This is a genomic window from Demequina lignilytica (assembly GCF_030418305.1).
GTDB lineage: Bacteria > Actinomycetota > Actinomycetes > Actinomycetales > Demequinaceae > Demequina > Demequina lignilytica.
Window position 1 is genome coordinate 1 of the sequence record NZ_JAUHPX010000005.1, and the last position, 57,671, is coordinate 57,671.

49 protein-coding genes and 1 tRNA gene are annotated in these 57,671 nt (G+C 73.8%); 20 read left to right on the forward strand and 30 right to left on the reverse strand.

Features of this window, described 5'->3' with window-relative positions:
- Positions 1-49: 49 nt before the first annotated feature.
- The 7 genes from secA to mtrA all read right to left on the reverse strand — a co-directional run bounded on the left by secA (position 50) and on the right by mtrA (position 9,570).
- Positions 50-2,956 (reverse strand): preprotein translocase subunit SecA, encoded by a 2,907-nt coding sequence (gene secA, locus QQX10_RS08810; RefSeq protein ID WP_301119924.1) that lies wholly within the window; start codon positions 2,954-2,956, stop codon positions 50-52.
- Positions 2,957-3,003: 47 nt separating this feature from the next.
- The gene (locus tag QQX10_RS08815) at positions 3,004-3,888 is read right to left on the reverse strand and encodes a DMT family transporter (RefSeq protein ID WP_301119917.1); all 885 of its coding nucleotides are present in this window, start codon (positions 3,886-3,888) and stop codon (positions 3,004-3,006) included.
- A 44-nt stretch (positions 3,889-3,932) separates the two neighbouring features.
- Positions 3,933-4,592, reverse strand: coding sequence for a ribosome hibernation-promoting factor, HPF/YfiA family (hpf, locus tag QQX10_RS08820; protein ID WP_301119915.1), 660 nt, complete (start codon positions 4,590-4,592; stop codon positions 3,933-3,935).
- A gap of 128 nt (positions 4,593-4,720) precedes the next feature.
- The gene (locus tag QQX10_RS08825) at positions 4,721-5,443 is read right to left on the reverse strand and encodes a ComF family protein (protein ID WP_301119913.1); all 723 of its coding nucleotides are present in this window, start codon (positions 5,441-5,443) and stop codon (positions 4,721-4,723) included.
- Positions 5,444-5,531: 88 nt separating this feature from the next.
- Positions 5,532-7,256: an LpqB family beta-propeller domain-containing protein gene (locus QQX10_RS08830; RefSeq protein WP_301119911.1), complete on the reverse strand. Its 1,725-nt coding sequence runs from the start codon at positions 7,254-7,256 to the stop codon at positions 5,532-5,534.
- Positions 7,253-8,890, reverse strand: a complete 1,638-nt coding sequence (mtrB, locus tag QQX10_RS08835) for an MtrAB system histidine kinase MtrB (RefSeq protein ID WP_301119909.1) — start codon at positions 8,888-8,890, stop codon at positions 7,253-7,255. The genes QQX10_RS08830 and mtrB overlap by 4 nt, the downstream gene beginning before the upstream one ends.
- Complete coding sequence (gene mtrA / locus QQX10_RS08840; RefSeq protein ID WP_301119906.1) at positions 8,887-9,570, reverse strand: MtrAB system response regulator MtrA; 684 nt, start codon at positions 9,568-9,570, stop codon at positions 8,887-8,889. Before mtrA ends, mtrB begins: the two co-directional genes overlap by 4 nt.
- An 80-nt stretch (positions 9,571-9,650) precedes the next feature.
- On the opposite strand from mtrA, the gene QQX10_RS08845 reads away from it, so the two are divergent.
- The 5 genes from QQX10_RS08845 to QQX10_RS08865 are packed head-to-tail and all read left to right on the forward strand — an operon-like array spanning position 9,651 to position 14,967.
- Positions 9,651-10,787 (forward strand): DUF8558 domain-containing protein, encoded by a 1,137-nt coding sequence (locus QQX10_RS08845; RefSeq protein ID WP_301119904.1) that lies wholly within the window; start codon positions 9,651-9,653, stop codon positions 10,785-10,787.
- 10 nt (positions 10,788-10,797) lie between these two features.
- Positions 10,798-11,421, forward strand: a complete 624-nt coding sequence (locus QQX10_RS08850; protein ID WP_301119902.1) for a DUF4129 domain-containing protein — start codon at positions 10,798-10,800, stop codon at positions 11,419-11,421.
- The gene (locus QQX10_RS08855) at positions 11,418-12,653 is read left to right on the forward strand and encodes a DUF4350 domain-containing protein (RefSeq protein ID WP_301119900.1); all 1,236 of its coding nucleotides are present in this window, start codon (positions 11,418-11,420) and stop codon (positions 12,651-12,653) included. Before QQX10_RS08850 ends, QQX10_RS08855 begins: the two co-directional genes overlap by 4 nt.
- A 5-nt stretch (positions 12,654-12,658) precedes the next feature.
- The gene (locus tag QQX10_RS08860) at positions 12,659-13,675 is read left to right on the forward strand and encodes an AAA family ATPase (RefSeq protein ID WP_301119898.1); all 1,017 of its coding nucleotides are present in this window, start codon (positions 12,659-12,661) and stop codon (positions 13,673-13,675) included.
- On the forward strand, positions 13,675-14,967 hold the full coding sequence (locus QQX10_RS08865; RefSeq protein WP_301119896.1) for a DUF58 domain-containing protein: 1,293 nt from the start codon (positions 13,675-13,677) through the stop codon (positions 14,965-14,967). The genes QQX10_RS08860 and QQX10_RS08865 overlap by 1 nt, the downstream gene beginning before the upstream one ends.
- Positions 14,968-15,003: 36 nt before the next feature.
- On the opposite strand, the gene QQX10_RS08870 is transcribed toward QQX10_RS08865, so the two are convergent.
- A complete protein-coding gene (locus QQX10_RS08870) occupies positions 15,004-15,999 on the reverse strand; it encodes a stage II sporulation protein M (RefSeq protein WP_301119894.1) in 996 nt (331 codons plus the stop codon).
- Positions 16,000-16,038: 39 nt separating this feature from the next.
- Here QQX10_RS08870 and QQX10_RS08875 point away from each other — a divergent pair, with 39 nt between their 5' ends.
- Positions 16,039-16,860, forward strand: a complete 822-nt coding sequence (locus QQX10_RS08875; RefSeq protein ID WP_301119892.1) for an RDD family protein — start codon at positions 16,039-16,041, stop codon at positions 16,858-16,860.
- Here the strand turns inward: QQX10_RS08875 and QQX10_RS08880 are convergent.
- From QQX10_RS08880 to QQX10_RS08890, 3 genes are read right to left on the reverse strand one after another with little or no spacing between them, the layout of a single operon-like run.
- On the reverse strand, positions 16,836-17,783 hold the full coding sequence (locus tag QQX10_RS08880) for a cation diffusion facilitator family transporter (RefSeq protein ID WP_301119890.1): 948 nt from the start codon (positions 17,781-17,783) through the stop codon (positions 16,836-16,838). The two genes, QQX10_RS08875 and QQX10_RS08880, sit on opposite strands and share 25 nt — an antisense overlap.
- A gap of 1 nt (position 17,784) precedes the next feature.
- On the reverse strand, positions 17,785-19,212 hold the full coding sequence (locus tag QQX10_RS08885) for a phosphomannomutase/phosphoglucomutase (protein ID WP_301119888.1): 1,428 nt from the start codon (positions 19,210-19,212) through the stop codon (positions 17,785-17,787).
- A gap of 45 nt (positions 19,213-19,257) precedes the next feature.
- Entirely contained in the window at positions 19,258-19,614 is a 357-nt protein-coding gene (locus QQX10_RS08890) for a DUF3499 domain-containing protein (protein WP_436968556.1), read from the reverse strand.
- A 73-nt stretch (positions 19,615-19,687) separates the two neighbouring features.
- Between QQX10_RS08890 and QQX10_RS08895 the strand changes: the two genes are divergently transcribed.
- Positions 19,688-20,086 (forward strand): metallopeptidase family protein, encoded by a 399-nt coding sequence (locus QQX10_RS08895; RefSeq protein ID WP_301119884.1) that lies wholly within the window; start codon positions 19,688-19,690, stop codon positions 20,084-20,086.
- Between the two features lie 6 nt (positions 20,087-20,092).
- Here the strand turns inward: QQX10_RS08895 and QQX10_RS08900 are convergent, their stop codons facing one another.
- Genes QQX10_RS08900 through QQX10_RS08910 form a run of 3 tightly spaced genes read right to left on the reverse strand, consistent with a single transcriptional unit; the run spans position 20,093 to position 24,879 of the window.
- On the reverse strand, positions 20,093-21,421 hold the full coding sequence (locus tag QQX10_RS08900) for a DUF5719 family protein (protein ID WP_301119881.1): 1,329 nt from the start codon (positions 21,419-21,421) through the stop codon (positions 20,093-20,095).
- Complete coding sequence (locus QQX10_RS08905) at positions 21,418-24,534, reverse strand: glycosyltransferase (RefSeq protein WP_301119879.1); 3,117 nt, start codon at positions 24,532-24,534, stop codon at positions 21,418-21,420. The genes QQX10_RS08900 and QQX10_RS08905 overlap by 4 nt, the downstream gene beginning before the upstream one ends.
- A 24-nt stretch (positions 24,535-24,558) precedes the next feature.
- Entirely contained in the window at positions 24,559-24,879 is a 321-nt protein-coding gene (locus QQX10_RS08910) for a WhiB family transcriptional regulator (protein ID WP_301119876.1), read from the reverse strand.
- Positions 24,880-25,067: 188 nt separating this feature from the next.
- Here QQX10_RS08910 and QQX10_RS08915 point away from each other — a divergent pair, with 188 nt between their 5' ends.
- Positions 25,068-26,387: an LCP family protein gene (locus QQX10_RS08915; RefSeq protein ID WP_301119874.1), complete on the forward strand. Its 1,320-nt coding sequence runs from the start codon at positions 25,068-25,070 to the stop codon at positions 26,385-26,387.
- Positions 26,388-26,472: 85 nt separating this feature from the next.
- Positions 26,473-27,726, forward strand: coding sequence for an LCP family protein (locus QQX10_RS08920; RefSeq protein WP_301119872.1), 1,254 nt, complete (start codon positions 26,473-26,475; stop codon positions 27,724-27,726).
- A gap of 69 nt (positions 27,727-27,795) precedes the next feature.
- Here QQX10_RS08920 and purE read toward each other — a convergent pair whose 3' ends face one another.
- Together purE and QQX10_RS08930 are read right to left on the reverse strand one after the other, a co-directional pair.
- The gene (gene purE / locus QQX10_RS08925; RefSeq protein ID WP_301119870.1) at positions 27,796-28,299 is read right to left on the reverse strand and encodes a 5-(carboxyamino)imidazole ribonucleotide mutase; all 504 of its coding nucleotides are present in this window, start codon (positions 28,297-28,299) and stop codon (positions 27,796-27,798) included.
- The gene (locus QQX10_RS08930) at positions 28,296-29,438 is read right to left on the reverse strand and encodes a 5-(carboxyamino)imidazole ribonucleotide synthase (RefSeq protein WP_301119868.1); all 1,143 of its coding nucleotides are present in this window, start codon (positions 29,436-29,438) and stop codon (positions 28,296-28,298) included. The genes purE and QQX10_RS08930 overlap by 4 nt, the downstream gene beginning before the upstream one ends.
- Positions 29,439-29,483: 45 nt before the next feature.
- Here QQX10_RS08930 and QQX10_RS08935 point away from each other — a divergent pair, with 45 nt between their 5' ends.
- Positions 29,484-29,972: a GtrA family protein gene (locus QQX10_RS08935; RefSeq protein ID WP_301119866.1), complete on the forward strand. Its 489-nt coding sequence runs from the start codon at positions 29,484-29,486 to the stop codon at positions 29,970-29,972.
- Positions 29,973-29,992: 20 nt separating this feature from the next.
- Here QQX10_RS08935 and QQX10_RS08940 read toward each other — a convergent pair whose 3' ends face one another.
- Positions 29,993-31,303: an ATP-binding protein gene (locus tag QQX10_RS08940; protein WP_301119864.1), complete on the reverse strand. Its 1,311-nt coding sequence runs from the start codon at positions 31,301-31,303 to the stop codon at positions 29,993-29,995.
- A gap of 9 nt (positions 31,304-31,312) precedes the next feature.
- A complete protein-coding gene (locus QQX10_RS08945; RefSeq protein ID WP_301119862.1) occupies positions 31,313-31,990 on the reverse strand; it encodes a response regulator transcription factor in 678 nt (225 codons plus the stop codon).
- A gap of 99 nt (positions 31,991-32,089) precedes the next feature.
- Between QQX10_RS08945 and QQX10_RS08950 the strand changes: the two genes are divergently transcribed.
- Together QQX10_RS08950 and QQX10_RS08955 are read left to right on the forward strand one after the other, a co-directional pair.
- A complete protein-coding gene (locus QQX10_RS08950) occupies positions 32,090-34,210 on the forward strand; it encodes a hypothetical protein (protein WP_301119860.1) in 2,121 nt (706 codons plus the stop codon).
- A gap of 72 nt (positions 34,211-34,282) precedes the next feature.
- Positions 34,283-37,177 carry an FtsK/SpoIIIE domain-containing protein gene (locus QQX10_RS08955; RefSeq protein ID WP_301119858.1) on the forward strand — a complete coding sequence of 965 codons (2,895 nt, stop codon included), beginning with the start codon at positions 34,283-34,285 and terminating at the stop codon, positions 37,175-37,177.
- Here QQX10_RS08955 and QQX10_RS08960 read toward each other — a convergent pair.
- Positions 37,148-37,540, reverse strand: a complete 393-nt coding sequence (locus QQX10_RS08960) for a hypothetical protein (RefSeq protein WP_301119856.1) — start codon at positions 37,538-37,540, stop codon at positions 37,148-37,150. The genes QQX10_RS08955 and QQX10_RS08960 overlap by 30 nt on opposite strands.
- Before the next feature lie 162 nt (positions 37,541-37,702).
- Between QQX10_RS08960 and QQX10_RS08965 the strand changes: the two genes are divergently transcribed.
- Positions 37,703-37,957, forward strand: a complete 255-nt coding sequence (locus QQX10_RS08965) for a WhiB family transcriptional regulator (protein ID WP_301119854.1) — start codon at positions 37,703-37,705, stop codon at positions 37,955-37,957.
- Positions 37,958-37,989: 32 nt separating this feature from the next.
- Here QQX10_RS08965 and QQX10_RS08970 read toward each other — a convergent pair whose 3' ends face one another.
- Entirely contained in the window at positions 37,990-39,453 is a 1,464-nt protein-coding gene (locus QQX10_RS08970) for a sensor histidine kinase (RefSeq protein ID WP_301119852.1), read from the reverse strand.
- A gap of 56 nt (positions 39,454-39,509) precedes the next feature.
- Here QQX10_RS08970 and QQX10_RS08975 point away from each other — a divergent pair, with 56 nt between their 5' ends.
- Genes QQX10_RS08975 through QQX10_RS08985 form a run of 3 tightly spaced genes read left to right on the forward strand, consistent with a single transcriptional unit; the run spans position 39,510 to position 40,779 of the window.
- Positions 39,510-40,001 (forward strand): DUF2505 domain-containing protein, encoded by a 492-nt coding sequence (locus QQX10_RS08975; RefSeq protein WP_301119850.1) that lies wholly within the window; start codon positions 39,510-39,512, stop codon positions 39,999-40,001.
- Positions 39,998-40,411: a FluC/FEX family fluoride channel gene (locus tag QQX10_RS08980; protein WP_301119848.1), complete on the forward strand. Its 414-nt coding sequence runs from the start codon at positions 39,998-40,000 to the stop codon at positions 40,409-40,411. The genes QQX10_RS08975 and QQX10_RS08980 overlap by 4 nt, the downstream gene beginning before the upstream one ends.
- On the forward strand, positions 40,408-40,779 hold the full coding sequence (locus QQX10_RS08985; protein WP_301119846.1) for a FluC/FEX family fluoride channel: 372 nt from the start codon (positions 40,408-40,410) through the stop codon (positions 40,777-40,779). The genes QQX10_RS08980 and QQX10_RS08985 overlap by 4 nt, the downstream gene beginning before the upstream one ends.
- Positions 40,780-40,783: 4 nt before the next feature.
- Here QQX10_RS08985 and QQX10_RS08990 read toward each other — a convergent pair whose 3' ends face one another.
- From QQX10_RS08990 to QQX10_RS09015, 6 genes are all read right to left on the reverse strand, one after another.
- A complete protein-coding gene (locus QQX10_RS08990; RefSeq protein ID WP_301119844.1) occupies positions 40,784-42,034 on the reverse strand; it encodes an APC family permease in 1,251 nt (416 codons plus the stop codon).
- Positions 42,035-42,045: 11 nt separating this feature from the next.
- Positions 42,046-43,485, reverse strand: coding sequence for an amino acid permease (locus QQX10_RS08995; protein ID WP_301119842.1), 1,440 nt, complete (start codon positions 43,483-43,485; stop codon positions 42,046-42,048).
- Positions 43,486-43,587: 102 nt separating this feature from the next.
- Positions 43,588-44,571, reverse strand: a complete 984-nt coding sequence (locus QQX10_RS09000; protein ID WP_301119840.1) for a patatin-like phospholipase family protein — start codon at positions 44,569-44,571, stop codon at positions 43,588-43,590.
- A 40-nt stretch (positions 44,572-44,611) separates the two neighbouring features.
- A complete protein-coding gene (locus QQX10_RS09005) occupies positions 44,612-45,217 on the reverse strand; it encodes a hypothetical protein (RefSeq protein ID WP_301119838.1) in 606 nt (201 codons plus the stop codon).
- 159 nt (positions 45,218-45,376) lie between these two features.
- Positions 45,377-46,978, reverse strand: a complete 1,602-nt coding sequence (locus QQX10_RS09010) for a xylulokinase (protein WP_301119836.1) — start codon at positions 46,976-46,978, stop codon at positions 45,377-45,379.
- A gap of 215 nt (positions 46,979-47,193) precedes the next feature.
- Positions 47,194-47,267, reverse strand: a tRNA-Met gene (locus QQX10_RS09015).
- A gap of 69 nt (positions 47,268-47,336) precedes the next feature.
- On the opposite strand from QQX10_RS09015, the gene QQX10_RS09020 reads away from it, so the two are divergent.
- Complete coding sequence (locus tag QQX10_RS09020) at positions 47,337-48,116, forward strand: hypothetical protein (RefSeq protein ID WP_301119834.1); 780 nt, start codon at positions 47,337-47,339, stop codon at positions 48,114-48,116.
- An 85-nt stretch (positions 48,117-48,201) separates the two neighbouring features.
- Here the strand turns inward: QQX10_RS09020 and QQX10_RS09025 are convergent, their stop codons facing one another.
- A complete protein-coding gene (locus tag QQX10_RS09025; RefSeq protein WP_439710117.1) occupies positions 48,202-51,219 on the reverse strand; it encodes a UPF0182 family membrane protein in 3,018 nt (1,005 codons plus the stop codon).
- A gap of 56 nt (positions 51,220-51,275) precedes the next feature.
- On the reverse strand, positions 51,276-52,364 hold the full coding sequence (locus tag QQX10_RS09030) for a YlbL family protein (RefSeq protein ID WP_301119832.1): 1,089 nt from the start codon (positions 52,362-52,364) through the stop codon (positions 51,276-51,278).
- A gap of 132 nt (positions 52,365-52,496) precedes the next feature.
- Here QQX10_RS09030 and QQX10_RS09035 point away from each other — a divergent pair, with 132 nt between their 5' ends.
- The 3 genes from QQX10_RS09035 to QQX10_RS09045 all read left to right on the forward strand — a co-directional run bounded on the left by QQX10_RS09035 (position 52,497) and on the right by QQX10_RS09045 (position 55,170).
- Positions 52,497-53,867 carry a zinc-dependent metalloprotease gene (locus QQX10_RS09035; protein ID WP_301119830.1) on the forward strand — a complete coding sequence of 457 codons (1,371 nt, stop codon included), beginning with the start codon at positions 52,497-52,499 and terminating at the stop codon, positions 53,865-53,867.
- Between the two features lie 174 nt (positions 53,868-54,041).
- On the forward strand, positions 54,042-54,200 hold the full coding sequence (locus QQX10_RS09040; RefSeq protein ID WP_301119828.1) for a DUF5679 domain-containing protein: 159 nt from the start codon (positions 54,042-54,044) through the stop codon (positions 54,198-54,200).
- Positions 54,201-54,321: 121 nt separating this feature from the next.
- Positions 54,322-55,170 (forward strand): hypothetical protein, encoded by an 849-nt coding sequence (locus QQX10_RS09045; RefSeq protein ID WP_301119826.1) that lies wholly within the window; start codon positions 54,322-54,324, stop codon positions 55,168-55,170.
- On the opposite strand, the gene QQX10_RS09050 is transcribed toward QQX10_RS09045, so the two are convergent.
- Both QQX10_RS09050 and QQX10_RS09055 read right to left on the reverse strand, forming a co-directional pair.
- The gene (locus QQX10_RS09050) at positions 55,152-57,149 is read right to left on the reverse strand and encodes an ATP-dependent helicase (protein WP_301119824.1); all 1,998 of its coding nucleotides are present in this window, start codon (positions 57,147-57,149) and stop codon (positions 55,152-55,154) included. The genes QQX10_RS09045 and QQX10_RS09050 overlap by 19 nt on opposite strands.
- Positions 57,150-57,220: 71 nt before the next feature.
- Positions 57,221-57,619 carry a hypothetical protein gene (locus QQX10_RS09055; RefSeq protein ID WP_301119822.1) on the reverse strand — a complete coding sequence of 133 codons (399 nt, stop codon included), beginning with the start codon at positions 57,617-57,619 and terminating at the stop codon, positions 57,221-57,223.
- Between the last annotated feature and the right edge of the window lie 52 nt (positions 57,620-57,671).

A 57,671-nucleotide genomic window follows, 5' to 3' on the forward strand; every position in this document is an offset into this window, starting at 1 on the left:
GGGGGCGCCCGGGGGGGGGGGCCCCCCCCCCCCCCGAGGCTCGGGGCCGTCAGGCCTCCGCGCCCTCCTCGTTCCTGCCGTGGCACATCTTGTACTTGCGGCCCGAGCCGCAGGGGCACGGCGAATTCTTGCCGGCGCCCTCGAAGACGCGGCCGTCCTCCCACGGCTTGAGGCCCGACGGGCCCTTCTCGATCGTGGCCGCGCCCGTCCCGTCCTGCGACGGACCGGAGAACGTCATCGCGCCCATCGTCGACCGGACGGGGCCGCCCGCGGTGCCCGTGGCCGGGGTCGCGACCAGGCGCTGGCCGGCCGGTCCGGCGGCCGTGGCCGCACCGCCGCCGGCGAGACGCTGCGCGGGGTTGGCCGCGCCCTGCGTGCGGGCCTGCGCCACCGCGTTCGCCTGCGCGGCGGCGTTGGCCTGCGCGACCTGAGCCGCGGAGTCGGGCGTCACCGGCGCCTGGTTCTCGCGCTTCTCGACGCGGAACAGGATGGACACGGCCTGCTCCTTGATCGCATCGGTCATCGCCTCGAACAGCTGGAAGCCCTCGCGCTGGTACTCGATCAGCGGGTCGCGCTGACCCATCGCGCGCAGGCCGATGCCCTCCTTGAGGTAGTCCATCTCGTACAGGTGCTCGCGCCACTTGAAGTCGAGGACCTGCAGCAGCACCTGCCGCTCGACCTGACGCATGATCTCAGCGCCGATGCGCTCCTCGACCACCTCGTACTGGACCTTCGCGTCGGCGACCAGCTCGCGCTCGAGGAACGCCGTCGACAGCCCGGAGAGATCGCCGGCCTCCTCGATCAGCTCGTCGCGCGTGAGGCTCACGGGGTACACGGTGTGGAGGTCCTTCCACAGCGCCTCGAGGTCCCAGTCGTCGGGCGATCCGACCGCGGTGGACGAGCGCACGTCGTCGGAGACCACGTCCTCGACGAAGGTCAGGATCTGCTCGCGCAGGTCCTCGCCGTCGAGCACGCGCCGGCGCTCCGCGAAGATCACCTTGCGCTGGTCGCTCATGACGTCGTCGTACTTGAGGATGTTCTTGCGGATCTCGTGGTTGCGGCCCTCGATCTGGGCCTGCGCGCTGCGCACGCCGCGCGTCAGCACCTTGGACTCGATCGGCATGTCGTCCGGCAGCGCGCCCGAGTTCATCACGGTGGACGCGAGGCCGGACTGGAACATCCGCATCAGGTCGTCCTCGAGCGACAGGTAGAACCGGCTCTCGCCGGGATCGCCCTGGCGGCCAGAGCGGCCGCGCAGCTGGTTGTCGATGCGGCGCGACTCGTGACGCTCCGTGCCCAGGACGTAGAGGCCGCCCGCCTCGAGCACCTCGTCGCGCTCGGCCGCGGTCTCCTCCTGCGCCGCCGCGAAGACGTCCTTCCAGACCGACTCGTACTCCTCCGGGCTCTCCTTCGGGTCGAGCCCGCGCTCGTGCATCTGGGCGACCGCGCGGAACTCGGGGTTGCCGCCGAGCATGATGTCGGTGCCGCGGCCGGCCATGTTGGTGGCGACGGTGACGGCGCCCTTGCGTCCCGCCTCGGCGACGATCGCCGCCTCCTGGGCGTGCTGCTTGGCGTTCAGGACGGTGTGCTTGATCCCGCGCTTGCGGAGCTCCTTGGACAGGTTCTCCGACTTCTCGACGGACACCGTGCCGACCAGCACCGGCTGGCCCTTGGCGTTGCGCTCGAGGATGTCGTCGATCACCGCGGTGAGCTTGGCCGCCTCGTTCTTGTAGAGCAGGTCCGACTGGTCGGCGCGGATCATCGGCCGGTTGGTCGGGATCGGGATCACGCCCATGCCGTAGGTGGAGTGCAGCTCCGCGGCCTCGGTCTGGGCAGTTCCGGTCATGCCCGCGAGCTTCTCGTACTGGCGGAAGTAGTTCTGGAGCGTGATCGAGGCGTAGGTCTGGTTTTCCGCCTTGATCGGCACGCGCTCCTTGGCCTCGATCGCCTGGTGGAGGCCCTCGGAGTAGCGACGACCCTTGAGGAGGCGCCCGGTGTGCTCGTCGACGATGTCGACCTCACCGCCCTGGACCACGTAGTCGACGTCCTTCTTGAACAGCTCCTTCGCCTTGATGGCGTTGTTGAGGAAGCCGATCAGCGGCGTGTTGGCGGGGTCGTACAGGTTCTCGATCCCGAGCGCCTTCTCCACCTTGTCGATGCCGGGCTCGAGGATGCCGACCGCCCGCTTCTTCTCCTCGACCTCGTAGTCCTCGCCCGCCGTCATCTCCTTGACCAGCCGCGCGAACTCCACGTACCAGCGGTTGTTGTCCGCGGACGCCGGCCCGGACACGATGAGCGGGGTGCGCGCCTCGTCGATGAGGATCGAGTCGACCTCGTCGACGATCGCGTAGTGGTAGCCCCGCTGGACCAGCTGGGCCGGCTGGAGGGCCATGTTGTCGCGCAGGTGGTCGAAGCCGAACTCGTTGTTGGTGCCGTAGGTGATGTCCGCCTCGTACTGCTGGCGGCGCACCTCCGGGGTCTGGTTCGCGACGATGCAGCCGGTGGTCATCCCGAGGAACCGGAAGACGCGGCCCATCAGCTCGGACTGGTAGCCGGCAAGGTAGTCGTTGACCGTGACGATGTGGACGCCCTTGCCGTCGAGGGCGTTGAGATAGGCGGGCAGCGTCGCGACCAGGGTCTTGCCCTCACCGGTCTTCATCTCCGCGATGTTGCCGTGGTGGAGCGCGCCGCCACCCATGATCTGGACGTCGAAGTGGCGCATCCCGAGGGTCCGTCGCGCGGCCTCGCGCACGGCCGCGAAGGTCTCGGGCATCAGGGAGTCGAGACTCTCGCCGCCCTGCCGGCGCTCCTTGAACTCGTCCGTGAGCGCGCGGAGCTCCTCATCGGACATCTCCTGGTAGGCCTCCTCGAGGGCGTTGGTGAGCGTCACCACCTTCTCGAGGCGGCGCAGCTCGCGCCCTTCGCCCACACGGATGATCCGGTCCAGCAGTGCCACGTCTCGCTCCTCGCGTACCGTCGTTAGTCCCCGACCATCGTAGGCGGTCAGTGGAGGGACTCGGGCTCGTCTCGCTGTGGGCGCAACAGGACCACCGCCGCGCCCAGCAGGAGGCCTCCCACGATGCCGAGCGGGCCGAGCCTCTCCGCGAAGATGAGCGCCGCCGCGATGGCGGCGACGAGCGGCTCGAGCAGCGCCACGATGGTCGCGACGAACGGCGGAACGGACCGCAGCCCCGTGAGGTACGCGACATACGCGAGCGCGGTGATGAGCACGCCCATGGCGATGGTCAGCGCCCATCCGTAGCCGTCAGACGCGGCGCCGATGCCCGTCGCGGCCGCGGCGGGGACCAGCAGCAGGCCGCCGAAGGTGAAGGCGAAGGCCGTGTGCTCGACGGGCCCGAGGCCGGGCACCTCGTGGCGGTTGACCACCGTGATCGCCGCGAACGTGGCTCCCGCGCCGAGCGCGATCAGCGCGCCGAGCGGCCCGTTCCGCCCGGTGTCGAGCGACCCGCTCAGCAGCAGCGCGAGCCCGCCGAGCGCGAGGGCCAGCGCGATCAGCGTGGTCGCGGGCGGCCGCCGGCGGTCGGTCGCCCAGTCGTAGGCGGCGACGAACACGGGCGCGGAGCCGATGCCGATGAGCGTCGACAGGCCCACGGACGAGTACGAGATCCCGAGGAAGTAGCAGGCCTCGAACGCCGCGGTGAGCGCACCGGTGAGCAACGCGCGGCGCCACTGGGCCGCGCTCAGGCGCCGCAGCGTGCCGCGGACCGCGAGGTAAGCGAGCAGGGCGACGCCCGCGACCAGCATCCGCCACATGGCGATCGACAGGGCGCCGATCCCAGCGTGGTCGCCGAGCAGGGTGCCGGTGATGCCGCCGAAGCCCCACAGGGTCGCCGCCAGCACCACGGAGAGGAAATGACGGGGCCGCACCCCCGAAACCTATCCGGTGGTGCGGCCCCGTCGGGACGATGCGATCAGGCGCTCTCGCGCTCCGCCTCCTCCGCCTGGACGCCGGCGTCGGACTGCTCGAGGTGGATCACCCCGTAGGTCCAGCCGCGGCGCCGGTAGACCGCCGAGGCGAGCCCGGTGTCCGCGTCGTGGAACAGGAAGAAGTCGTGGCCGACCAGCTCCATGTGGTCGAGCGCGTCGGCCACCGTCATCGGCGGCGCGGCGTGCGTCTTCGAGCGGATGACGATCGGGGTGCCGTCGATGGGGATCTCGCGGTGCGACCCCTCGGGGGCACCCTCCCACGCCTCGACGCTCGCGACCCGCTCGTCGCCCTCCGCCGGCTCGGGCGCCGGCGGGACCGAGTGGAGCCCGGTCTTGCCCTGGTGACGGTGAACCTTCCGCTCATGCAGCTTGCGCAGCTGCTCGACGAGCTTCTGGATGGCGGCGTCGAGGGCGATCATGCGGTCCTCGGCCGACGCCTCCGCGCGCACGACCCGGCCTCCGCGGACCGTGATCTCGACGCGTTCGCGCTCGTTTCCGTGCTTCGGGTTCCTCTCATGGACCACATGGACGTCCGCGCGAGTCGCCCGCGGCGCGAGCGTCTCGATCTTCTCCATCTTCTCGAAGATCTTCTGGCGGAGGTCCTCGGAGACCTTGGTGTGGCGTCCGACGATGGCGATGTCCATGACGAAAACTCCTTCTGTTCTCACTGTGACCGCTCGGCGGCCAGGGGCAAGGGAGGGGCGGCGCTTCTCGCGCCTGATACATCACCTCCTCGCCTGGAAGGTGTTCGACGATCATCGTCCTGGACCTCCTACAGTAGCGCGCTCCCCTGCCGACTGTGCACCCCCGGCGCGACGGCCAGCAGGAGCGCCCCGACGGGCACCGCGGGGCCCGCCTGAAGCGCCTGGGCCGCGCGCGCGAGGGTGGCCCCGGTGGTCACCACGTCGTCCACCAGGAGCACGGGTCGCATCGGCCCGCGGACCGCCGCGAGCGCGACCGGGGCCTCGCCGCGCCAGCGCCCGCGATCCCCCGCTCCGCGTGAACGTCCCCGCGCGGGACGCAGCAGGCTCCGGGGAGATGCCGAGACTCCCGCGTCACGGAGCCCGGCCGCGGCGCCCCGCGCGAGCAGGCCCGGAAGGTCCGCGCCACGCCGACGCGTGTGCGCCGCGCGCGCGGGGCACGGCACCACGTCGACCTCCCCGCAGGCGGCGGCCAGCGCGGCGGCCACCACCGCCGCGGCGCGGCGCATCGCCGCCGTCAGGTCGCGGTCGAGGTCGCGCCGCCCACCGTCCTTCCAGGCGGAGACGGTGCCGTGAGCCGATCCCTCGAGCACCGTGATCGACCAGGCGGGCAGGGGCGGGTCGAGCACCTCGAGGCGAGCCGCGGACGTCTCGCACCGCACCGGCTCCTCCCACCAGGGCGCTCGGCACTCCTCGCACCAGCGCTCGTCGGGGGCGTCGCAGCCCGGGCAGTCGACCGGCAGCGCGAGCCGCGCGGCGCCCACCGCCGATCGCCACACACCGGCCATCCGCATCCCACCAGGATGGCGCGCGCGAGCACGACGCAGCGCCCCCAGGCGCCCGCGGCGCGCACCGGCCGGGCCCGGGACCCGGCCGTGGACATCAGCCCGCGTACGCGAGGTCCTGGATCCCGGTCGCGATGCCCGCCCACCCGGTGCCGGCGCGCTCGCGCACGGCGCCGTCCGCGGAGACCAGGGTGATCGACCGGTCACCGTGCCGGGCGGAGATGGCGACGGCGTCGGGCACCGTCGAGTCCTCGGTGGTCCTGCCGCCGACGGTCGCGAGCCACAGCGGCACCGTCTCGTCGCCCGATCGCGTGCCGAGCAGTCCGACGGTGAGGTCGTCCACCCAGATCGCGTCGGCCACCTCGCGGACGTTCGCGCCCACGGCGAGGGGCTCGCCGACGCTCACGGGCTCTCCGCCGTCGGCCCTCACCACGGCGGCCACCTCGACCACCGTCTGCGAGCCCGCGCGGGAGACCACCAGGACGCGGGATCCGTCGCGGGACACCGACAGCCCGACAGGCACGCGGCCGGCGAGCCACTGCGTGTCGAGCCGCAGCACGCCGCCCACGCCGTCGACCGCGATGAGCCGCGTGGGGTCGGAGGCCTCCGCGCTCCACAGCCATCCGAACCGGTCGAAGCTGGGTGCGAGCAGGCTGTTGCCCTCGAGCACGGGCTCTGCGGCGATGCTCCCGGTCGGCGTCGCGAGGTCCGCGTCGTAGTCCTGGAGCGAGTCGACGCCGCCGGCGAGCGCGTCGGAGACGACGATGCGCGTGCCTCCGATGCGGTACGCCACCCGGGCGTCGTCGTAGGCGAGGGCGAGGGCGTCCGCGCCGTCGGGCACCGCTCCCGCGTCCTCGGCGGTGACCCGCAGCGCGTCGCCGTCCCACAGGCCCAGCCGCCCGCCTGCGATGACCGCGGCGAGCGGGTCGGCGATCGGATCGCGCGACAGGTCCGCCTCCTCGGCGGACAGCGGCACCCCGCCCACGCTCGCGGTGACATCACGGATGCCGGGCAGCGCCGTCAGGGTGAGCCGGAGCTGCGCGAGCGCGAGCGCCCGCTCGTCCGCGCTGCCGGCCGACTCGCCGGTGAGCCCGACGGCGGCGACCCCGTCCGTCACGACGACCGAGTCGACGGCGAGCGCGGAGCCGGCCGGGAAGCCGGTGGCCACCCCGGCGGCCAGCCATGCCGAGGGCCCCGCGACCAGCTCGCGGGCCGCCCACGTCGCGACGTTCGTCAGGGGCAGCCACCGCAGCTCGGGGACCGCCGCCGACTGGTCCGGCGTCGCGAAGATCAGGCTGACGGACTGGAACAGGCGCGTGAAGTTCGCCTCGGCGAGCAGCGAGCCGTCGTCGAGCTCGGCGATCCGCCACTGGCCCTCGTCATCCTGCGCCATGGTGAACTTGAGCTGCGTCTGCGTGCCGTCGGCCGCCTCGACCATGCGGCCCGCGCCGTCCAGCCGCGCCGCGACAGGGACCGCGTAGACCACGGTGCCGGCGGCCTCGTCGTAGTCGGGCGTGAGGGCGCCCGAGTCGAACACCGTGATCTGGGCGAGCGGGTCCCACGACGCCCTGGCCTCGGCCGTCAGGTACTCGCGCGCCACGGAGAAGTCGGAGGCGAAGCCCGCCGCGGTCGCGCGGATGAAGCCCGACACGATCGCGGTGACCGGGTCGTCGACGCGGGGCCCCTCGGCGAACGGGACGAACGGGTCGACGCTCTCGACCTGCCCTCCGCCCTCGTTGACGGGACCCGACGTCGGGATGGTCGCGCATGCCGCGAGGACGACCGCGATCACCGCCGCCCATGCCGCCAGCCGTAGCCTCACCGGTTCACCTCCCTGCGGTCCGCCTCGAGTGGGACCCGTGTCGCGATCGTGTTGTAGTCGAGCTCCGCGATCACCAACGGCAGCGGCGGATGCTGGCCGAGCCCGCGCGAGGTGCGCGGCAGCTCGAGCCTGAAGCTCGCCCCCTTGCCCGGCAGCCCCCACGCCTCCAGCTTGCCGCCATGGAGCTGTGCGTCCTCGCGCGCGATCGAGAGCCCGAGCCCGGTGCCGCCCATGGTGCGGGCGCGCGCCGCGTCCGCGCGCCAGAACCGGTCGAACACCCGGTTGACCTGCTGCGGCGTCAGGCCGATGCCGTAGTCGCGCACCACCACCGCCACCGCTCGCTTGCTCGACGCGACCACGACGTCCACGGGCCGGCGCTGGGCGTGCTCGATCGCGTTCGACAGCAGGTTGCGGACGATCCTCGCGACCCGCGGCCGGTCCATCGACGCGACGTGGTCGCCCGCGGCGACCCACAGCCGCAGCTCCACGCCCTCGCGGCGAGCCGCCGGCACCATCGCCTCCGTCTGGTCGCGCACCACGTCGGCGAGGGACATGTCGTCGAACTCCAGCTGCGCGGCGCCCGCGTCGATGCGCGAGATCTCGAGGAGGTCGGACAGCAGGGTCTCGAAACGGTCGATCTGCGCGTCGAGCAGCTCGGCCGATCGCGCCACGGCCGGGGGGAAGCCCTCGCGGGCGTCGTGGAGGACGTCGGAGGCCATGCGGATGGTGGTGAGCGGCGTGCGCAGCTCGTGCGACACGTCGGACACGAAGCGTCGCTGCAGCCGCGACAGCTCCTCCATCCGGGTGATCTGGCGCTGCAGCGACTCGGCCATCTCGTTGAAGGTGCGCGCAAGGGTCGCCATCTCGTCCTGACCCCGCACGGTCATGCGCTCCGACAGGATGCCCTCCGCCAACCGCGAGGCGACCCGCGCCGCCTGCCGGACGGGGCGCACGGTCTGGCGCGACACCTGGAGGGTGAGCAGGCCGAGCAGGATCATGAGCGCGACCGCGCCAGCGCCGAGCACACGCTGGATGAGGCTGAGGGTCGCGGCCTCGTCGGCGAGCGAGTAGACGAAGTAGAGCTCGTAGTCCCCCGCGACCCGGATCGTGATCATCGACCCGACGACCACGCCCGGGTCTCCCGTCCCCGGCATCTCCACGAACTGCCACGGCTGGGTCACGTCGGACTCCACGGCCTCCCGCATCTCGGGGCTGATCACCCCGACCAGGTCGGTGGACGTCACCGGCGTCGAGAGCAGCACGCCGGACGTGTTGGTCGGGTCCCGCAGCAGGACCAGTCCGCGGGTGTCGCCGCCCAGCGTCCCGAGGCCGTCGAACAGGTCGTTGACCAGCTGCTGCAGGTCGCCGGGGGTCTCCGCCGTCGACGCGTCCACGGTCTGCTGCGCGGAGTCCGCGTCGCGCGCCGTCTCCGCGAGGATCCGGTCGACGCGGGTCTGGACCAGCCCGTCGCGGATCTGCGAGGAGATGGCGGCGCCGATGATGCCGACCGCCGTGAGGCCCAGCACCAGCGTGGTGGCGACCACCCGGAGCAGCAGCGAGCCGCGGAACCTGCGCCAGACCCGGCGCGGCCGTGACGCCAGGTTGGCCCACAGCGAGCGCGGGGTGAGCCTCACGACCCGATGCCACCCGCCTTGTAGCCCACGCCGCGGACGGTGACGATGATCTCCGGGTTCTCGGGGTCGCGCTCGATCTTGGCGCGCAGCCGCTGGATGTGGACGTTGACCAGCCGCGTGTCGGCGGCGTGCCGGTAGCCCCACACGTCCTCGAGCAGCACCTCGCGGGTGAAGACCTGACCCGGGGTGCGCGCGAGGGTCACCAGCACGTCGAACTCGAGGGGTGTGAGCGGGATCAGCTCGCCGTCCCGCATCACCCGATGCCCGGTGACGTCGATCTCGAGGTCCGCGACCCTGACCACCGCCGGCGTCGCGTTGTCGTTGCGGCGCAGGCGCGCGCGGACGCGCGCGATCAGCTCGCGCGGCTTGAAGGGCTTCGGCACGTAGTCGTCCGCCCCGGACTCGAGCCCGAGCACCACGTCGACCGTCTCGGACTTCGCCGTGAGCATGATGATCGGCACGCCCGACTCCGCGCGGATCTCCCGGCAGATGTCGATGCCGCTCTTCCCGGGCAGCATCAGGTCGAGCAGGATGACGTCGGGGTTCGTGGCGCGGAACGCGCCCACCGCCTCGTCGCCGTGGTCGCAGAACACGGTCTCGAAACCGTCCCCGCGCAGCACGATGCCAAGCATCTCCGCCACGGCAGGGTCATCGTCGACCACCAGGATCTTCGCCGTCATGCACCCATTATGCCGACGCCCCCCGACCGCACCATGCAGGCGTGGCAGGATGGGGCGCATCGACCGGGGGGAGCGCGCGGATGACGGACCAGCAGGGCACCTCGGGATGGGCCGCGCCCGGTGGCGCGCCGACCCCGGCGGGGCCCCCGGTCGGACCGCCCGCGGCGGCGTCCTACCCCCCGCCCTACGTGCCCCCCGGGGGCCCGCCGAGCGCCGCTCCCCCGGCCCCCGGCATCGTCCCTACGCCTCATGCGGCGCCGGCGCCCGCGCCCACCTACCGCTCCTGGCAGCCGGGCATCATGCCGCTGCGACCGTTGAGCTTCGGCGACTTCCTGTCGGTGCCGTTCAAGGCGATGCGGTTCAACCGCGGGGTGGTGCTCGGCGGGCCCCTGCTGCTGACGCTCGTGGCGACGCTCGCGACGGCCGCCTTCATGTGGCTCCTGTTCACCGACCCCTCGCTCGCGATCCTCGACCCGACGTCCGACCTGGGCGGCATCGAGCCGTCCACGGTGCTGGTCGGAGGGATCGCCGTGATCGCGATGCTCCTCGCGGACCTGCTGTCGAGCGCGGTGGTGGCCCCGGCCGTCGCCCGCGCCGTCCTCGGCGAGCGGATCCGGCTGTCGCAGGCCTTCGCCGCGGTCCGGGAGCGGCTGGGCTCGCTGCTGCTGCTCTACCTGATGACCGCGGGCGCGGGCGCGCTGGTGCTCGGCATCGCGCTGGTGCCGATGCTGATGGCCGGCGCCTCCGACGACTCCCTCGGGCTCGGCGTCGGGCTCACCCTGCTGCTGTGGGTCGCCGTGATCCCGGTCGCCTTCCTCATCGGCCTCTTCAGCGGGCTCGCGCGCCCCGTGATCGTGCTCGAGAAGCGCGGTCCGATCGACGCCGTGCGCCGCGTGCTGCGCCTGATCAAGGGCCGGTTCTGGTGGACGGTGCTGATCCTGTTCGTGTCCTCGCTCATCGTGTCGATGGTCGCGGGGGTGTTCCAGCAGATCGGCTCGATCGGCGCGCTGGTGGTCGGGATCGCGGCGCCGGACAACCTCACGCTCATCGCGATCGGCGCGGTGCTGGCCGTGAGCGTCGGGATGGTCGTCTCGTACGTCCTCACGTACTCGTACCTGGGCTCGCTCCTGACGCTGCTGCACATCGACCTGCGCATCCGCCACGAGGGCTTCGACCTGACCCTCGCGGAGGCCGCGGAGGCGAGCCGCCGCGCGTGAGCGAGCGACCGTGAGCGTGATCGAGCCCCCGGTGGTGCCGGGGGCGGACGAGGCACGCCGCTGGGCCGTGGACGAGCTCGCCAAGGACGAGTACGCGAGCGGCGGGGAGTCCTGGCTCGCCCGCGTCCTGGACTGGTTCTCCCGGCTCCTCGACGGTCTGGGCGACGGGGTCGGCGGCGCCGTGGGCCCGTGGGGCGCGATCGGCATCGGGATCCTGGTCGCCGCGGTGCTCGCGCTGATCGTGTGGCTCGTCGTGGGTCCGCTCCGCCGGAACCGCCGACGCACGGTCGAGGCGGAGCTCTTCGACGACGACCGCGACGCGGCCGCGCTCGATGACGACGCCGACAGGGCGGCGCGGGCCGGGGACTTCGCGACGGCCACCATGCACGCCTATCGGGCGACCATCCGCCGGCTGGCCGAGCGCTCCCTCATCGACCTGACCCCCGGCCTCACCGCCCACGAGGCCGCGGAGCTGGGCGGCCGCGCCCTCGCGGAGCTCGCGGTCCCCCTCGCCGTCGACGCGGACGTGTTCGACCGCATCCGGTACGGACACGGAGGCGCGGGACCGGAGGCGTACGCGCACGCACGGGCGACGCTCGAGCGCGCGTCGACGGCGAAGGCGGTGGTGACGTGAGCGTCGGACGCGAGTCGCTGGTGACCACTGACCCCGGGCCGGGGATCGCGGCACGGGCCCGCGGCGGCCGCCCCTGGATCGTCGCGGTGGTGCTGCTCGCCGCGATAGTGGCGCTGCTGGTGGTGACGTCCCGCCCCAGCGACTACACGCCGCTGTCGACGGAGAACTCCACCGACACGGGGACCCGCGCGCTCGCCCAGATCCTCCGGCAGCATCACGTCGAGGTGACGCAGATCGACCGCCTGAGCCGCGCGGGCATCGCGGACCCCGCTGCCACCACCGTGGTGGTCGCGAACCCCGAGCTGCTCACGTCCGGGCAGCTCGGCTCGCTGGCCGACTACCCGGGCGACCTGGTGCTGCTCGGAGCGGACGACTCCGCGTTCGCCGCGCTCGGCCTCCCCGTCGAGACCGCGCTCGGGTTCCTCCCGGAGGTCGCGGACGCGGCGTGCCAGGATCCCGACGCCGTCGCCGCCGGCGAGGTCCGCGTCGACCACCTCGGCGTGCGCGCGACCGCGGGCGGGGACGTCACGGTCTGCTTCGCCCAGCGCGACGGCGCGGGGGCGATGGCCCGCGTCGAGGACGGCGCCCGCACGCTCACCGTGATCGCCTCGACCGGCCTGGTCACCAACGGCCGGCTGGCGGACCTGGGCCACGCGGCGCTCGCGCTGCGGGTCACCGGCCGGCACCCCGACTTGGTCTGGTACGTCGCGGACGGCTTCGACCCGACCCTGCTCACCTGGGCGGGGGACGATGCGGGCGGCGGCTCGGGCGACGGCGGCGTCGGGCGCGAGACCCTCAGCGAGCTCGAGGCCAGCCCGGACTTCCTGCCCCCGGGCACCGGCACCGCGCTGTACGCGCTCGGCCTCGCCCTGGTGTTCGCCGCGATCTGGCGCGGCCGACGCTTCGGGGCGCTCGTGCGCGAGCCGATGCCGGTGGTGGTGCGCTCATCCGAGGCCACCCGCGGTCGGGCCCGGCTGTACCGCCGGGCGCGCGCGACCGGCCGCTCCGCGGCGGCGCTGCGCGCCGCGACCGCCACCCGGATCGCCCGCCGCATCGGCGTCCCGCGCACCGCCGGCCGGGCCGACCTCGTGGAGTCCATCCGCCGCGCGACCGGCCGCTCGACCGCCGAGATCGAGGCCCTCCTCTACGGCGCCCCGCCGGCCGACGACGCCGCCCTGCTCACGCTCCTCACCGCACTCGACGCTCTCGAAAGCGAGGTACACCGACCGTGACCGACATGCCCGACACCGCACCATCCTCCGAGGGCGCACCGCCGCCCGGCCCGGCGTCCGAGGCTCCCGCGGCATCGTCCGCCCGGGACGCTCTGGGTCGCCTCCGGACCGAGGTGGGCAAGGCCGTGGTGGGACAGGATCCGATCGTCACCGGCCTGGTGATCGCGCTGCTCTGCCGCGGGCACGTGCTGCTCGAGGGCGTGCCCGGCACCGCGAAGACGCTGCTGGTGCGCACCCTGGGCGCGTCGCTCGGCCTCGACACGTCGCGCGTCCAGTTCACGCCGGACCTCATGCCCGGTGACGTCACGGGCTCGCTCGTCTACGACGCCCGCACCGCGGCGTTCTCGTTCCGCGAGGGACCCATCTTCACCAACCTGCTGCTCGCCGACGAGATCAACCGCACGCCCCCGAAGACGCAGTCCGCGCTGCTCGAGGCGATGGAGGAGCGGCAGGTGACCGTCGACGGCGAGGCGCGCGCCCTGCCGACGCCGTTCCTGGTGCTCGCGACCCAGAACCCCGTCGAGTACGAGGGCACCTACCCCCTGCCTGAGGCGCAGCTCGACCGCTTCATGCTGAAGCTCCCCGTCGCGCTGCCGGACCGGGACTCCGAGACCGATGTGCTGCGCCGCCACGCCGCCGGCTTCGACCCGCGCGATCTGGCCGCGGCGGGCGTCTCGGCGGTCGCGAGCGCCGAGGACCTCGAGCAGGGCCGCCGCGAGTCCGCGCAGGTGGAGATCTCGGACGACGTGCTCCGGTACATCGTCGACGTCTGCCGGGCCACGCGCGAGGCGCCCTCGGTGGCGCTGGGCGTCTCGCCGCGCGGCGCGACCGCGTTGATGGCGACGTCGCGCGCGTGGGCGTGGATGCGCGGGCGGACCTACGTCGCGCCGGACGACGTCAAGGCCCTCGCCGCCTGGACCCTCGCCCACCGCATCCAGGTGCGCGCCGAGGCCGAGCTCGAGGGCGTCACCGCGACCTCCGTGCTCACGTCCGTGCTGGCGACGGTCCCCGTCCCGCGCTGATGTACCTCACCGGCTGGACGGTCGCGCTCGCGGCGCTCGGGGCGGTCCCCGCGGCGCTGTCCCAGTCGCGCGGCGTGGCGTTCGCGTGGATGCTCGGCGTCGCGCTGCTCGCGCTGCTCGACGCGTGGCTCGCGCCCCGCACCGCGACGGTGGGGGTGCGGCGCGAGGCGCCCGCCTCCGTGCGGCTGACCGAGCCGACGTCCACCCGCCTGGTCGCGGGGCACGTCGGCGGCCGACGACGGGTCCGCGGCGTCCTCCGCGACGCATGGCAGCCGTCCGCGGGAGCCGCGCGGACGCGACACCGGTTCGACCTCGGCCCCGGCGAGGCGGCGACGTTCGCCACCGCGATGCGCCCGACGCGTCGGGGCGACCGGCACGCGGGTCCCGTCACCATCCGGACCGCGGGTCCGCTGCGGCTCGCGGGGCGCCAGCGCTCGGTCGAGGTCCCGGCGCGCCTGCGCGTGCTCCCGGAGTTCGCGTCCCGCAAGCACCTGCCGTCGCGGCTCAAGCGGCTGCGCGAGATCGACGGCAGCACCGCGGTGCGCCTCAAGGGCGCGGGCTCGGAGTTCGACTCGATGCGCGAGTACGTGATCGGGGACGACGTGCGCGCGATCGACTGGCGCTCCACCGCCCGCCGGGGCGAGGTGCTGGTGCGCACCTTCCGCCCCGAGCGCGACCGCCGGGTGCTGATCGCGATCGACTGCGCGCGCCAGTCCGCGGCCCGGGTCGGCGACGCCCCGCGGCTCGATGCGTCGATCGAGGCCGCGCTGCTGCTCGCGGCGCTGGCCTCCCGCGCGGGCGACCGGGTGCAGGCGACGGCGTTCGACCGCTCCGAGCGCGCCCGGGCCGCCGCCACCGGCGAGCAGATCATGCCGCTGCTGGCCGAGGCGCTCGCCACGGTCGAGCCCTCGCTGCTCGAGCCCGACTGGCCCGCGCTGCTGCGGCTCGCCCAGTCGCGGGTGTCCCAGCGCGCGCTGGTGGTCCTGCTCACCACGGTCGACACGTCCGCGACGGACTCCGGACTGCTCGACGCTGTCGCGGCGCTGCAGCGCCACCATCAGGTGCTCGTGGCCTCCGTGGAGGACCCCGAGGTCGCCGAGATGGCGGCCGGCCGGGACGATGCGGCGGCCGCCTACGCGGCCGGCGCCGCGGCCCGGGCGCTGCTCGAGCGTGAGGCCGTCGCGGCGCAGCTGCGCCGGCTCGGCGCCGAGGTGGTGCTCGCCGCACCGGACTCCCTCGCGCCCGACGTCACGGACCGCTACCTGGCGCTCAAGGCGGCCGGCCGGCTCTGACGTCGGCTCCTCCACCCCGGACGGTGCGCACGGGGCTCAGCCCGCGAGGGCCACCTGGTCCGTCGCGAAGTCGCCCTCCGCATCACCGGTGGCGCCCGCGCGCGTCGCGGCGCGCCCGGCCACGAAGATGTACATCCAGAACGCGGTGACCGCGATGACGCCGATCACGATCTTGAGCCACCAGGGCATCAGCGATCCCGTCACGTAGCCCTCGATGAGTCCCGACAGGAAGAGCGCGATCACCAGCCCGATCGCGACGCCGACCGCCGCCCGCCCCTCCTCGGCGAGCGCCCGCGACCGCGGCCGCGGCCCGGGCACGAGCATGGTCCAGCAGAGGCGGAGCCCCGTGCCCGCGGCGACGAAGACAGCGGAGAGCTCGAGCAGCCCGTGCGGCATGATCAGCTGGAAGAAGATGTCGAGCGCCCCCGCCTCGGCCATGATCGCGCCCGCCACGCCGAGCTGCAGGACGGTGTTGTACATCAGGAACAGGGGGTAGACGCCCGTGATGCCGAACGCGATGCACTGCGCCGCGAGCCAGCCGTTGTTGGTCCACACGGTGGCGGCGAACGAGGTCGAGTCGTACTCGGTGTAGTAGCTGGCGAACTCCTCCTGCGCGATGGCGGCGCGCACCTCCGGCGGCCCGACCAGGTCGAGGGCGTCCTCGTGGGTCACCGTCCACCAGCCCGAGACGAACGCCATGACCACCACGGCGAGCGTGACCGCGACCGCCCACCAGCGCACCCGGTGGAGCGCCGCCGGCAGGCCCACGAGGAGGTAGCGCGCCACCTCTCGCGTCGACGCGGTGTGGGCGCCGGTCAGCCACACCCGCGCGGAGGCGAGCACCACCGAGAGCCGCGAGACCAGGGTCGGCTCCGGTGCGGCGGATCTCACCGTCGACAGGTCACCCGCGGTCGCCTGGTAGAGCCGGGCGAGCTCGTCGGCCTCCGCGCCTGACAGGCGACGTGCGCCCGCCAGCTCCTTCAGCCGCGCCCAGCGGCGTTCACGGGAGGCGCTGAAGGAGTCGATGTCCACGCCGCTACGATGCCACAGGAGCCCGAGGAGGAGGAGAGCGTGGACGACGAGGACCAGATTCTCATCGGCGAGGGCGTGGTGCTCGACTCGGGCGCGGCCCCCGTCACGCTGAGGATCCTGTCCGGCGCCCTGGACATGCTCGTGGTCCTGGTGCTCTACGCCGCCGGCTTCGGGCTGGTGGGGCAGCTCCTGCCCGCGGTCGACGATGCATGGGCGCGCGTGCTCGTCATCGGCTGGACCGTGACGTGCCTCGTGATCGTGCCGACCACGGTCGAGACCCTGTCCCGGGGCCGTTCGGTCGGCCGCTGGGCGGCGGGCCTGCGGGTCGTCCGTGACGACGGCGGCCCCGTGTCCGTCCGCCACGCGCTCACCCGGGCCCTCCTCGGCGTGCTCGAGATCTACGGCACGGTCGGCACGCTGGCGGTCACCGTCTCGGTGCTCGGGGCGCGCGGCAAGCGGATCGGCGATCATCTGGCCGGCACCTACGCGATGCGCACCCGCGGCAGCCGCACGGCCCTGCCGCCCCTGTCCATGCCGCCCGGGCTGGGCGAGTGGGCGCGGACCGCGGACATCACCCGGCTGCCGGACGGCCTGGCGCTGACGGGCCGCATGTTCCTCGCGCGAGCCGACCGGATGCACGCGCCCTCCCGGGTGCGCCTGGGAACGCTGCTGAGCGGGCGCATGGCGACCCATGTCTCGCCGCCCCCGCCGGCGGGCACCCACCCCGAGGCGTTCATCGCGGCGGTCCTCACGGAGCGACGCGACCGCGAGTGGATCCTCGAGTCCGCGCGGATGAGCCGGGCCGAGGCCGACGGCGACGCGTTGCGCCGCCTGCCCTACGGCATCCCGGACGTGGACTGATCCGTCGGCTCCTCGGCGTGACGGACGTCGGGCTCGATGAAGATCAGCCGGACCGCGGGGACGGCCGCACGGACCAGCGCCTCGGCCCTGTCGGTCCGCTCGCCGATCTCCGCGAGGGAGGCCTCCGGCTCCGCGGCCACCTTGACCGCCAGCAGGATGTCCTCGGGGCCGAGGTGCGAGGTGCGCAGGTGGATGACGTCGGGGTAGCCGCCCTCCGCGAGCGCGGTGCGGATCTTCGCCAGGTCCTCGTCGGTCGCCGACTCCCCGAGCAGCATCTCGCGGGTCTCGCTCCCGAGCACGATCGCGATCGTGACGAGCAGGAGCCCGATCGCCGCCGAGCCGACCGCGTCCCAGCGGCCGTCGTGAGTGACGAGGGTCATCGACACCCCGAACAGGGCGAACACCAGGCCGATCAGCGCGCCGAAGTCCTCGAGGAGGATCACCGGCAGCTCGGGCGAGCGCGACCGGCGGATGAACCTGCCCCAGCCGACGTTGCCGCGGATCTTGTTGGACTCGCGGATCGCGGTGCGGAAGGAGAGCCCCTCGAGCACGATCGCGATCACCAGCACGGCGATGGGAACCCACTGCCACGACTCGATGGGCTCCGGATCGTGCCACTTGTGCCAGCCCTCGTACAGCGCGAACAGGCCGCCGACGGTGAAGAGCACCACGGCGACCAGGAACGCGTAGTAGTAGCGGTACCGCGAGAATCCGAACGGATGCTCGGGCGTCGCCTCGCGCTTCGCGGCCTTGCCGCCGACCAGCAGCAGCACCTGGTTGCCCGAGTCCGCGACCGAGTGGATCGCCTCCGCGAGCATCGAGGACGCGCCGGTGAGCGCCCATGCCGCGAACTTGGTGACGCCGATCCCCAGGTTCGCGCTGAGCGCCGCGACGACAGCCTTGGTGCCGCCCTCGGTCGACACGTCAGCCCTGCCGGATGACCGCGAGCACGCGGTCGCGCATGCGCTCCATGAGCTCCTGGCCGTCGGCCTCCGAGTTGAGCCGCAGCAACGGCTCGGTGTTGGACGGGCGCACGTTGAACCACCAGCGCTCACCCTCGCCCGGGGCGGGCCAGTGCTCGACGGTGAGGCCGTCGAACTCGTCGGAGTAGACGTCGTCGGTGACGAACGCCTCCTTCACGCGGGCGAGCGCCGCGGGGACCGAGTCGACCTTCGAGTTAATCTCCCCGGAGGCGACGTACGGGTCGTGCGCCGTGAGCATCTCGGACAGCGGTCGGTCCTGGGTGCCCAGCGCGGCGAGCACGTGCATGGCCGCGATCATGCCCGAGTCGGCGTACCAGAAGTCACGGAAGTAGAAGTGGCCACTGTGCTCGCCGCCGAAGATCGCGTTGAGCCGCGCCATCTCCGCCTTGATGAAGCTGTGGCCGACGCGCGATCGCACCGGCGTGGCTCCGGCGGCCGCGAGCTGCTCGCGCACCGCGCGCGACGAGATCAGGTTGTGGATCACGGTGGGCTGGCCGCCGGATGCGAGCTCGCGCGCGGTCTCCCGCAGGCCCACCAGGCACGTGATGGTCGACGGGGTCACGACCTCGCCGCGCTCGTCGATCACGAAGCAGCGGTCCGCGTCCCCGTCGAACGCCAGGCCGATGTCCGCGCCGTGCTCCCTGACGGCGGCCTGCAGGTCCACGAGCGTCGACGAGTCGAGAGGGTTCGCCTCGTGGTTCGGGAAGGTGCCGTCGAGCTCGAAGTACAGTGGGATGATCTCGAGGGGCAGACCGGGGAGGCCCGCCTCGGTGCCGAGCACCGCGGGCACGGTGTACCCGGCCATCGCGTTCGCCGCGTCGACCACGACCTTGAGCGGCCGGATGCCGTCGAGAGGGACCAGCGAGCGCAGGAAGGCCCCGTACTCCCCGATCATGTCGCGCGTGGACTCCGTGCCGGGCGTCTCGGCCGCCGGCGGCTCCTCGACCAGGTAGCGTGCGGCGGTCTCGCGGACGTCGGCGAGACCGGAGTTCTCGCCCACCGCCCGGGCGCGGGAGCGGCACATCTTCATCCCGTTGTACTCCGCCGGGTTGTGGCTCGCGGTGATCATGACGCCGGGCAGGTCGAGCGCGCCCGAGGCGTGGTACAGGCCGTCGGTCGAGCACAGCCCGATGCGGACCACGTCGACCCCGCGCCGCGTCAGCCCCTCGGCCACCGCGTCGGCGAGCCACGGCCCGCTGTCGCGCATGTCGTGGCCGATCGCTACCGTGGTGCCCCCCTCGGGGAGCACGATCGCGTCGGCGAAGGCCGCGCCAATCGCGCGGGCGACCGGGGCGGTCAACGTGTCGCCGACGATGCCGCGGACGTCGTAGGACTTGATGAGGGCGCTGAGATCAGGTGCGTCGGTCACGCCCTTAGGTTAGCGGGACGCCCCCACCCGGCCGCTAGGGGGTCCTCAGCCGTCGGTCGAGATGACGCGGAGGTGCCCGCGGCGCGGCTCGGACGCCACCGGCGCCGGCACGGTGAAGGTCGCGGCGGGCCGCGGCCGGCCGGCCTCGCGCACGGCCCGGGCGAGCGCCTCGAGGTCGTCGGTCGACGGCTCGGGCTCGACGTACTCGGCCTGGATGTGCACGACGTCCCAGCCGCGCGGCGCGGTGAAGCGGTCGGCGTGATGCGCGCACAGGTCGTAGGAGTGCGGCTCCGCCGTCGCGGACAGCTGACCGACCACCACGGTCGAGTCGGCGTACACGTAGGTGAGCGTCGCCGCCGCGGGTCGGGCGCACGAGCTCCGCGAGCACTGCCGGGTTGCCATCACGGTTCGAGACGCTACCCCGCCGCCGCGGCGCGCGGGCGCTGCCACGCCGGGGTCGCGGTAGCCTCGCACCATGTCACGCCGCGACCGCCACGGGCGGGGCCTGCGCCGCCCGTTGCTCCCGTTCGGCGCACCCGGGCATCGCACCCGCGCCGAGCGCTTCGACGACGCGCTGGCCGATGCCGCGGAACGCCTCGCGGCGCGGTGGGGAGGCGAGTGGGGGCGCATCGAGTTCGGGTCCGAGGACGTTCCGCCCTCCGACCCGACGCCGTGGGAGGACGGCGTGCCCCTCGGACGCCTGTTCCCCGCCGAGCTCGGCCAGCCGACCCGGATCGTCCTGTACCGACGACCGATCGAGCAGCGCGTGGAGCCGGGCGACCTCCCCGCCCTGGTGCGCGACGTCCTGGCCGAGCACGTCGCCCACGTCCTCGGCATCGCACCCGAGGACGTCGACCCCGACTACGGCACCTGATCCCGGTCAGGACGGCTCGACGTACGCGCCGCGCGTGACGTCGACGCCGATCGGCTCGACATCGGTTCGACGCGGCGTCAGCCGGGAGACGAAGCCCGGCGAGTCTTCCAGCACGAGCTCCCACGCGAACCCGGCGGTCCCGGTGAGCTCCGTGCCGGCGGCCACGTCGAGCGGGAGGGACGCGACGGTGCCGGCGCTGAGGGTGCGGCTCACCACCTCCGCACCCGACGCGTCGGTGAGGGTGAAGGTGCCGACCGTGGGCGCGTAGACCACCACGGCCGTGGTGTGCTCGCCGACACGGACGGACCTCGGCATGCCGTCCGCGATCGCCTGCGCGGGCGACCAGGCGAGGTCCCAGGCCTGCGCGTCGCGCGGGCCGTCGATCACCGCGCGCGGCACGCGGACCATCGCGGCGGCCGTGACCGGCGCGTCGGCCTCGATGGTGATCGCGCCCGCGTCGACCTGGGGCACCACGACCTCCGTCACGACGCCGGGCTCGAGCTCGAGGGCGCTCACCCCTCCCCACGTCGCGGCGCCCTGTCCGGTGAGCAGCGCCAGATCCAGGGTCGCACCCTCGGGGGCCATCAGGCGGAGGAGCGTCTCGGCGCCGTCGGCGGCACTGCCCACACCCGCGATCACGAGCGAGCGGGCGGGAGAGGCCGAGGGGACCACCCAGTCGGTGCCGGCGGGCTGGAAGCCGTCGAGCCGCGAGTCCTGGATCGCCGCGACCACGCCGGCTCCCGTCGCCGTCACGCGGGTGACGAGCGCCGCCGTCTCGGCCGCGACCCCCTCGATCAGCAGGTCCTGCTGCCCGCCCGCGGCGACGGACACGACGGTGCGGTCGTCGACCTGCCCCAGGGGGCCGTAGTAGGTGACCGTGACCTCGGTCGACGCCTCGGTCGGGTTGGTGAGCACCAGCCGGGCGCTCGACCCGAGCGCGGTCGATCCACCGACCAGCCACTGCTCCTGCGACGGCGCCGTGCAGCCGGCCGCCGCCAGGCCCGCCACGTCGCCGCCGCCGACCCGCTCGACCGAGGCCCCGGTGTCCGCGCCGGTGGTGAAGCCGGCCCCGGCCCCCTGGCGGTCCTCCCCCTCGGCATCGTAGGCGACGTCGTCCGAGCCCGAGTCGAGCGCGGCGTCGCCGGACTCGATCTGGCCCACGGGGATCTCGACCTGGCCCGGGCAGGCGAGCGGCTGCTGGTCGGGCGTCACCTCGCCCTGGTAGGGCGCGGACGCGAGCGGCTCGCCCGCCGGGATCGCGCCCGTGAGGGCCGCCGCCGCGACCACCGCCGCGCCGGCGAGCACGGCGCCGACCCGGCTCCACCGCATCGTCATCGTCTCACCGCCCTGTGCCGCCGGTCGTGCAGCGGGATCATGCCGATCATGGCCCATCCGACGGCGACGACGGCGGCCCACCACCACACCCGGTAGGTGCGGTCCTCGTACTCGTACGCGACGTGCGCGGCGCCCGCCGGGACCGCGAACGCCACCCGCCCCAGCGCATCGTCGACCCGCTCGAGCGCGACGCCGTCGGCGGACGCCTGCCACCCGTCGGCGTCCGGTACGGCGACGATCAGGCGGCCCTCCTCGAGACCCTCGGTGACCACCTCGCCTCCCCGGCCGTCGGCGTCGAGCACCACCGCGTCGGTGCCGCCCGTCTCGATCCAGGCGCGCGAGACGGGGGCATCGCCCGCCGTGCGCGGCACCCGATAACTGGTGCCGTACTCGCTCGCGCCGATCAGCCGCAGCCCGGCCATCTGGCTCAGCGCGCCGCCGACCTGCGTCGATCCGGGCGCCGCGACCACGACGCCGACGCCCCAGTCGGCGAGCGGCTGCTGCGCGGTCGCCCCCGAGCCGGCCAGCAGGGTGACCAGCGGCTCGAGCACCTGCCCCGGATCGGAGCCTCCGGCGAGGAGCGACCCGTCGAGCGCGCGGTCGGCGCGACCGGCTAGCAGCACGGTCCCGTCGGTCTCGAGCAGCGAGTAGCGGACGCCCGCGTCGGTGTCGGCGACCACCAGGACGCGTTGGCGGGTCGGCAGGTCCTGCTCGAGCGTCGCAACCAGCGGCAGCACCCGGGCGTCGACGGGGTGCACGTCGCCCCGCTCGGCCCGCCCGGGCCAGGCCTCGACTACCACCGCGGCGGCGATCACGCCGCACGCGGCGACGATCCCGAGCGAGAGCGCGAGCCGGCGGCCGGCGCGCGCCCGCCCCGCGCCGGCGTCCCACGCGCGGAACGATGCCGCGGCGACGGCGGTGAGCAGCCCGAGCACCATGAGCGAGCTGCCGGGGCCGGCGAAGCCGTTCGCCTCCGCACCCGTCGCGGTCGCGGGCACCACCACGGTGCGCTGCGCGGCGACGGCCACCGTGAGCCCGACGGCGGCGACGCCGAGACCGGCGGCGACGCGCGCGGGCGCCCGTCCGGACAGGAGCGCGAGGGCCGCCGCGGCGACCACCGCGAGCCCGACCGCTCCGACCACCAGCGTGCCCGGCAGGTCCAGGCCCGGCACCCCGCGCGAATGGTCGGTCAGGCCCAGCAGGATGCGCCACGGCGCCGTGACGCCGGACGCCAGCGCGGGTCCGGGTTCGCGCGCGAGGATCGCCCACGCCTGCGACGTCAGCGGCCCCGCCTCCCAGGCGGCGACCAGCGCCGGCCCGGAGACGATCAACGGCGCCGCCGCCGCGGTCCACACGCGCCAGCGCGCACTCCGCGCGAAGGCGCCCGCGACGACGATGACCGCGACCAGCGGGACCAGGAGCACCGGCGCCGCGACCACGATCACGGCGGAGGAGAACGCGGCGCCCATGGCGGCGCTCGGGGAGGCGAGCCGCACCGGCGGGTGCTCCTCGCCGTCGCCCACCGCCTCGCCGCGGTGCCAGCCCGCCGCCCGCGCGATCGCGAGCGCGGCCCACGGCAGCATCACGTGGGCGACGACCGCGCCCACGCGGCCGTCGGAGATCGCCTGGAGGTGCAGGGGCCAGAGCCCGTACGCGAGCGCGATGAGGGCGCGTGCCCACAGCGAGCGCGTCGCGGCGCCCGACGCGAACCAGGCGGACATCGCCGCGAGGGCGACCCCGAGACCCAGCAGCAAGCCGATCCACACGCGGGTCCCGCCCGGGAGGGCGGCGGCGGGGAGCATCAGGGCGGCGAACGCCCCGTCGGTCGCGGGGGCGCCCAGGCCCTCGACGGTCCAGCCCGACCAGGTGCGCTCCCACAGGTACGACAGCGGCACGTCGGTCACCCCGAGCGCCTCGCCGGCCAGCATGCGCCCGCCGATAAGCGCGCGCAGCCAGGTGCCGTGCAGCAGCACGGAGACCGTGATCGCCGCGACCAGCACGCCGCCCAGCGCCGCACGCCGCCGCAGGCCTGCCGCCGCGACCTCCTGCGCGACCATGTCGGTGGGCGCGGACGCCGCCTTCCAGCGGTCGTAGGCGCGCAGCTCGCGCGACCTCACGTGCGTCCCGACGCCACGGACGCCCACCAGGAAGGGCCGCACGGCGGAGCGCGGGCGCGACGCGCCGCGGCGGATCCGCGCGCGCATGCCGGGGACGGCGGGCAGGCGCGCGAGCACGCGCCACGGCACCGCCAGGTCGGCCCCGACCATCCGGGACTCGTTCTGCGCGATCCGGAGCACCGCGCGCGCCAGCGCCGAGAGGAACATCCACACGAGCAGCAGCGGCACCCAGGGCAGCCGGCTCCAGGACAGCGCGTGCAGCCATTCGCCGGTGCGCCGGAGCCCGTACGTCGCGGCGCGGCCGCGGCCGCCATGGCGCAGGCCGTCGAGGCCCTCCTGCGCATGGCGCATCAGCGCGGTCGGGACGATCACGACGTCGTCGCCGGCGCTCCAGGCGCGGCGGCACAGATGCAGGCTGGACCCGTAGCCGCGGTACGCGGGCTCGACACCGCCGAGCCGCTCCCAGGCCTCCCGCCGCACGAGCGCACCCGCGAGCGAGGCCCCGAGCACGTCCTCGCGCTCGTCGTACTGGCCCTGGTTGATGTCGTCCTCGTCGACCAGGTCGATGCGGCGGGCGCCCACCCGGGTGGTGCTGATGCCGAGACCCACCAGCCTGCTCGTGTCGTCCCACCGCACCTGCGCGGGGGCGATCACCGCCGCGGCCGTCCGCCGCTTCGCCGCTGCGACCAGCAGCGCCAGCGCGTCGGGCAGCGGCGCGGTGTCGTCGTGCAGCAGCCACAGCAGCTCGCGGGAGTGCGCGGGATGGGCGGCGAGCACCGCGTCGACGGACGCGCCGTAGTCGGCGGCCAGGTCGACGCTCCGGTCGACCTCGAGGCCCTCAGGCGCCGCCCCGTGGTCCTCGCCGGCGGGGGTCACGACGTGCACGACGTCGGGTCTCACCGACTGGGCGGCCACGGCCGCGAGCACCTCGGGAAGCAGGGTGGAGCGACCGTCGGAGACGACGACGGCGCGCACCAGCAGGCGCGCAGAGCTCATCGCGCTCCCACGCAGACTCTCCGCTCAGACAGCGCGCCGCTTGAGCTTGCGGCGCTCACGCTCGGAGAGGCCGCCCCAGATGCCGAAGCGCTCATCGTTCGCGAGCGCGTAGTCGAGGCACTCGGAGCGCACGTCGCACGACGCGCACACCTTCTTGGCCTCGCGGGTCGAGCCGCCCTTCTCGGGGAAGAACGCCTCGGGATCGGTCTGGGCGCACAGCGCGCGCTCCTGCCACGAGAGCGGACCGTCATCGTCCGTCCCGTCGAAGATGTCGACCACCGACGCGAGCGTCGAGGCCGGCTTGCCTGCGTCGGAGGGCATCGAACCGTCGTAGATATTCCACATGGCCCCCACCTCCGTTCACCACGAGAACTGCCGATCTCGCTGACGGGACGTACCTCCCGCCTAGAGGAATTACACCCGTGTAAGCACGCCCCGTCAAGTCGAAGTGCGCGATCCGTCACGACGGTCCCGCACGCGCGCCCGGGCGTGTCGCGCGGCCCCGCCGCCCGGCACCGCGCCATAGCGCCGTGATGCGCGCGTCGAGCATCTCCGAGCCGCGGTGGGGCGCGGCCGGGATCGCGCTCGCCCACGCCTACACTGACCGGCAGGACGGGGGCCGGAGGCGGACGATGCTCGACGAGGTGCTGGTCGCGGCGCGGCACTCCCGCGGCGACAGGTGGCGCCGATGGCTGTGGTGGGGCGCCATGGCCGGGGTGGCCGTCCTCGGGTTCCTCGCGGTGTACGCGAACACCCTGGTCACCCAGCTGGACACCACCCTCACCGCCAACGCGCAGGACGTCGACCACATCGTCGGCGCCCGCCCGAGCAAGTCGGCGACGCCGACCGACGGTGCGGCGGGCGAACCGCTGACCATCCTCCTCATGGGGTCCGACACGCGCATCGGCGCCGGCAACCAGGCGGTGGGCGGCGGCGACGTCGAGGGCATGCGCAACGACACGACCATCCTGGTCCACGTCTCCGGTGACCGCACCCGCATCGACGCCGTGTCGATCCCGCGCGACGCCCAGGTGGAGATCCCGGAGTGCACCTACCTCGACGGCGGCACCCACCCGGGCGGCACCGGCGACTTCAACATCGCGTTCTCGAACGGGGGCGCGCAGGGCAACGCGGCCGAGGCCGCGGCGTGCACCATCAAGACGGTCGAGCAGCTGACCGGCGTCTACATCGACCACTACGCCGTCGCGGACTTCGACGGCTTCATCCGCATGGTCGACGCGATCGGCGGGGTCCCCATGTGCATCCCGACCAGGATCGTCTCCCGCGAGGCCGACCTCGACCTCGAGGCAGGGCCGCAGATCCTCGACGGTCACGAGGCGCTCGGCTACGCCCGGCTCAGGAAGGCGGAGGTCGGCGGCGTCTCCGGCTCCGACCTCCAACGGGTGACCCGGCAGCAGCAGCTGCTCAGCCAGGTGGCGAGGACGGTGCTCGCGAAGAACCTGCTCACCGACGTGGGCGATCTCACACAGTTCGTGCGCGCGGCGGCGGAGTCGCTCACCATGGATCCCGAGCTGGCGGATACCTCGTACATCATCGGTCTTGCCTACGCGCTGCGCGGCATCGATCCCGGCGAGATCACCTTCGCGACGGTCCCCTGGCAGTACACCCCGGACTTCCTCGACGTGGAGCTCCTGCCCGAGGCGGAGCAGATGTGGGACGATATCCGGAACGACCGCCCGCTGTCCGTCACCGCCGAGGGAGATGCGAGCTCCGCGTGGGACGACGGCAGGAAGACCTCCGAGACCCCCGCGCCGGCCGCCTCGACCGACCCCGATGACGGCGACGGTGGCTCGGGATCCGGGGCAGCCGACCTCCTGCTGGAGTGCCGCTGAGCACGGCTCGGAACCCGAGGCACGCATCGGGCGTTGTGTCGCCGGACCACCGCAGCGTGCCCGCACGCCGACCACAGGAGCATGAATGACCGCCGAGGTGACCGACCCTCGAAGCAGCCGCCGCCTCAGGCATGCCACGCGCATCCCCGCTCATCGCGCGCTCGCGGCGGTGTTGTCGGTGATCGCCGCGTTCGCCGGGTTCGGCATCGTGTTCGTCGAGACCAGCCTCAACCGGATCAACGACAGCTTCACGACGCAGGACATCTCGGCGCTCCTGCCCAAGGTGACCCCCACAGCCTCGGCCGACCCCGAGGACGCGGCCGCGGGCCAGGCCCTGAACATCCTCCTGCTCGGCTCCGACACCCGCCTCGGCGAGGACAACCAGGAGCTCGGCGGCGGCGACGTCGAGGGCATGCGCAACGACACGACGATCGTGATGCACATCTCCGCCGACCGCAGCAGGATCGAGATGGTGTCGATCCCGCGCGACTCGCGGGTGGCGATCTCGGACTGCAGGATGCTCGACGGCAGCACCGTGAAGGGCTGGACCGGCAAGTTCAACATCGCCTTCGCGAACGGCGGCAGGAACGGCAACGTCGCCGAGGCGGCGGCATGCGTGGCGACCACCCTGTACGACCTCCTGGGCCTCGAGATCGACCACTATGCGGTGGTCGACATGGAGGGCTTCACGGAGGTCGTCGACGCGCTGGGCGGCGTGCCGATGTGCATCCCCAACGACGTGTACTCGAAGAAGGCGCACCTCGATCTGGAGGCCGGGGCGCAGGTGCTCGACGGCGAGACCGCGCTCGCGTGGGCGCGGGCCCGGACCGGCACCGGGCTCGGGGACGGCTCCGACCTGATGCGCATCGACCGTCAGCACGAGCTGCTGACGAACATCGCGCGCAAGGCCCTCGGACTGAACCTGCTGACCGACGCGACCAAGGGCACCGCCTTCATCACCGCGGTGGCGGAGTCGCTCACCATGGACCCCGAGTTCGGCGACTCGCACTACCTGCTCGGACTCGCGTGGAGCCTGCGCAACTTCGACACCGAGAATCTCTACATGACGACCATCCCGTGGGAGTACCCCGGCGACGGCACCGGCGACGTCGTGTGGAAGGAGGCCGAGGCGCAGGCGATGTTCGACGCCATCATGGCCGACCAGTCGATCATCCCCGAGGCCGACGCCACCGACCCGACCGCGAGCGCGAGCGCGACGGCATCGCCGGAGGCCTCGCCGTCCGCGACCTCGAGCGCGTCGGCGACGCCCAGCATCACGCCCAGCCCCGAGCGCGAGACCGAGCAGGACATCCTCGACTCCTGCGTGATCGACCAGTAGCCCGCCGCGCGTGAGAGGGGCCGCCCCGAGCGTCGGGGCGGCCCCTCTCGCGTCGGGGGACGATGCGGGTCAGGCGCGGCGCAGGGCCTCGCCCTTGGCGTAGGCCAGATCGCGGAGCTCCTCCTGGAACTCCCGCATGCGCTCGCGCAGTCGCGCCGCCTCGGCGCCCTCGCCCACCCCCAGGATGCGGGCGGCGAGCAGGCCCGCGTTGCGCGCTCCTCCGATCGACACGGTGGCGACCGGCACGCCCGCGGGCATCTGGACGATGCTGAGCAGCGAGTCCATGCCGTCGAGGTGCTTCAGCGGCACCGGCACGCCGATCACGGGCAGCGTGGTCACGGAGGCGAGCATGCCCGGCAGGTGCGCGGCGCCGCCGGCACCCGCGATGATCACCTGCAGGCCCCGCGACTCGGCCTCGCGACCGTAGGCGATCATCTGCTCGGGCATGCGGTGGGCGGAGACGACGTCCTTCTCGAAGGCGATGCCGAACTCCGCGAGCGCCTCCCCTGCGGCCTTCATGGTCGGCCAGTCGGAGTCCGAGCCCATGACGATGCCCACCCGAATCGCGCTCATGCCGCACCTCCGTCCCTCACGATAGCGGCGGCGGCGACGGCGCGGCCGTACGCCTCGTCCCGCGTGGCGGCCGAGACGTTGACGTGGCCGACCTTCCTCCCCGCGCGCACGCCCTTGCCGTAGAGCTGCACCTTCGCGCCCGGGTCGCCGATCTCCGCCAGCGCATCGGTGAGGGTGGCGCGGGCACCGCCGAGCACGTTGGCCATCACGGTCCAGGGGGCCGTCGGGGCGGTGTCGCCGAGCGGCAGGTCCAGCACCGCACGCAGGTGCTGCTCGAACTGGCTGGTGACCGCGCCGTCGATGGTCCAGTGACCCGAGTTGTGGGGACGCATCGCCAGCTCGTTGACCAGGATGCGGTCGCCGGCGAGGAAGAGCTCCACCGCGAGCACGCCGGTGACGCCGAGGCCCTCCGCGACGGCCTCGCCGATGCGCGCGGCCTCGGCCGCCACGTCGCCGGGAAGGTCGGGAGCCGGCGCGATCACCTCGGAGCACACCCCGGCCCGCTGGATCGACTCGACGGTCGGCCACGCCCGCATCTCGCCCGATGGACGTCGCGCGACGAGCACGGCGAGCTCGCGGTCGAACGGCACCTTCTCCTCGAGCAGCACGCGCGGGCCGCCGTCGGCCGCGGCGCGCAGCCAGTCGGCGGCCTCGTGCGGGGCGTGGATCACCCGCACGCCCTTGCCGTCGTAGCCGCCGCGGGAGGTCTTGAGCACGCCCGCTCCGCCGTGCACGGCGAGGAAGTCCTCGACGTCGCCTTCGGTGTCGACGTGGGTCCACGCCGGGTTCGGCAGGCCGAGCGCATCCATCCGCGTGCGCATCTCGATCTTGTCCTGTGCGAACAGCAGGGCGTGGAGCCCGGGACGCGCGGGCACGCCGCACTCCTCGGCGGCGTCGAAGACGTCCGCCGGGATGTGCTCGTGCTCCCACGTCAGCGCGGCGGGGCGGGGATGCGCGAGCAGCCGCTGGATCGCATCGGGATCCGTCGGCAGGCCCACCACCGTCTGGTGCGCGGGCAGGGCGGAGGCGGCCTCGGGCGACTCGACCAGGACGCGCAGGGTCAGGCCCAGCGCGGTGGCGGGTGCGGCCATCATGCGGGCGAGCTGCCCGCCGCCGACGACGGCGACGATCGGGGTCATGGGGTCAAACCTACCGGGGTCCGGGCGGCGCTAGGCTCGACCCTCGTGACCATCACGGGCTGGGTGCGCAGGCGCGCGGGCGAGCTGACCCGCTTCTCCGTCGTCGGCGTCGCCGGCGTGGTCGTCAACCTCGGCGTCTTCAACCTGCTGCGGCTCGGTCCGCTGGCGCCCGACTCGACCGTCGCGGGCGACGACGACCGGGTGGTGACGGCGAAGGTGGTGGCGACGCTCGTGTCGATCCTGTTCGCCTGGGTCGCGCATCGCGGCTGGACCTTCCGAGGGCGCCGACGGCACCGCCCGGCCCGCGAGCTGGTGCTGTTCGGCCTGGTCAACGCCGCCGCCCTGGCCGTGGAGGCCGGTGCGGTGGCGGTGAGCCATCACTGGTGGGGCCTCACCAGCCTCTGGGCGGACAACGTCGCCTCGGTGATCGGCATCGGCCTCGGGACCATCACCCGCTACGCGGGCTACTCGCTGTTCGTGTTCGCGGATGCGGACGACGCGGCACGCACGGGACAGGCGTCCGACGCCTCCTGAGGCCGAGCGCCGCGCGCGCCTCAGCGCCGCCGGCGCCGCGGGTCCACCGCGCGTCCGTGCGGCACGATCTCCTCGAGGTCGACCATGCGGGGCACCCCCTGGAGGAAGACCGCGAACATGGCGGGGACGCGCTGCGCGAGCTCGAGCCGTCCGCCGTCGGCGGTGACGAGGTCGCGCGCGAGCGCGAGGCCGAGCCCCGTGCCCTTCCCCGATGTCACCTCGCGCTCGAAGATGCGACCGGCGAGGTCCTCGGGGACGCCGTCCCCCTGATCCCCGACCTCGATCACCACGGCGTGGTTCTGTCCGGACTCCCGCGCGACCACCCGGGTCACCCCACCGCCGTGCTTGAGCGAGTTCTCGATGAGCGTGGCCAGGACCTGCGCGAGCCCGCCGGGGGTCGCGAACACGGTCGAGTGAGTCGGCTCGATCACCAGGGTGCGGCCGGCCTGGTGGAAGGGCCCCGACCACTCCTCGCGCTGCTGCTCGAAGACCTCGTCGAGCTGCACCAGCTCGGTGCCGGACCCGAGGGCGCGGCGCGACCTGCCGAGCAGCTCGTCCACGACTCCGACCAGGCGCTCGACCTGCTCGAGGGAGCGCTCCGCCTCCTCGCGGACCTCGGCCTGATCCGTCATGAACGTGATCTCCTCGAGCCGCATCGTGAGCGCGGTGAGCGGCGTCCGGAGCTGGTGCGAGGCGTCGGCGGCGAACTGGCGCTCGGTCGCGAGCCGGGCGGCCATGCGGTCGGCGCTCCGCGCGAGCTCGTCCGCCACCATGTCGATCTCCTCGATCCCCGTGGCCTCGAGCCGTGGCCGCACCTGGCCGGATCCGAGCTGCTCCGCCGACGCCGCGAGATACACCAGCGGCGCCGCCAGACGGTTCGCCTGCCAGACGGCCATCGCGATCCCGGCGACGATCGCGACGGTGCCGGAGGCGACCACGAGCGCGATCATCCTGGCGCCCTGCCAGAACACGTCCCACCACGAGATGTACGCGAGAACGCGGATCCCCGACTCGGTGGCGTAGCTCTCGGAGTACGCGGGAGACGGCTCCTCGCCGCCGGTCACGACCGTGCCGTCAGGCAGGGTGACCTGGATGTAGGACGGCGAGCCGGGCGTGCGGCTCACGAACGAGTTGACGTTCTCCTCGGTGATCGACTCGCCCGACTGGTAGCGGACGTCGAGCGCGCGGGCCGCGGTCGACGCGCGCGACTCGAGGTCACGGAGGGCGTCGTCGCGGATGATCTGCACCACGGCGACCGCCAGGGGGATGCCCAGCATGATGACCGCGACCGCGAGCGCGGAGACGGTCGCGGCGAGGACGCGGCGGCGCACGCGCCCCGCCTAGGCGTCGTTCTCGAAGCGGAAGCCCATGCCGCGAACGGTGGTGATGTACTGGGGGCTCGCGGCATCGTCCCCGAGCTTGCGGCGCAGCCACGACACGTGCATGTCGAGGGTCTTCGACGGCGCCCCGGCATCCGCCGACCACACCTCGCGCATGAGCTGCTCCCGCGACACCACGGAGCCCGCGTGCTGCACGAGGACGTGGAGCAGGTCGAACTCCTTGCCGCTGAGCTGGAGCTCGTCGGACCCGAGGTAGGCGCGGTGGCCCGCGACGTCGATGCGGACCCGTCCCACCTCGAGCTCGCCGCCGGGCTCGGCGCCGGTGCGACGGCGCAGCAACGCGCGCACGCGCGCCAGCAGCTCCGCGAGCCGGAAGGGCTTGGTCACGTAGTCGTCGGCGCCGGCGTCGAGGCCCACCACGAGATCCACCTCGTCGGCGCGCGCCGTGAGCATCAGGATCGGCACCTGGAGGCCCTTGTCCCGGATGCGTCGAGCCACGTCGACACCGTCGATGTCCGGCAGCCCGAGGTCGAGGATGACGAGGTCCGCGTCGTCCGCGGCGTCGACCCCTCCCACGCCGGTGCCGTGCCACTCGACGTCGTACCCCTCGCGACCCAAAGCACGGGTCAAGGGTTCTGAAATGGTCGGGTCATCCTCGACCAAAACAATTCGCGTCATGCCGATACATTACCCGCCCTTTGCCGGAAATCAACGCCGGCCGCGCCGCGCCGCCGCACCGCGCGGGCGCGCGGTGCCCCGCCACTACGCTTGGGTCGCGTGACGCGTCGCCGCCCGGACCTCGGGACCCTGCTGACGGGCGAGCGCGCCGCCGCGGGCCTGGTGGCCGCCCCCGAGCGCATCGTCCTCACGCTCGTGATGCTCGCGCTGTCCGCCGGGCTCTGGGTGTCGGTCGGCGCCCACGAGCCGTGGACCGTGCTCCCCACCGCGCTGATCGGCGTGGCGGTGACGTGGCGGCTGGTGCCGCGCCCGGCGGCCGTGGCCCCGGCGGAACGCACCGGTGCGATCGCGGCGCTGTCCGGGGCGGCGGTCTGGGCCATCGCCAACGCCGTGCTCTCCGCCGAGTACCTGGTGGTCGTGCGCGACCCCGGCTTCCTGACCCTGTCCGGGCTGTGGCTCGTCGACCACCCGAGCACCGACATCCCGTCGCTCGGCGCCGTCGACGCCGCGGCGGTCGACGGCACGGTTCTCGCCGATGCCTCGGAGGCGTGGAACCTGCGGGGCGACACGGTGCAGCCTCAGGGTGCGAAGATGCTCCCCGCGGTCATCGCCGTGGGCGGCTGGATCGGCGGCGACCGCGGCGTGCTGGTGGCGAACGTGGTGATCGGCGCGGTGGGCCTGCTCGCGGTGTACGCGCTCGCCCGTCGCATGCTCGGTCCGCTGGCCTCCCTGGCGCCGATGGCGGCCGTCGCCATCTCCGTCTCCCACATCGGCCTGTCGCGGTCGGCCTACAGCGAGCCGCTCACCCTCGTGACCCTGCTCGCGGCGACGCTGTGGCTCTGGCGCGGCATCGCGGACCGGCGCGCGGCGCTGGTCGCCCTCGGCGCGGTGACCAGCGGAGCGATCGCGCTGATCCGGATCGACGGCGCGGCCTTCGCGCTCGGACTGCTCGCGACCGGGGTCCTCGCGCTGGCGCTCGGCGACGGCCCGCGGGGCCGCCGCGCGTGGGACGCCCTCGTGCTGCTGGTGCTCCAGGCCGCCGTGCTCGCCGGGAGCTATGCGGCGCTCTGGCGGTGGAGCGAGGCCTACGCGGAGCGGCTGGGCGACCAGGCGGAGCGCATCATGCTCGCGTACGGCGGCATCACGCTCGTGCTCGCGGCGTGGGTGCTGTCGTGGCTGGCCGGCGGGGACCGGATCGCGACCCGGGTACGGGACGGGCTCGGCCGGCGCGGCGCGATCGGCGCCGGCGGCGCGGTCATGGCGGTGCTCGCGGTGCTGGCATCGCGTCCGCTGTGGTGGGTGTCGCACCGCGGGACCGAGACCAGCGTCGACCGCTTCACCAACTCGGTCGTCGAGGCCTTCCAGGCGTCGCAGGGCCTCGAGATCGACCCGACACGCACGTATGCCGAGCACACCGTCGCGTGGCTCTCCTACTACCTCACGTGGCCCCTGGTGCTGCTGGGGATCCTCGGCTTCGGCCTCGCCACGGCCTGGACGCTGCGGCGCCGTCCCGAGTGGGCGCTCCTGCTGGGCGCCGCGCTCCCCACGTCGCTCCTGTACTTCTGGAACCCGGAGGTGGTCCCCGACCAGCTGTGGGCGTTTCGGCGATTCGAACCGGCCACGCTGCCGGGATTCGCCATCGCGGCGGCGATCGCAGCGTGGTGGCTCGTCTCGCGCTACGCGCGTCCTCGCACGGAGCAGCGCCTGCGTCTGGTGGCCGCCGCATCGTTCGCGGTGCTGCCGCTGACCACGTGGGTGTCGATCAAGCCGGGCGACACGCAGCCCGTGGCGGCCGCGGTGCCCGTGTTCGTGCGCGAGATGGGCGGCGCGCGCGACCAGCTGGCCGACCTGTGCGCGCTCGCGCCGGACCGGCCGATCATCCTCGCCGGGACGTCGTCGCACTTCGGGTCGCTCCGGGTGACATGCGACGAGCCCACCGTGCTCGCACTCGCCGAGCTCGCTCCCGCCCAGGTGGCGGACATGGCCGCCGTCTGGGACGTGGCGCCGGTGGTCCTGACGCGGAACCCGGAGTGGTTCACCTGGTCCGCGGATCCCGCGGTGGTGCAGCACTCGACCATCGACCAGGCGAGCTACGACCTCCAGCAGATCCCACGGACCTACTTCACCCGCACCTACGACTGGTACGCGGGCATCGTGCAGGCCGACGGGACCCTCGAGCCGGTCGCGCCGGGCGGGCAGGCGGTCGTCACCAGCCCCTGATCGGCCCCGGCACCGTCCACAGCGGACGGCATCCGCGCGGTGGCCCGCCGCGCCACCGCGTCGACTTGCGGGGTGATCATCTCCGTCGACGGCGTGGGCGACCTCGAGGTCGAGCCCGGCACCCCCGTCAGCCTGATCCTCGCGGCGGCGGGCGCCCCGGCCGCGCGGTGGTGCGGCGGCGCACGTCTCGACCCGCGGCATCGCGCCGGCCGGCCGCCGCTGGTCCACGCCGCCCTGCTCACCTCCGGACCTCAGGCGTCGCCGCCGCCCGACGGCCGGCCGCACCTCGCCGTCATCGCCGGCCCCGATGCGGGGCTCGGGCTCGCGCCGGCCGCGCGGGCCGCCGTGGGCCGGTCCCCGGACGCCGCGCTGGTGATCGCGGACCCCGCCGTCAGCCGCCGCCACGCGGAGGTGGACGAGCGCGGACGCCTCCGGGACCTGGGATCCGGCAACGGGACGGTCCTGGTGCGGCGGGGCCGCCGGCGGCGGGTCGGGCGACGCCGGATCGCCCTGCGCCACGACGACGTGATCTCGGTCGGGGCGAGCGTCCTCGCCTGGAGGGAGCCGCTCGCCGACGCCCCGGGCCCACGGTCGTCGATCCCGCACGGGCGGTCCCTCGGCTCGCTGGCCGGCGCTACGGTCGGCGCGGCCGCGGTGGGCGTGATGTCGGGCCGCTGGTGGCTCGGCGCGCTGCTGGCAGCGGCGACGGCCGCATCGGCGGCGGTGGCGTGGGCGCGGGGCCGGCCGCGCCACGCCGCCCGTGATCGCGACGGGCTGGAGCGGCTCGGCTCGCTCCCGCTGCCCCTCGCCATCGTCGGACCGCGGCACCGGGCCGCGGCGGCGGCACGGGCGGTCGCCGTGGTCGCGGATCGCGCGTGGGATCGCGAGGCCGGCGAACGGTGGGAGCGCTGGCTGGCCTCGGACGCCGCGCCGGGGAGCCTGGTCCTCGTGGCCTCGCCGGACCTCGTGCCCTCCGAGGCCGTCACCGTGCTCGACCTCGACCGAGGACTGCTGACGGTGCGCGGCGAGCCGCGCGCCTGGACGCCGGCGTCGATGAGCGCACGCACCGCGGAGACGCTCGCGCGCGCCGCCCGCGGGACGGGGACCGAGCCCGTGCGCGACGTACGTTGGGGTGAGCTCGCCGCGGTCACCCGGTCGGGTCCGGCACGGGCACGGACGCTGCGGGCGGCGATCGGGAGGGACGCGAGCGGCGATGTGATCCTCGACCTCGACGCCGACGGCCCCCACCTGCTGGTGGCCGGGACCACGGGATCCGGCAAGTCGCTCCTGCTCGAGACGCTGGTCTCCGCGCTCGCCCACGACCACGCCCCTGAGGACCTCGCGCTCGCCCTCATCGACTTCAAGGGCGGCGCCGGCCTGGGCCCCTGCGCGGGCCTGCCCCACGTCGGCGGGCTGCTCACGGACCTCGAGCCACGACTCGCGCGGCGCGCGCTGCAGGGCCTCGCTCACGAGCTCCGCCAGCGGAAGGGAGCGCTGCGGCAGGCCGGGCTGCCCTCCTGGCACGACTGGGAGGCCGCGGGTGGCGCGCCGCCGCGGCTCGTGGTGGTGATCGACGAGTTCCAGGAGCTCGCCGCCGCGGACCCCGGGTTCCTCACGCAGGCGGCGACGCTCGCCGCGCAGGGGCGCTCGCTGGGGATGTACCTGGTGCTCGCGACGCAACGACCCGCCGGGGTCGTCACGCCGCAGATCCGCGCGAATGTGAGCGCGGTGATCGCGTTGCGCGTATCGGGCGCGGCCGAGTCCCACGACCTGCTCGGCGACGACGCCGCGCACCGGCTGCCCGCCGACGCGCCGGGCGCGGCCGTGCTGCTCACCGCCCGCCGCCGCACGGTGTTCCGTGCCGCGGTTCCGGTGGTCGAGCCGCGACCACCCGCACGCCTGGTCGGAAGCCCCGCGGCCCCAGGGACGGCGCTCGCGTCGGAGGCCGCGCGACGGTGGGCGCAGCACGCGCCCGCGACAGCGCTGTGGCTGCCTCCGGCGTCGCTCGACACGGATCCCCTGCCCGGCTCGGCGGGCTGGCTCGACCTCCCCGCCGAGCGGCGTCGCGCGCCGCTGGTCTGGGATCCGGGCGAGGGACCGGCGCTGGTGCTCGGGCCCCGCGGCGCGCGCCGGGCGGCGGCGATCGCGGCGCTCGCCGCCTCGACCCCGGGCACGCTCGCCCTGCCGGAGGATCCCCGCGAGGCGGTCCGAACGCTCGAGCTCGCGGCCTCCGGCGCCGTGCGGGCGGTGGCCGTCGAGGATGCCGAACGTGCGCGGCAGGCGCTCGAGGACTGCCTTCGTGCGCCGGGCGAGCAGGCCCTGGAGGAGCTGGCGCGGCGCGTGCCGCTGATCCTCGGATGCGCACCCGGCTGGCCCGTGCGCTGGAGCGTGCGTGCCGCGCTGCGGGTGGTGCTGCCCGAGGTGGAGGCCACCGAGCGGTCGCTCTGGGGGGTGCCCGCCGAGCTGCAGGCCGACGGGGCGGCCGACGCGTGCTCCGTTGCGATCGGCGCCGGCGGGGCGGCGGCGGTCGCGCTCCGGGCGGCCGGCCCGTGGCGGCCCGCCACGCCCCTGGTCGCGCCTCTGCGGTGCGGTCCGGGTCTCGCGGCGGACGCGCTCGGCGTGCGAGGCGATGAAGCGGCACCCCTCCGGCTCGCGGGGGAGGTCGAGGTGGCGGGTCCGCCGCACCCCCACCGGTCGCTGACCGTCGAGACCCTCCGCCGTCACGGCATCGAGCCGCGCGTCGCGGCGGCGCCCGGAGGAGCCGGCGTGGTCGACGCGACGATCGTGCCGGCGCCCTCGCCCGCGCTGCTGCGCGGCTGGGGCGTGCGCGTGCCACCCGGGCTGATCGACCCCCAGCCGGTGACCGGACGGGTGCTGCTGCTCACCTCGGGAGGCTGGGAGGCGGCTCAGCTCCGCGTCGAGACGAGCGCACCCGCGTCAGCCGCGAGGCGCGACCACGTCCCGTGACGCGACGATCACGAGCACGCCGATCGCCGCGCCGACGGCGGCCGCGGGCAGGCCGACCGCGGGTCGTGACTGCACCAGCGACACGCCCGCGAGCGTGAGCAGGGCCTGCCAGGTCACCGCCGCCGAGACGGACCACCGTGCGCCGCGACGGAGCCCGCGGCCCGCGAAGGCGAGCCCGACCGCGATGCACACCGCGAAGATCGCGAGCCCGATCGCGAACATGGGCTGCGGGAGCGAGAAGGCATGCACGCCGTACGCGACGCCCGCCGCCGCGAGCCCCGCGGCCTCGATCCAGAGGGCCACCGCGGCGGCCGTCCGGAGGCTCTGGACCCGGGACCCGGGTCCGGTTTCGGTGCCCGACATGGGCTCTCCCTTCATGCTGTGAGCGAACCCACAGAAAAAGACTCTTGAAACATGTTCGTTACTTATGCGAACCTAAAGGAAGTCGAAACGCGATGACGCGACGGCACCACCCCCCATACCCCCGTAGGTGTCGTCGTCCCCTGCGAACCCTGAGGAGCACCCATGGATTGGCGCGACCGCGCAGCCTGCCTTGAAGTCGACGACCCGGAGCTGTTCTTCCCGGTCGGCAACACCGGCCCCGCGCTGGTGCAGATCGAGAAGGCCAAGACCGTCTGCAACGGTTGCACCGTGAGGGACACCTGCCTCCAGTGGGCGATGGAGCACAACCAGGACTCCGGCGTCTGGGGCGGGCTGTCCGAGGACGAGCGTCGCTCGCTCAAGCGCCGCGCCGCGCGCGCCCGCCGCGCCGCCAAGTAGGCACGCACCCCGTCAGAAGGCCTTCGATCCCGTCACAGACGCGGATCGGAGGCCTTCTCCTCTACCCGGACCCGGACGTCGACCACCGAGCCGACCTCCGCCCGGGTCCAGTCGATCGAGCCCGAGAGCTCGTTCTGGACCAGGGTCCGGACGATCTGCGACCCCAGCCCTGTCGGCTCGCCCGCGAGGCCCACGCCGTCGTCGGCGATGGTGACGTGGAGCGCATGCCCGTCGCGCTGCGCGTCCACCGTGATGGTGCCGCGCTCGCGGCCGTCGAAGCCGTGCTCGACGGCGTTGGTCACGAGCTCCGTGATGACCAGCGCGAGCGACGACGCGTACTGCGCGGGGATGAGCCCGAACTCCCCCGAGTTGATGATCCTCACCTGGGTGTCGGGCGACGCGACATCGGCCGCCATCCGGATCGAGCGCGAGACCAGCTCGTCGAAGTTCACCAGCTCGTCGAGCGTTCCCGACAGCGTCTCGTGCACGAGCGCGATGGTGGCGACGCGGCGCATCGCCTCCGCGAGCGCCTCCTTGGCCTCCGGCGCCTCGACACGGCGCGACTGCAGCCTCAGCAGCGCCGCCACGGTCTGCAGGTTGTTCTTGACGCGGTGGTGGATCTCGCGGATGGTCGCGTCCTTGGTGACCAGTTCACGCTCGCGGCGGCGCAGGTCGGACACGTCGCGGCAGAGCAGCACCGCGCCCACCCGGGTGCCGCGCTCCGTCACGGGGATCGCGCGGAGCGACAGGCAGGCGCCGTTCGCCTCGAGGTCGGTGCGCCACGCGGCGCGGCCGGCGACCACCATCGCGAGCGTCTCGTCGACCACGCCCTGGTCCTCGAGCAGCTCGCTCGTCACGCGCGGGAGCGACTTGTTCATGAGCGAGCCGTGGACTCCCAGGCGATGGAAGCACGACAGCGCGTTGGGAGACGCGTAGGTGACGTGGCCCACCGCGTCGAGCCGGAGCACACCGTCGCCGACGCGCGGCGCACCGCGTCGTGGTCCGGTAGCCGAGCTCCGCAACGGGAACTCGCCGCGCGTCACCATCCGGAGAAGATCGTCCGCGGCGCCCTTGTAGTTCAGCTCGAGGCGGCTGGAGGAGCGGGACACGGCCTGCGACACCTCGCGGGTCACCACCGCGATGGGTCGCCCGTCCATCACGACGGGCAGCGCGTCCTCGCGGACCGCGTACGTCTCATCCCAGCGCGGCTCCCGCGACGCGACGATCCCGCCCTCCTCGAGCGCGCGGCTCAGGTGCGCGACGCGACCCCCGGGCGCTGCCGAGCCCACCACATCGTCCAGATGGACGGTCGGTCCGGTCGACGGTCGACACTGGGCGACCGCGACGAAGCCGTCGCCGTCCTGCCGCCACATCACCAGATCCGCGAACGACAGGTCCGCGATGATCTGCCAGTCGGCGACCAGCATCGCCAGCCAGTCGGCCTCGGCGTCCGTGATCGGTCCGTGCTCCTCGATGGTCTCGCGCAAGGTTGCCACGGGGACCAGCCTAAGCCGACCCGCGCGCCGCGATAGCCTGTCACCAGGGGGTAGACGTGAAGCTGATCCACCGGCACCGGTTCGACGCGGAGCTCGCGCGTGTGAGCGCGATGCTCGAGGACGAGGACTTCGCGCGGGTGCGTGCCGAGGCGATGGGCTCGGCGGTGCTCGACATCGATGTCGACCGCCGCTCGAGCGGCGCCCTGGTCGTCTGTCTGAAGGCCTCCGTACCCGCGAGCTCGATCCCCGCGGAGTTCAGGTCGTTCGTCGGCACGGACCTCGCGATCACCTACACGGAGGCCTGGGAGCCGCTGGGCGAGACGGACCGTGTCGGGACGTTCGCGGTGGACGTCGCGGGCGCACCGGGCCACGTCGCGGGCGCGATCGGCATCACCGCGGACGGGTCCGGGACCGAGATCCTCGCCGCCGGCGACGTGATCTCCAACGTGCCGCTGGTCGGCGCGATGATCGAGAAGGCCGTCGGGGGCGCGGTCGAGAAGGCGATGGCCGCCGAGATGGCCGCGGCCGACGCCTGGCTCGCCGGGTGAGCCGCGCGCGCGAGCTCGCCCTGGTCCTGGTGGGCGGGACCCTCGGCGGCGCCGCCCGCATCGCGGTGGGCGAGCTGTTCCCGCACCTGGCCGCGACCCTCCCCTGGGACCTGCTCCTCATCAACGTGATCGGCTCGGCCGGGCTCGGCGCCGCCGTCGCCTACTCGCGGTCGCAGGGGCCGCTGCCGTACTTCCCCGCGATCGGTCCGGGGTTCTTCGGCGGCTTCACCACGTTCTCCTCGATCGCCTGCCTGCAGTGGTCGGCCGGCCTCGGCACCGCAGCCTCGGCCGGGGTCCTGGCCGCGACCATGGCGGCGGCGGTGCTCGGCGCGGCGGTCGGATGGTGGTTCGGCGACCGGCCGCCGACCCCGATCGACGAGCGCGCGATCTTCGAGGAGGAGAACGAGTGAGCGTGTGGGCGTACCTGGCGGCGACGCTCGGCGTCGGCGTGGGCGCGTGCGTGCGGTTCTCGCTCGGGTGGCTCGACCGCCCCAAGACGTTCCCGTGGCCCACCATCCTGGCGAACCTGCTCGGCTCGGCTCTGCTCGGCGCGGTGCTCGCGCTGAGCGATGGCGGCGCGCTCTCCCCCGGCGCGACCTTCGCGCTCGGCACCGGCGTCGCGGGGGGCCTGTCGACCTTCTCCTCGCTCGCGGTCGACGCGCTCGTGCTGTGGCGCGACGGCCGCCGCACGGCGGCCACCGCGTACCTCGCGGGCACGCTGGTCCTCGGCCTCGCCTCCGCGGCGGCGGGCTTCGCCGTCGCCGACGCGCTGGCGTAGCCCGTCAGCGGGACGATGCGCGGGTCGCGGCCATGCGCACGGCCGCCGCGAGCGCGAGGGTCGCGACGGCGGCGACCAGCGCGGGCCACGGCAGGGCGATCATGAGGAGCACGCACAGGACCGCGCCCGAGGCGCTGGCCGCCCGCGGCATGCGCCATCCCTCGAGGTGACCGGCGCCCGCCGCCCGGAAGGCCGCGGCACCCGCGACGGCGTAGTACAGCAGGACCGCGAACGAGGACATCGCGATCACGAAGGTGAGGCTGCCGACCCAGACGAGGCCGATCGCCACCAGCCCGGAGAGCCCCTCGGCGAGCGCGGGCACGCCGCGCCCGTTCGCACGCGCGAGCGCGCGGGGCAGGTCGCCCTCCCTGGCCATCGCCATCGCGGTGCGTCCTACGCCCGCCGTGAGGGCGAGCAGCGAGCCGGCGGCCGCCGCCACGGCGGCGAACGTCACCAGCGGCACCGGCAGCCACGTGCCGTCGACGGCGTCGGCGATCGGCGCGGTCGAGGTGACGAGGCCCTCGCCGAGCCGTGCGGGCAGCGCGAGGGACAGCAGCAGGTAGGCGGTGAGCGCCACGACGAGCGCCCCCGCGATCGCCCATGGGATGGTGCGCGCCGGGCGGCTGACCTCCTCGCCCAGCGTGGCGATGCGCGCATAGCCCGCGAAGGCGAAGAAGACGAGCGCGGCGGCCGCCAGCACCCCGCCGACGACGCCCGGCACCGCGCCCCCCTCGGGTCCGACGATCCCGAGGAACGCGGCGTCGGCCGGCCCCGCGGCCGCGATCGCGTAGACCGCGGCCACGAGCACCGCGACCACCACCGACGCCAGCACCACGGCGGCGCCCGCGGTCCGGGTGACGCCCCGGGAGTTGAGGAGCCACGAGGCGATGATCGCGGCCGTCGCGACGAGCGCGGCGTGATCGGGAGCGAGGTAGCGCCCGATCGCGAGCGCCACCGCCGCCACGGACGCCGTCTTGCCCAGCACGAAGCCGGCGCCGGCGAGGAAGCCGGGCCATGCGCCGAGCTCCGCGCGGCCGTAGGCGTACGCCCCGCCGGCCACCGGGTGCACGGCCGCCAGCTGCGCCGTCGACCCCGCGTTGAGCAGCGCGACCAGCCCGGCGACCAGCACGGCCGCGGGCAGCAGCGCTCCCGCGAGGGACGCCGCCGGACCCCACACCACGAACACTCCGGCGCCGAGCATCGAGCCGACGCCGATGGCGGTGGCCCCGACCAGCCCGACGCGCCTGGTGGACATGGCCGCTCCCCTCAGCGGGTCTCGACGCCGGCGGGCGGGGCGACCTGGTCGTGGATCTGCTCGTCCCCGTGCGTCTCGGCGGCCTCGGACTCCGCCACGGCGTTGGCCGCGCCGCGGGGCCGGCCCGCGCGCACCCATGCCCAGTACAGGCCGCCCGCGACCACGAGGGTGGCGGCCAGCGAGCCGACCGCCGCCGGCCGGGTCATGTTGGCGACCAGCGTGAAGGCCACCGCGAGGGCCGCGACGCCGTTGAGGACCACCCAGCCGGGCCGGCGCTCACGCCAGGCGAACGTGGCCATCGCGATCAGGCCCATGAGGAAGCTCACGAACACGGCGACGGCGTAGAAGAGCACCAGCCGCTGCTCGCTCGCGCCTCCGATGGCCACCACGCAGGCGGAGATCACCAGGAAGACCAGCACGCCCACCACGGGGACGTGATGGACGTTGGTGCGTCCCAGCACCGCGGGGAGCACCCCGTGGCGGGCGCTGCCGTCCTCGGAGCGCGCGAGGGCCTTGAGCAGGCCGGGTCCGGCCTGGAACGAGGACGATGCGGCGGAGAGCAGCAGCAGCGCCGTCGCGCCCTGGAACGCGGCGAAGATCGCGGGGCTGCCGATGGCGCGCGCGAGCTCGGCGACGAGCGTGGTGTCCTCGTGCGGCACCTCGAGGCCGAGCCACACGACGGCGCCGGTGATCGCGAGGGTGAGGGTGCCGACGATCCCGAGGGTGAGCCAGAGCGCCCAGCGCCCGAAGCTGCGGCGGCCGGCGTCATCGAGCTGGCCCAGTTGGGCGATCGCCGACGAGGGCGCCTCGATGCCCGTCGCGAGCGCCATCGCGACCGGGAACGCGAGCGCGACCGCGAGCGGCGCGGAGTGGGTCAGCCCCGTCACCGGCGCGGTCGGCGCCTCGGTCACGCCCAGCATGGGCAGCAGCACCGCGACGGCGGCACCGATGAAGATCAGGGTGAGGAGCGCGAACACCGCGCGCCCGAGATGCCCGAACCACATGAGCCCGGCGACCACGAGCAGCAGCGCCAGCGCCAGCAGCACGCGGTGCGGGGCCAGCGACGGCAGGTAGGCGATGATCGCCGCGGAGCCGGCGGAGACGGAGATCGCGATGGTGAGCACGAAGTCGACCACCAGCGCGCCCATCGGCACGAACGAGAACCCCTCCCCGAAGGCCCGGCCCGCGGCGGCCGCGGACCCGCCGCCCTCCGGGAACCGGGCGACCAGCTGGTGGTAGCTCGCCACGACCAGGCCGACCACGAGGACCACGGCCGACATCGCCGGCAGCAGCAGCGCCAGGTTGCCGTCGAGCGCACGGAGGGCCGCCTCGATGGCGTACGCCACGGAGGACACGGGATCCGCCATCACGGAGAAGGCGAAGGCGAGGAGGAGCGCGGTGCGGCCGTGCAGCCAGCGGGAGCCGGCGCGCCGCGCGGTGGGGTGAGTCACGCGACCCCTTCCATCTGTCGGACGTCGGGCAGCGCGTCGCGTCTGCACCGTAGGACACCCTAGACCTCCCCGGGGGCGCCCCCCGGGACTCATCTCCCAGGCTCAGCCGGGCGCGCCCTCCCAGGCGTCGAAGGCCTCACGGGCGAGCGCCCGTCCGAGCGCGATCATCTCCGTCGCGCGGTGGAAGTCGAGGGTCCCGCACGCGTCGGACGGCACCGTGACCATGACGTCGGGCGGGTAGCCGGCGAGCCGGTACCGCTGCACCGTGTTCTGCAGCGTCTGGAGCGAGCGGTCGATCACGTCGAGCGTGCTGACCGCGAGCGGCGGCTCCCCGGGCTCGGCCTCGACCGGAGAGGCCTCGACCAACGCATCGTCCCCCTGCTCGCCGCGGGCCCGCAGGCGGTCCGTGATCATGCCGACCAGGCGCGGCTCGGCGACGTGGAAGGACGGCAGCCGCAGCCGCGGCAGGCGGACGAGCGGCCCTCCGGAGTCGACGGGGGGCTGGGCGGCGTTGCCGCCCCGCGTGGTGCCGGCGAGGTTGACGGCGATGATCGCGTCCGCGCGCACCGAGGCGAGCGGGATCACGGGGACCGGGTTGAGGATGCCGCCGTCGGCGAGCAGCATGCCGTCCCGCTGGACGGGGGTGAACACCGTCGGGATCGCGATCGAGGCGCGGATCGCCTCGATCACCGGCCCGGAGGTGAACCACACCTCGGTCTGGGACAGCAGGTCCGTGGCGACCGCCGTGTAGGGGATCGGCAGATCCTCGATCCTGCTCGAGCCGAGGATCCCGTCGAGCCGCGACATGAGCCGGTCCGCGCGGATCGCCCCCGCCCCCTTGAACGCGGGGTCCATCCACCGGAGCACCTCGCGGCGGCCCATCGGCTCGACCCACGCGCGGTACGCCTCGACCCCGCCGACGGCGTGCAGCGCGCCGACGACCGCACCCATCGACGTGCCCGCGACCGCGACCACCTCCCAGCCGCGGGCCGCGATCTCGTCGAGCACCCCCATGTGGGCGTAGCCGCGCGCGCCGCCGCTGCCCAGCGCGAGAGCGATCCGGGGCCGGGTCGAGGTGTCCGTCACCGGCTCAGGCTAACCCCGGCGGGTCCAGGGAGGACACTCCTCAGGCCGCGACCGGCTCGCGCTCCTCGGCGACGACGGCGGTGCTGGTGGCGTTCTCGGCCGGGAAGATGATCTTGAAGACCGGGAAGTAGATCACGAGCTGCACCCCGCCGTTGATCACGGTCACCGCCAGGTTGTACACGGCCGGATCGAGGTGCTGCTGGAGCAGCGGCACGTAGAGGCTCATCAGCAGGCTGCACGCGATCGTGATGAGCACGAGCGCCACCACGTACCAGCCGAGCTGGAACCACACGTTGCCGCGCGACCGGAAGGTGACGTTGCGCTGCAGCGGGAAGTTCACGCCCTGCGAGATCACCAGCATCAGCACGAACGCCACGAAGTAGCTGAGCCCGCCGAGCGCGTCCCCGGTGACAGGGTGGTCGAAGACGTAGGTGTCGATCGGGCCGAGGCTGACGTGCAGGTACTGGGCCGGGACGGCTCCCCACCCGGTGGTGCGGAAGAGCAGCTCCGGGAGGAACGTCAGCAGCAGGTACTGCAGCGCGGCGATCAGGAACGACAGCCCTCCGAACGTCGCCATCTCCGCGATCAGCGGATGCGCGGCGGCGACGCGCCCCCACCATCCTCGGACTCCCTCTGACCCGTGCATCGTCCCTCCGGTCCTCGTCGTGCACGCCGACGAGGCGCGACCCGAGGGACGCTAGCGAGCGCGAGACCGTCGCGACGCCGCCACGGACCAACCTGTCGGTTCCGCGTCACGATCTGACGGCCGGGCCCGCCCGCGGGCCCGACGGAGAGGCCGGCGAGGCTAGTGGATCGCCTGCGTGGCAGCGCGCTCGATGGCGAGACCCGCCTCGTACTGCGCGAGCCAGGCTCCGTAGCCCTCGACGTCCGCCGCGACAGGCGCCGCGACGTCCAGCGCCGCATCCGCGAAGACCTGCCCCGCCAGGTAGGAGCTGAGGTCCGCGCCCGCACCGGCGCGCAGGTGCTCGGCGAGCACCGCGATGCCCCACGCACCACCCTCCGAGGCGGTGTCGCCCACGGTGACAGGGGCGTCGATCGCCGCCGCGAGGAGCCGCTGCGCCACGCCGGCGGTGCGGAACATGCCGCCGTGCGCGAACATCGAGTCGAGCTCGACGCCCTCGTCGTGCAGGACCCGCATGCCCAGGCTCAGGGTGCCGAAGGCGGCGTACAGCTGAGTGCGCATGAAGTTCGCCAGGGTGAGGCGGCTGCCCGGCGTGCGCACCACGAGCGGCCGGCCCTCGGCCAGGCCGGTGATCGGCTCGCCGGACAGGTAGTTGTAGGCGAGCAGGCCGCCGCCGTCTGCCTCGCCCTCGAGCGCGGCGCGGAACAGGGTCTCGAAGACCGCGTCGGGGCCGCCATCGACGCCCATCGCGGCGGCGAACTCGGTGAAGACGCCCGCCCACGTGCCCAGCTCCGACGCGCCGTTGTTGCAGTGCACCATCGCGACCAGGTCGCCCGCGGGCGTGGTGACGATGTCGAGCTCCTCGTGGACGCTCGTCAGCGGCCTCTCGAGGACCACCATCGCGAAGATCGAGGTGCCGGCGGAGATGTTGCCCGTGCGCGGGGCGACCGCGTTGGTCGCGATCATGCCGGTGCCGGCGTCGCCCTCGGGCGGGCACACGACGGCGCCCGGCTGGAGCCCTCCCGTCGGGTCGAGCAGCGCGGCGCCGGCGGCGGTGAGCGCGCCGGCATCCTGACCCGCGACGAGCACCTCCGGGAGGAGGGACGATGCGGTCATCCCCGGCTGCCTGCCGGCGACCAGGGCGTCGAAGCGCTCGAGCATCGCCGCGTCGTAGTCGCGCGTCGCAGGGTCGATGGGGAACATGCCGGACGCGTCGCCCACGCCGAGCACCTTGCGGCCGGTGAGGCGCCAGTGGACGTATCCCGCGAGCGTGGTGAAGAACGCGACCTCGCCCACGTGCGGCTCCTGGTCGATGACGGCCTGGTAGAGGTGCGACGCGGACCATCGGAGCGGGAAGTTGAAGCCGAGCTCCTCGGTGAGCTCCGCGGCGGCCGCCTCGGTGGTGGTGTTGCGCCAGGTCCGGAAGGGCACCAGGAGCTCGTCCGCGGCGTCGAAGGCGAGGTAGCCGTGCATCATCGCCGAGACTCCGAGGGCGCCGACCGACGTCAACCGGACGCCGTGCGCCGCCTCGACGTTCGCGACCAGGTCGGCGAACGCCGCCTGGAGACCCTCCCAGATCGCCTCCACCGAGTAGGTCCACATGCGGTCGACGAACTGGTTCTCCCAGCCGTGGCTGCCCGTCGCGATCACCGCGTGGTCCGGCCCGATGAGGCACGCCTTGATGCGGGTCGAGCCGAGCTCGATGCCCAGCGACGTCTGTCCCGACTGGATCGCGTCGACCGCGTCCACCTGCTGCTGAGCCATCGTGCCACCACTCCTTCGTGTTCTGGGGCTCCCCCGGTACGCAAGCAATGTTAACGCTCGACAAGCCTGCGCGGCGACCGGAGGTCCCGGGTGCCCCCTCGCGCCCGCCGTCCCCCGCATCGTCCCATCCCCGGCGCTGCCGCGCGGCCCGGGCGCGACGCTCCCCCCGGAGACGACGAAGGCCCGGACCTGAGGTCCGGGCCTTCGTCGATTCGTAGCGGGGACAGGATTTGAACCTGCGACCTCCGGGTTATGAGCCCGGCGAGCTACCGAACTGCTCCACCCCGCGTCGGCCTGATAACTGTACCCGAGCCGCCGCCTCCGACCAAATCGCCCTCCCGTCGCTAGGGTCGAGGACATGACGGACAACACCGAACCGACCCCTCCCGGCATCATCCCCGGCGCCCAGCCGCCCGCCCCGCCAGCCCCTGCGAGCGCGTCCGCCCCGGGCCTCATCCCCGGTGCGGCGGCACCGGCGGACGCGACCCCCGCGCCCTGGCAGCAGTCGACCACAGGCCCGTTGCGGGACCCACGCGGCAACCCGCTGACGGCCCCCACGTCGCTGTCGTGGGCCCTGATCGGATCGGCCGGGGCCTACACGCTCATCGGCCTCGTGGTCGCGTCGCTCGCCGGCAACGACGCCGCGGTCCTGCTCGACGCGCTCGAGACGGGCGAGTTCGCGTCGCTGCCCGTCGGCCTGCTCATCTCGCTGCTGTCGACGCCCGTGCTCATCCTGTCCTTCATCGCATACGGGCTCTGGGCCGGTCGGATGCGCGGCAACCGCGTCGCGATGGGCGACAAGCCGGGCCTCGCCGGCGTCGAGTGGTGGGGCTGGTTCGTGCCGCTCGTCGGCCTCGTGCTGGTGCCCATGGGTCTGCGCCGCGTGTCAGGTCACAAGGCTCCGGTCGGCCTCCTGGTCGGCTGGATGGCGTCGTGGACCGTCGCGCAGGCGCTGAGCGGGATCGCGGGAGCCGTGCCCAGCTTCGCGATCGACGCCACGTCGGGCGAGCTGGTCCGGCCCGAGCTGGTCGACGCGTACGCCCCGCTCATGTGGGCCTCCGCGCCGGTGCTGGTGCTCGCGCTCGTGCTCTTCGTCCTGCTGATCCGACGGTCCACCACCGCGCACCTCGAGCCCTGACACCGCCGGGCCGCACCGCGGCCGGCACCGGAGACCGCTGCGGCCCGCATCCCGATCGGGATGCGGGCCGCGTCGCGCCGTCGCGTCAGAGGGCGTCGGTGGTCGACTCGTCGGTCGGCGTCGACTCCTCGGTGGACGTCGCCTCCGGGGTCGGACTCGGCGAGGCCGACGGCTCGGCGGACGCCGACACCTCGGGCTCGCCGCTGAGCGCCGCCTCGGCCGCGATCGCGTCCTCCAGCGCCGACTGCAGGCGCTGCTGCGCCTCGCCGTACGCGGCCCAGTCGTTGTCCGCCAGCGCGGCCTGACCGTCGACGAGCGCCTGGTTCGCCCGATCGAGCGCGTCGCGCAGCGCCGCCTCCGTGGTCGGGTCGGTGGTGCCCTCGTCCGTGGTGCCCTCGTCGGTCGTGCCCTCGTCCGTGGTGCCGCCGTCTGTCTCGCTGCCGGCGGCACCGTCGCCCGCGCCGTCGCCGAAGACCTGGTCGAGCGCCTCGGGCAGGGTGTCCGCGAAGCCGACCTCGTCGCCGAACGCCACGAACACCTTGCGCAGCAGCGGCACCTGGGTGCCGGTGCTGGCCTGCACGTAGACGGGCTGGACGTAGAGCAGGCCGCCGCCCACGGGGAGCGTGAGCAGGTTGCCGCTGATCACGTCCGTCTCGCCCTGGCGGAGCAGGTTCAGCGTGGTCTGCGCCTCGGAGTCCGAGTTGAACGTGTTCTGGACCTGGCCGGGGCCGGGGATGGTCGTGTCACGCGGCAGCTCGAGCAGCCTGAGGGTGCCGTACCCTTCAGCGACCTGACCGTCCGACGAGCCCGTCTCGGAGTCGACCGCGAGGAAGCCCGTCAGGATGTTGCGGTTGCTGTTTCCGCCGGGGATGAACGTGCTCGTGAGCGAGAACGTCGAGGACTCCTGCCCCGGCATCTGCAGCGTCAGGTAGTACGGCGGCTGCTTGCGCGTGCTGTCGGTCGGGTCGTCGGGGTTCTCCCACACATCCTGGCCGGAGTAGAAGGCCGCGGCGTCCGTGACGTGGTACCGGGTCAGCTGGTACCGCTGCACGGTGAACATGTCCTCGGGGTAGCGAAGGTGGCTCATGAGCGACCCTGAGATCTCGCTCATCGGCTCGAACGACGCGGGGAACACATTCGCCCAGGTCTCGATGATCGGGTCGTCCTCGTCCCACACGTAGAGCGTCACCGAGCCGTCGTAGGCGTCGACGGTCGCCTTCACGGAGTTGCGCATGTAGTTCAGCGTGGTGCCGAGCGGCGAGGAGGCGGCGTCCGCGAAGAGCGTGGTCGCCGTGACGGGCGCCGAGTACGGGTACTGGTCCGTCGTGGTGTAGCCGTCGACCACCCAGACGATCTTGCCGTCCACCACCGCGGGGTAGGTGGTCTTGTCGAGCTCGAGGTACGGGGCGACGCGCGCGACACGCTCGAGCGGGTCGCGGTAGTACAGGATCTGCGACTCGGTGGTGACGCGGTCGGAGAAGAGGAGCTGCTCCTCGCCGAGCCGGATCGCGTACATCAGCTTGGCGAAGATGTTGCCGATCCCGGGCCCGCCGTCGCCGGTGTAGGTGGTGTTGACCTGGCCGTTCGCGGAGTCGTCGTCGGGGTAGTCGAGCTCCCACGGCGCCGTGCCGTCGGGGGCGCCCACGATCGAGTAGTCGGGGAGGGTGGTGCCGAAGTACACGCGCGGCTCGTACTCGCCGAGCAGGCCGCTCGACGGGATCCCGCCCTCGAAGAAGCTGGGCTGGCCGTCGGACGTGGTGCGGTTGCCGTAGGCGGCGACCACGCCGAAGCCGTGCGTGAACACGGTGTGGTCGTTCACCCAGTTGCGGTTCTCGTTCGACAGGCCGTCGAGGTTGAGCTCGCGGACCGCGATCACGGTATCCTGCAGCTCGCCGTCGATCATGTAGCGGTCCACCGCGAGCAGGTCCGAGAAGTTGTAGTACTGCTTGTTCTGCTGGAGCTGCTGGAACGCCGGAGACACCACGTTGGGGTCGAGCAGGCGGATCTGGGCGGTCGTCTCCGCGTCGGCCCGGAGCGCGCCGGCCGTGGCCTCCGTGGTGGCGCGGTACGGGGTGGTCTCGATGCCGTCCAGCCCGTACGCGTACAGCGTCGCGTCGATGTTGTTCTGGATGTAGGGAGTCTCGAGCTCCTGCTCGTTCGGGCTCACCTGGAAGCGCTGCACGATCGACGGGTAGATGCCTCCGACGGCGATCGCCGCGACGATCATGAGCGCGATGCCGACCGCCGGGATGCGCCAGTCGCCGCGCCAGATCACGACGAGGAACACGAGCGCGACCACGATCGCGATGCCCGCGAGGATCGATCGCGACGGGAGGATCGCGTTCACGTCGGTGTAGGACGCGCCGTAGAACTTCTCGCCGGAGCTGGTCAGCAGGCCGTAGCGGTCGAGCCAGTAGTTCGCGGCGATCGCCAGCATCACGATCGCGCCGAGGATCGCGAGCTGGATGCGCGCGCCGCGGGACGCGATGAAGGACCGTCCGGAGCCCGCGATGCCGCCGTAGAGCAGGTGGACGAACGCCGCGATCACCGCGCACACGACCGCGAGCGTCAGGATCATGGTGAGCACCAGGTCCAGGACCGGCAGGGTGAAGACGTAGAACGACGCGTCGAGACCGAAGATCGGGTCGGCCTCGCCGAACTCCTGCCGGTTGAGGAACGCCAGCACCATGGACCACTGCGAGGACAGCGCGAGCCCGGCGACGAGCCCGACGACCGCCGGCAGCAGCAGCATCACGAACCGCTCGAGCGGTGCGATCTGCTCGCGGAGCTGGTCGAGCTGGGTCCGTCCGCCGAGGCGCGCGGGCCGCACCCGCTTGGCGATCCACAGGTTGAGCCAGACGGCCCCGCCGGCGATCACGGCACCCGCCGCGAACAGCAGGATCCGTGCGATCCACTGGGTGCGCCACACCTCGCTGAATCCCAGCTGGTCGAACCACACCACCTCGGTCCACACGTTGGCGGTGGCGATGGCCGCGAGCACGAGCGCACCGACCACGACGGCGGTGATCGCGAGCGGCGAGCGTCGCTGCGGCACCGGCGCGGGGCGCATCGGTCGGGAGAATCGGTCGTCGTCGAACGTCACAGCGGGTCCTTCATGGTTGGTGGGACTCGGTCGGCGTGGCTACCAGCGTGCCACAGTCAGCAGGACGGCAGACCCGCGGTGTCCCCCTCGCCGATGCGCACGATCGCGTCGTACGCCTCGTCGAGGGTGTCCACCGCGACAACGGTCAGGCCGTCGGGGATGTTGCCGCGCACGTCGGCGCAGTTCGCCACGGGGGCGAGGAACCAGTCGGCGCCGTCGTCGAGCGCGCCGTACATCTTCATGCGGATGCCGCCGATCGCGCCCACATCGCCCGCGGCGCTGATGGTGCCCGTGCCCGCGACCAGGGCACCGGCGAGCTCGTCCTCGGGGGTGAGCCGGTCCATGATCCCGAGCGAGAACATCAGGCCTGCGCTCGGGCCGCCGACGGAGTCGATCGCGACGGTCACGTCGATCGGCAGGTCGAAGTCCGGATCGACGTAGACGCCGATCACCGCGCCGCCCGCGCCGTCGTCGATGGTCGCGAACGTCTCGCTGCGCTCGGCGCCGTCGCGCACGTAGGTCACCGTGATGTCCTCGCCCGGAGCGCGGCCGCCGACCGCGTCGGCGAGCGCGGAGAACGAGGTCACCTCCGCGCCGTCGACCGCCGTGATGACGTCGCCGTCGACGAGCAGCCCGTCGGCGAGCGAGTCGCTCGACGTCCCGCGGACGGTGAGCGTGGCCGGCACGTCGACGCCGAGCGCCTCGAGGGCGGAGACGGTCGCGGACTCCTGGGAGGTCACCCAGTCCACCTGGGCCTGCTCCTCGACCTGCTCCTCCTCCTCTGGCGTGCCGAACACCTGCTCCTCCGGCACCACGTACTGCCGCGGCGAGGCCCATCCCGCGAGCACGCGACCCAGCGTGAACGGCTGCGACCCCGCCCGCGACACCGAGACGGTGGTGAGGCGCAACTCTCCCGACGAGTCGTAGGTCGGGGCACCGGAGATGCTGACGAGCGGCTCGCCGTCGACCTCGCCGAGGGTGTCGAAGGTGGGTCCGGCGCCGCCGATCGCGTAGGCCGCCGGCAGCACCGTGAGCACCGCGATCAGCGCGCTCGCCGCCAGCCCCGTGACCGACATGACGGTGGACCGCCGGCTCGGGGCGTCCTCCGTCCCGGGGACGGGGGGCATGGCCTCGGAGGTGGTCACCGGGCCATTCTCCCCCATCGCGGCGGCGCGACCGACACCTGGGGCAATGCTGGTAGCGAACGTGGACGCGCCGACGGCGCCTCCTTCGTTACCGTGGAGAGGGCGTGAGACGCGCGCCCGGACGGAGTGAGCGTGAGCGACGAATCGACGCCGTGGATGCGGCTGCTGCGCGAGCTCTTCGGGGACGACGCGGAGATGGCCCTCGAGGAGCTCAAGCGCATGGGCATGGACCCCGAGGCGCTCGCCGCGACCTCCGGGATGGCCGCGAGCCCCGCGATGATGGAGCACGTCCTGGGGCAGATCCGCGCGCTGGTGGCGCAGTCCGCCGGCGAGGACGTGAACTGGGCCCTCGCGCACGACGTCGCGCGGGGCGTCGCCGCCCAGGGCGGCGACCCGACCGTGAGCGCGGCCCAGGCATCGGCCCACCGCGCCGCCGTGTCGCGCGCCGAGCTGTGGCTCGACGCCGCGACGGACTTCGACCCGTCGCGGCTCGAGCCGCGCGTGTGGAGCCGCGCGGAGTGGGTGGAGGCCACTCTGCCCGTCTGGCGCACGCTGGCCGGCCCCGTCGCCGTGAGCGTGTCGCGAGCCCTCACCGGCATCCTGCGCGGCGAGCTCGATCGGGACGACGCGCTGGGCGACGAGGTGCGTGGCGGCATCGACCCCGCCGGGCTGATCTCCTCCGTGAGCCCGACGGTCTGCGGGATGCACATGGGTCAGGCGGCCGGCGGGATGGCGCGCGAGGCGTTCGGCGTCACCGACCTCGGGATCCCGCTGCTCGACGAGGCCCGCGTGGTGATGGTCCCGTCCGCGATCGCCGAGTTCGCCGACGGGCTCGGGATCGACGAGGACCAGGTCCGGTCGTACCTGGCGCTCCGCGAGGCCGCCCACGTCCGGCTGTTCCAGGCCTCACCCTGGCTGCCCGGGCAGCTGCACGGGCTGGTCGAGCGCTACGCGCAGGGCATCACGATCGACCTGGAGGCTCTCGAGGACGCCGTGCGCGACGCCGGCATGGGTGATCCCGCGAAGCTCCAGCAGGCCCTCAACCGCGGGATCTTCGCGTCGCACCACACCGCGGAGCAGAAGGAGACGCTCGAGCGCATCGAGACCCTGCTCGCCCTGATCGAGGGCTGGGTCGACGACGTCACGGTGCGCGCCGCGGCTCCCCACCTGCCCGAGATCGGCGCCCTGCGCGAGATGATGCGCCGCCGACGGGCCACCGGCGGACCCGCCGAGGACACGTTCGCGAACCTGCTGTCGCTCGAGCTGCGGCCGCGCCGCATGCGCGACGCGGCCGCCCTGTGGGCGCTGCTCGCATCGCGGATCGGCCCCGAGGGACGGGACGGCGTCTGGTCGCACCCGGACCTGCTGCCGACGTCGGACGACCTGGCCTCGTACGCCGCCTGGGTCGACGCCTACGTGGCGCGCGGCGAGGGCGCCTCGGACGAGGTGGACCGCGAGCTCGAGCGCCTGCTCGGCGGGGACGAGGAGCCGCCCACGTCCTGAACCGGGGTTGCGGCGTCGGATCGTGCGCGTAAGGTATGCGGCGGACCGTGCGGCGACACCCGGCACGCATCGAGCGAAAAAGGTGCGTCGCACGTCTACGCTGAGGGACCAAGGGCCCTCAGCCCATCGACGTGCGGCGCGTTCCGCCGCGCCAACGAGAAGAAGGAGAGCCACATGGCTGACAAGTACTCGGGCGAGTTCTACTGCGTGAAGTGCAAGGAGAAGCGCGAGACCGAGGGTGACGTGGTCATCTCGGAGAACGGCCGTCGCATGGCGAAGGCGACCTGCCCGGTCTGCGGCACCAAGCTCAACCGCATCCTCGGCAAGGCGTAAGCGCCCCAGGATCTCAGGCGAAGGCCCGGCCCCTCAGGGGGCCGGGCCTTCCCTCGTCTCCGGGGCACATGACCCTGTGGACAGCCGGTCCCATGTGCCCGGCCCGTGCCAGCGTGAGGGCATGCGGCTGCTCCCGGGCGCCGCGCTCCTGTGGCGCGGCGGCGATCGTCACCAGGTGGGGCTCGCTCGCGCGCTCCCGCTGGACAGCGACGATGCGCGCGCGCTCGCGCGATCCGGTGGCGCCGTGCCGCGGGACAGGCCCCGCTTGGCGGCGCGGCTGTCGCGCGCCGGGCTCGTGGCGCCGGAGCCGCTCGCACCGGTCCGGGTCCGGGTCAGCGGACTGTCGGCTTCCGGGGTCGCCGCCGCCGAGGCGCTGGCGCGCGCGGGCGCCTCGCTCACCCTCGTGGACCCGGCGGTGGACGATGCGGGCACGGCCGAGCCCGGCGTGCTTCCCGCGCTCGGCCGGGGCACCCGCGCCGAGCGCGCCTCGCGCCTGGTCCGGGAGCTGCGCCCCGGGGTCCGCGTGGATCTCGACCGCTCCCGCGCGGTCGACAGCGAGGTGGCGGTCGCGGTCGGATCGCTGCCTCCGGTCGACCTGCACCGCCTGATGGTGGCGGACGTCCCCCACGTGGCCGTGCTCGTGGACGAGCGCGGGGTGACCCTGCTGCCGGTCACGCCGGGGATCACCGCGTGCGTGCGGTGCCGCGACATCGTCCGCACCCGGCTCGACCCGGTGTGGCCGCTCCTGCTGCGCCAGTGCGAGCCCCTCGCCCCGCGTGCCGATCCCCGCGACGCTGCGGTCGCGGGCGGGCTCGCCGCGGCAGCGGCGCTCACGCTGGCGCGAGGCGGCCTGCCCCCGGGATGGCGGGTCGAGGCCGGGCGCCCCTCACCGCTGTCGCTCGCGGCGGAGCCGGCCTGCGGGTGCGGCGCGGCGGAACGTGAGCCCGACGGCTACGCCCGCTCGGCGTGATGCTGCTCGACGATCTCGAGGATCGCCCTGCCGTACCGGTCGAGCTTCGAAGCCCCGATCCCCTGCACGCGGGCGAGGTCGCCCAGGGTGGACGGCCGGGAGCGCGCGATCTCCACGAGGGATGTGTCCACGAGCACCGTGAAGGCGGGCTTGGCGTCCGCCGTCGCGGTCTCGAGCCGCCACGTCTTCAGCGTCTCGAACAGGCGCAGGTCGTCCGGGCCCAGGTCGGCGAGCCTGGCGTTCGCCGCCTTGCGGGGCGTGCGACCCGGCCGCACGTCGGGCCACTGCTGCTCGAGGAACCGCGTGCGGGACCGGGTGGCCTTGCCGCCCGACTTGCGGGCGCGGGCGAAGCTCAAGGCGAGGTGCTCACGCGCGCGCGTGATCGCCACGTAGAGCAGGCGCCGCTCCTCCTCCACCGCCTCGTCGGTCTCGGCGAGGGAGATGGGCAGGAGGCCCTCCGAGCAGCCGACGATGAAGACGGCGTCCCACTCGAGGCCCTTGGCGGCGTGCATCGAGGAGAGCGTGACCCCCTCCACCGCGGGGGCGTGCTGCGCCTGGGCCCGCTCCGCGAGGTGCTCGACGTACTCCCGCATGGTCGCCGCTCCCCCGGCATCGGCCGCCACGTCGTCCGCGAGGTTCACCAGCGCTTGCAGGGCGTCCCAGCGCTCGCGCACCGCGCCGCGCGCTGTCGGCGGCTCCTCGGTCCAGCCGACCCCGGTGAGCGCATCCCGCACCTGCTCGCCCAGAGGGCGGTCGTCCGCGGCGACCGCGGCCCCCCGCAGGAGGACGATCGCCCGCCGCACCTCCTCGCGGGCGAAGAACCGCTGCCCGCCGCGCACGAGGTAGCCGATGCCGCGCTCGGCGAGCGCCTCCTCGAGCGCCTCCGACTGGCTGTTCGCGCGGTAGAGGACGGCGATCTCCGAGGCCGGAACCCCGGCGGAGATCAGCGCCTCGATGCGGGTGGCGACGCCCGCGGCCTCCGACTCGTCGTCGTCGTACGCGGTGAACGACGGCGCCGGCCCCGAGGGCCGCTGGGCCACGAGCTCGACGCCCGCGCCCGCCGCCCCGCGGCGCCTCATGAGGCCGTTGGCGAGGCTCACGACCTGCGGCGTCGAGCGGTAGTCCCGCACCAGCCGGACCTGCGTGGCGTCCGTGTAGGTGCGACCGAAGCCGAGCAGGTGCTGCGGGCTCGCGCCGGCGAACGAGTAGATGGTCTGCGCGGGGTCGCCCACCACGCACAGCTCCCGCCGGCCGCCCAGCCACTGCTCGAGCAGGAACTGCTGCAGCGGAGAGACGTCCTGGTACTCGTCCACCACGAAGTGGCGGTACTGCCGGCGGATCTGATCGCCGACCTCGTGGTGGCGCCCGATCACGTCGGCGAGCAGCAGCAGGATGTCCTCGAAGTCGAGCACGACCGCGTCGGTCTTCGCCTCCTCGTAGGCGCGCATCACGTCCACGACCTGCGCGGGTGCGAGGCCCGCGGGCGACGGTCGGCCCTGCCGTGCGATGGTCGACGCGTAGTCGGCCGGGTCGACGAGCGAGACCTTGGCCCACTCGATCTCGGCCGCGAGGTCACGCACCATGAGCCGGTCGACACGAAGCCCCGACGCGTTCGCGGCGCGTCCCACCAGCGGCGCCTTCTGCTCGACCAGCGACGGCATCTGACCGCCGACGACCTCGGGCCAGAAGTAGCTGAGCTGGCGCAGCGCCGCGGCGTGGAAGGTACGGGCCTGGACCCCCGCGACGCCGAGCGCGCGCAGGCGCTGACGCATCTCCCCCGCCGCGCGAGCCGTGAACGTCACGGCGAGCACGGACTGGGGCGCGTAGGCGTTGACGCGGACCCCGTACGCGATGCGATGGGTGATCGCGCGGGTCTTGCCCGTGCCCGCGCCCGCGAGCACGCACACGGGCCCGTGGAGCGCGGTGGCGACCTCCCTCTGCTCGGGGTCGAGGGCGTCGAGGATCTGATCGGCGGACATCGCGGTCATTGTGTCAGGACCGTCGGACACTCGATGCCCTCGGACGGCGAGCGGGGGACGGTCGCGGCGACCTATCGGGGCAGCCGGCCGCGACGCACGTCCTGCCACCGGCCGATGTCGCGCGCGAGCGCCTCGAGCTCGCCGACGCGGGCCACGAACCGCGCGACGGTCTCGGCACCTGCCTGGTCGGCGGGCGGGGGCTCGCCGCGCCACCGCGCGAAGGCGTCGGGCGTGATCGACCATCGGTTCCACGCCGCACGCTCCACGGCCGGGTACGCCGCGATGCTGACGATCTCCCAGTCCGTGGCGACGCAGAAGCCGAGCAGTCCGTTCTCGATGAACACCCGGAGCTCGTGCGCCGACGCGCCGTTCTGGACTGCCGCGACGCCGTATCCGCGTCCCTCGACGCCTGCGGCCAGGGGCCCCGTCACCACGGCCATCACGCTGGCGAACGAGCCGAGCTCGATCATGGCCCCTCCCGTCGCACCCGTCGTGTCCGTCCCCACGCGCGCGGGCCGTGCG

Coding starts and splice junctions, on each gene's coding strand:
- hpf (WP_301119915.1), bottom strand. CDS start 4,592: ATGGACATCGCCATCGTCGGACGCCACACCAAGGTCTCCGAGGACCTC.
- QQX10_RS08825 (WP_301119913.1), bottom strand. CDS start 5,443: ATGCGGATGGCCGGTGTGTGGCGATCGGCGGTGGGCGCCGCGCGGCTC.
- mtrA (WP_301119906.1), bottom strand. CDS start 9,570: ATGACGGCGAAGATCCTGGTGGTCGACGATGACCCTGCCGTGGCGGAG.
- QQX10_RS08845 (WP_301119904.1), top strand. CDS start 9,651: ATGACGGACCAGCAGGGCACCTCGGGATGGGCCGCGCCCGGTGGCGCG.
- QQX10_RS08860 (WP_301119898.1), top strand. CDS start 12,659: ATGCCCGACACCGCACCATCCTCCGAGGGCGCACCGCCGCCCGGCCCG.
- QQX10_RS08865 (WP_301119896.1), top strand. CDS start 13,675: ATGTACCTCACCGGCTGGACGGTCGCGCTCGCGGCGCTCGGGGCGGTC.
- QQX10_RS08890 (WP_436968556.1), bottom strand. CDS start 19,614: ATGGCAACCCGGCAGTGCTCGCGGAGCTCGTGCGCCCGACCCGCGGCG.
- QQX10_RS08895 (WP_301119884.1), top strand. CDS start 19,688: ATGTCACGCCGCGACCGCCACGGGCGGGGCCTGCGCCGCCCGTTGCTC.
- QQX10_RS08900 (WP_301119881.1), bottom strand. CDS start 21,421: ATGACGATGCGGTGGAGCCGGGTCGGCGCCGTGCTCGCCGGCGCGGCG.
- QQX10_RS08905 (WP_301119879.1), bottom strand. CDS start 24,534: ATGAGCTCTGCGCGCCTGCTGGTGCGCGCCGTCGTCGTCTCCGACGGT.
- QQX10_RS08910 (WP_301119876.1), bottom strand. CDS start 24,879: ATGTGGAATATCTACGACGGTTCGATGCCCTCCGACGCAGGCAAGCCG.
- QQX10_RS08915 (WP_301119874.1), top strand. CDS start 25,068: ATGCGCGCGTCGAGCATCTCCGAGCCGCGGTGGGGCGCGGCCGGGATC.
- QQX10_RS08920 (WP_301119872.1), top strand. CDS start 26,473: ATGACCGCCGAGGTGACCGACCCTCGAAGCAGCCGCCGCCTCAGGCAT.
- purE (WP_301119870.1), bottom strand. CDS start 28,299: ATGAGCGCGATTCGGGTGGGCATCGTCATGGGCTCGGACTCCGACTGG.
- QQX10_RS08930 (WP_301119868.1), bottom strand. CDS start 29,438: ATGACCCCGATCGTCGCCGTCGTCGGCGGCGGGCAGCTCGCCCGCATG.
- QQX10_RS08945 (WP_301119862.1), bottom strand. CDS start 31,990: ATGACGCGAATTGTTTTGGTCGAGGATGACCCGACCATTTCAGAACCC.
- QQX10_RS08960 (WP_301119856.1), bottom strand. CDS start 37,540: ATGTCGGGCACCGAAACCGGACCCGGGTCCCGGGTCCAGAGCCTCCGG.
- QQX10_RS08965 (WP_301119854.1), top strand. CDS start 37,703: ATGGATTGGCGCGACCGCGCAGCCTGCCTTGAAGTCGACGACCCGGAG.
- QQX10_RS08990 (WP_301119844.1), bottom strand. CDS start 42,034: ATGTCCACCAGGCGCGTCGGGCTGGTCGGGGCCACCGCCATCGGCGTC.
- QQX10_RS09005 (WP_301119838.1), bottom strand. CDS start 45,217: ATGCACGGGTCAGAGGGAGTCCGAGGATGGTGGGGGCGCGTCGCCGCC.
- QQX10_RS09010 (WP_301119836.1), bottom strand. CDS start 46,978: ATGGCTCAGCAGCAGGTGGACGCGGTCGACGCGATCCAGTCGGGACAG.
- QQX10_RS09020 (WP_301119834.1), top strand. CDS start 47,337: ATGACGGACAACACCGAACCGACCCCTCCCGGCATCATCCCCGGCGCC.
- QQX10_RS09040 (WP_301119828.1), top strand. CDS start 54,042: ATGGCTGACAAGTACTCGGGCGAGTTCTACTGCGTGAAGTGCAAGGAG.
- QQX10_RS09045 (WP_301119826.1), top strand. CDS start 54,322: ATGCGGCTGCTCCCGGGCGCCGCGCTCCTGTGGCGCGGCGGCGATCGT.
- QQX10_RS09050 (WP_301119824.1), bottom strand. CDS start 57,149: ATGTCCGCCGATCAGATCCTCGACGCCCTCGACCCCGAGCAGAGGGAG.
- QQX10_RS09055 (WP_301119822.1), bottom strand. CDS start 57,619: ATGATCGAGCTCGGCTCGTTCGCCAGCGTGATGGCCGTGGTGACGGGG.